Source organism: Mesorhizobium sp. M0293, from assembly GCF_040321735.1.
In the GTDB taxonomy this organism is placed as follows: Bacteria; Pseudomonadota; Alphaproteobacteria; order Rhizobiales; family Rhizobiaceae; genus Mesorhizobium.
This window is the reverse complement of sequence record NZ_JAMYSA010000030.1, coordinates 1-56128: the sequence shown is the minus strand read 5'-3', so window position 1 is coordinate 56128 and position 56128 is coordinate 1. Positions and strand designations below refer to the sequence as shown.

Genomic DNA, 56128 nt, shown 5'->3' with positions numbered 1-56128 from the left:
ACAGGGTATTCTCTTCGGTGTTGCGCAGGCTTTCGACCGAAGCGCGAACCTGTGATTCGGCGGCAGCGACATTGTTCCGGGTCTGAAAGCCGTCGAACAGCGTCTGATTGATCTGGACGCCAAAATTGCCGGTGGTCAGGCGCACGCTCCGATCCGTACCGTTGAGATGACTGCTCGAATAATCGATTTCCGCCGAGCCGGTGACGATCGGACGATAGCCCGACTTGGCGATGGCGACACTCTCATCGGTGACACGGACGCCGGCGCGGGCCGAATTCAGTGAAGAATTGTATTGATAGGCCTTTGCAAGCGCGCCGGAAATGGTTTCCGCCGAAGCGGCCAGCGGGGACAGCATGGTCGCCGAAACGAGGACGGCGGTGAAAAGTGACTTGCTTACAGACGGCACGGTTAAACCCTCATTCGTTTTCCATGGGAACTGCGCCGCACCGGCTTCTCATTCTGATCAGCCGGCGCCGCGTGTTCGATGTTCCCTGCTGCTCAAGCCCCAAAGTGCCCCCAGTTTGCGGATCAGCAACGATTGTTCAAATGCAAGCGACCATGACAAAGCCTCTGCTGCAAGGCAAAATCATTCAGAACTCGAAAGCACGAATACGTTCAAATCCCGGTAGTGGCTTAATTGCCGCATTAAACGCGCGTCTTCCGGTTACAACCCCCCCGGCTTTGAAAAAAAGTCGTGCCACTCCGGAATTGCCTTGCCCTTCGACGGCGACGAGTCGGCCGCCTTCAGCAAGCTGATCGAGCAGCGGCACTGGGACTTCCGCGACGCTGCCGCCGACGAAGATGACATCATAAGGCGCCTGGGCGGCATGCCCCTGCGGCAACGCCCCCTGGACGACGGTCACATTGCCGCAACCAAGCGATGAAAGCGTCGACCTGGCGGTTTCCGCCAGCGCAGAATCGCTTTCGAGCGCCACCACGGACCTGGCCAGCCGCGACAGGATGGCCGAAGCGTAGCCGGTGCCGCAGCCGACATCGAGCGCCGAATCGGTCGGGTTGATCTCGGCCAGCTGGATGAGCTTGGCCAGCGGCGAGGCTTCCATCAGGTAGCGCGCGCCGTCCGCGCCCGCGGCAATGCGGATGTCCTCGTCGATATAGGCAAGATCGCGCTGGGCGGCGCCGACAAAGGCTTCTCTTGGCACGACAAGCATGGCGTCGAGCAGCGGCGCGCTGGTCACATCGGTGGTGCGAACCTGGCCGTCGACCATCTTGACGCGAAGCTCGGAGAAATCAGCGCTCATGTCCCAACCAATCCGCTTGCCGCGCCAGAACCGCGGTTCATTATGTCAGGAACTTCAGGCCCCAGCGCTGTAGCGCGGGGGCCCGGGCATTGGAGGCCTCGCCCGGAATCGAACCGGGGTGCAAGGATTTGCAGTCCTCTGCGTAACCACTCCGCCACGAGGCCTCGTTGCTCCCGGCGTTCCACCCGGTTCCAATAGGTTGCGGCGAAAATGCCGTCAAGCGGCCACCGTGCATTCCGAACGGTTTCCTCTGCGCCAACCCGGGCACACCCCGCCAATCGTCAGGCCCGGGCCTGCCGCAGTGCGGAGAGCTTTTGCGCCACGCAGTCGACGGCCTGTCCATCGAAGCGCGGGCAACCTGTCGCCGCTCGACAGGGCAAGGCTTGCCTCAGCCGCGGCGATTCTCAAGCAGATCCGCGAGACACTGGAAGAGCACGCCGCCCGCTGAGGCGTGCCTGCGTCATGGCCGTCAATCCGGCCGGCGTCGCCGTTCCCACCAGACGACAAAGCGGCGCCGGTGGCGCCGCACCATGGCGAATTCATAAGAAAGCACTAGCAATCCGAGCGGAACCATCCAGAAACCGAGGATCGGCAGGAAGCCGAGGATACCGCCCATGGTCAGCAGGATACCGATGGCGATTCTGAGCCCGCGCGAGCGCGGCATTTTGAACTCGCGCCCGAAAACTGAGATTTTGCGCGCCGGCATCTGGTTGTCTTGTGCTGTCATCGTCTCGAAAGATTGACCCGTTTTGATCGTTCAGAAGCATCAGCGAACCCAGGCGCGGCCGCGCTTTCGGTTCCGTATCCCTGCCAAGACTGCTAATATGAGGACATCTCTCGACGATTGCGAGAAACGCCTGTGCGAAAAAGCCTCGGAAAAATGCGAATTGCTTCTTTGCAAAGCCGAAAAGGGCAGCTATACGCTCCCCCACTCGCATAAGAGCCTCCGTTCCCCGGTAGCTCAGTGGTAGAGCAACCGGCTGTTAACCGGTTGGTCGCTGGTTCGAATCCGGCCCGGGGAGCCAATCATTTCAAGCACTTAACCAAATTTCTTAGGTCGGCAAATTTGCCGATGTTCTGTGCTGGGCTACGTTTCGGGCTACATCTGCAAGGGGGGAGCAAATGAAAACGTCAACACTCGTGTTTTTGTCGGCAGTCGTTTGTGCTGGGATTTCGATGTGGACGGATCAGCCAATCGTGGGGTCTTCATTGTTGGACACGTCCTCTACTGGCGGACTCACATCCTAGAAGTGAAAAGCAACCATCTGCTCAATGAGCGAGGGCTTTCGTAGCGGACTACAAGCTGAATAAATAGGCCCGCCGCCTTTGCGGGCAGCGGGCCTAGTTCGGGAGGAGTGTCGGGCATCCCCTTTGCCCGCGAAACAACGGTACGCCTCACTTGGCTGGACAATAAGCTCGCGCCGGTTGAAGCTCAGCATATTCCAGCTGCGTGACTTTTCTGCCACAAGATAAAGAAAGCCCGCCACCATCGGCAGCGGGCCAATCCTGCAAGTTTGCAGGTTTGATCAGTTCGCCTTCTGGCGGATCATCTCGGAAAAAATAGGACCGGAACTCCGCGCCCAGTTCTGGCGACATGCGAAACGAGCGTCCGCCGCTGGAGTCTTCGGTCCGAAGCACAACGATCATATCGCCGTTCGCGAGATCGACCGTCGGGACGATAGCCTCGAAGCGCTCGGTTCTCTGCATGTAGACAGCGATATTTCCCTTCACAGCCGCACCAGCACGGTCTGACCAGTCAGATCATCGCGCCACATGACGTGTTCGCCGTCGTTGTCCGGCTCGGCCGTCTTCCTCGCGGTCGTCGCACTGCCCAAGGGCACCCATCACAGACCGCCAGCTCCGCCACCAGCCCAAGTGATTATCTGGGAAAGATCGGCGATGTCGCCATAGATCTTCGAACCTTTGACGAGAAAACACTTGTCCCCCAGGACTTCGGCGAGTGAGCTTGACGCGGTGCAAACCGGCAGGTTCACCTTATGGCCCTTGGCATCGGCATAGCTGATGCTGATAGCGAGGATAGCGAGTACGAGAGTCGTCTTGCTCATATTTAGCCCCCAGCAGGCCCTTGGGCGGCAAAACCGGGGTTGCCACCCTTTGCCTTGCCATTAGGTGGAGCGGGGGATTAAGTCGCGCCATCCCTCGATTGGATGACGCGGGCTCATCTATATTAGCTATCGCTTAACGAAGCCGCCTCTCGCGCCAGAAATCCCTGGAGGCTTATCGGGCTCTAAGGAGGCATCCCGAAAGTCGGCTTCCAGTCGCGGTTTCGCTCCCGCTGTTGGCCTTCCTAGTCAGGCACAACGGTGAAGAAGGCCCGGCCGGCGATCGCGGCCCGCAGCCTTGCAATCCGAGCAGCCGAAGAGCCCGACGAGATCCTGATGCATGGAACCAATCAGGCACCTACTAGCTGTCGAGACCCCAAAGTTCCGGGTTCCGTTTGAAATACTCAGTTAGCATTTCGGTGAGCACCCGCACTTTCCGCGCAGGATGCTGACCCGGCGGGCGTACGACATACGCGGCCCCCGGAGGTACCGGATAGCGTGTCATGATCGGGACCAGCGCGCCGGAGGCCACATATTCATGTGTGACGCAATCGGGGAGCCAGGCGATGCCGAGACCTGCCGCCGCCGCGGCGGCAAGCGCCGTGGCGCTGTCGGCCTTGAATTGGCCCTGCGGCTGGACCGTAACAGTCTTTCTGCCATCCAGGAACTGCCAGGCTTCTGTTCCCTGCATGAGGGCCTGATGGCTGACGAGTTCGTCCGGGGTCTCGGGTGACCCGTGCACCTCGATATAATCCGGGCTTGCGACAAGCTTTCCATGGATCGGCCCAACGCGCTTCGCGATCAAGTTGGAGTCCTGAAGGTAGGCGCCCCGGATCGCGCAATCGAAACCTTCGGCGATCAGATCGACGAAGCGATCGCTGTAGGAGGTATGGATTTGAAGCTTCGGGTGCAGGCGCGCCATTTCCGCGAGCACGGGGGCGAAGTGGGTTGGGCCGAAAGTAAGCGGCATGGCAACTCTCAGGCGGCCGCGCAGGTCGCCAGTCGGGAGGATCGTTTCCCTGGCGGTATCGATCTCTGCGCTGGCCCGGGCCGCATGGTCTCTGAACGTGATTCCCGCTTCCGTGAGCGCGGCGCCGCGGGTCGTTCGTGCAACAAGCTGGACGCCAAGTTCCGCTTCAACCCGAAAGAGCCGCCGGCTGACGATTGACTTGGAGACGCCGAGCCGGCGCGCGGCGGCCGATACGCCCCCTGCATCGGCCACTGCGACGAATGTCTGTAGATCTTCGATGTCCAATTCAGCGTTCCTCATTTCGCGACACAGCTTGCCTGATAATGGCACTACTGCATCACCAAAAGGAACGGCAAATTGCGTCCAGGCAACGTCGCCCGCTGGGCGCATGTCTCCCGTGAACCCCATTGCCGTCCATGGCGGCAGAGAAAGGAAGTCTTGATGACCCTTCGTAACGGCCTCGATTCGCTTCTTCGTCCTGAAGACTCGGTACTCGTTCTGATCGACCACCAGCCTTATCAGCTCGCAAGCCTGAACAGCCACGATCCGCACATGGTGGTCAACAACACGACCGCGCTGGCAAAGCTGGCAAAAGCCTTCGATGTTCCGACCATTCTCACCAGCGTGATCGCGGCGCGCGGTGGACTTCTCTTCAAGCAGATCACCGACGTATTTCCGGACCAGGAAGTCATCGATCGCACCTGGGTGAACACCTGGCAGGACGAGAATGTGGTGAGCGTCGTCAAGGCGACCGGCCGCAAGCAGCTGATCATCGCCGGCCTGTGGACGGAGGTCTGCGTCGCAATGCCTGTGATCCAGGCCGCCGGCGAAGGCTGGGACGTGACCGTGATCACCGACGCGTCGGGCGGGATTTCGAAGGAGTCTCACGAAGTTGCCATCCAGCGAATGATCACGGCCGGCGCGAACGTGATGACCGTGATGGCGCTCGCTGGCGAATGGCAACGCGATTGGGCGCGCACCGAGCATGTCGAGGAGCTGACCGAGATTCTTATCCAGCACTTCGGCGGCAGCGGCATCGCGTATCTTTGGGAGCAGCAGCTTCTCAACACGCCAGTAGCCGGCTGATCCCGGCCGGAATGGCGAGCGAACCAAACGGTTAGCACACGGCCCCGCGCGACAGGTCAAGCGGCCTTCGGAAGGACGGCACGATAGCGGATAGCATCGGGGGGATCCCGGTGGCCGTGAGTTCAGCTGTGCGCACCTCGTCCCGCTCTCGCGCCAGAGCGACGGCCGCTCCCTGAGCATCGGTGTCGGCCCGCCGGCGAGGCGCGGGGCTTTGGTGCGGTCCCGGTCACGTTTGCGCATTTTCGGTGAATGTGGCGCATTCTGGCGCAAGGTGATGGCGAATTCGTATTTTTCAGCTTCATCGACTCCGGGGAGCCATTTCAATCAAAACTGCGAGCGCCGCCTGCGCGCAGTTGCACTCCAGATACTCCTTCCTCCACAGCGAGCATCTCCAGAAGTTCGATTTTCGACGGCATTTTTCCCGTCAAGATAGTCGGCTCTGGAATTTCGACCGAAAAAAGAGCTATGATGATCTTGGCATTCGCCGGGACAGCTTCGCGCGCCCGAATGCCGGGAGGAACGATGCATGGCCGTAGCGCTTGTACTCGTTTTGGTCGTCGTGGGCTCGGTGTTGTTTCACCTCCTGAGCCCATGGTGGTGGACGCCGATTGCCTCGAACTGGGACTATATCGACAACACCATCATCATCACCTTCTGGATTACCGGCGTCGTCTTCGCCGCCGTGGTTCTATTCATGGCCTATTGCGTCTTCCGCTTCCGTCATCGGGAAGGGAACCAGGCTGCCTACGAGCCGGAGAACAAGCGGCTCGAATCGTGGCTGACGATCGTCACCGCGGTCGGGGTCACGGCGTTGCTGGTTCCCGGCCTGTTCGTCTGGAGCCGATTCGTCAACGTCCCGAGCGACGCAACCGACGTCGAAGTCGTCGGCCAGCAGTGGCAGTGGAGTTTCCGTCTGCCCGGCAAGGACGGCAAGCTTGGCACATCCGACACCCGCGACGTCACCGCCGAAAATCCGTTGGGCGTGATCGCCAGCGATCCCAATGGTCAGGACGATGTCGTGGTCGAAGCGGCTGATCTGCATCTGCCGGTCGGCAAACCGGTCAAGATGCTGCTCCGCTCGATCGATGTGCTGCATGATTTCTATGTGCCGGAATTCCGCGCCAAGATGGACATGATCCCGGGCTCGGTCACCTATTTCTGGTTCACCCCGACCAAGACCGGAACCTTTCAGGTTCTGTGCGCCGAACTTTGCGGCCAAGGGCATCCTTTGATGCATGGTGTGGTCATGGTCGACACGCAGCAAGACTATGTGGCCTGGCTCGGCCAGCAGCAGACTTTCGCGCAGTTGTCGGTACCCCAGCAAACGGGCGCGGCAGACAACGCGCCGGGCAAGACGATTGCGCCGGGCAAGACGATAGCGTCAGGTTTGAAAATTGCAGCAAAGCTCGAAACGGTCGGGTCTCGCTGAAAAGGACACGGAGGTGTTCCTATGGTCGACATCACGCCTGCAGATGGCATCCCCCCAGCCGAAGTCGCGGAAATGGAACTCTACCATCCGCACAGCTGGTGGACGAAATATGTCTTCTCGCAGGACGCCAAGGTCATCGCCATCCAGTATTCGGCGACGGCAACGGGAATCGGCCTGGTCGCCCTGGTGCTATCATGGCTGATGCGGCTGCAACTCGGCTTCCCCGGCACGTTCGACTTCATCACCCCGGAAGCCTACTACCAGTTCATCACCATGCACGGCATGATCATGGTGATCTACCTGCTCACCGCCCTCTTCCTCGGCGGCTTCGGCAACTACCTGATCCCGCTGATGGTCGGCGCGCGCGACATGGTTTTCCCCTATGTCAACATGCTGAGCTACTGGATCTACCTGCTCGCCGTGCTGGTCCTGGTGTCCAGCTTCTTTGCACCGGGCGGACCGACAGGTGCGGGCTGGACGCTCTACCCGCCGCAGGCCATCATGAGCGGCACGCCGGGCGGCCAGGACTGGGGCATCATCCTGATGCTCTCCTCGCTGATCCTGTTCATCATCGGGTTCACGATGGGCGGCCTGAACTATGTGGTGACGGTGCTGCAGGGCCGCACGCGCGGCATGACGATGATGCGCCTGCCGCTGACCGTCTGGGGCATCTTCACCGCGACTGTCATGGCGCTGCTCGCCTTTCCGGCGCTGTTCGTCGCCTGCGTGATGATGCTGCTTGATCGCGCCCTCGGCACCAGCTTCTTCATGCCGGCGATCTCCGAGATGGGCGAACAACTGCAGCACAATGGCGGCAGCCCGATCCTGTTCCAGCACCTGTTCTGGTTCTTCGGCCATCCCGAGGTCTACATCGTGGCGTTGCCGGCCTTCGGCATCGTATCCGACCTGATCAGCACCCATGCACGCAAGAACATCTTCGGTTATCGGATGATGGTTTGGGCCATCGTCGGCATTGGCGCGCTGAGCTTCGTGGTCTGGGCGCACCACATGTATGTCAGCGGCATGCACCCCTATTTCGGCTTCTTCTTCGCCACCACGACGCTGATCATCGCCATTCCGACCGCCATCAAGGTCTACAATTGGGTGCTGACCTTATGGCGCGGCGACATCCATCTCACCATACCGATGCTCTTTGCCCTGGCCTTCATCGTCACCTTCGTCAACGGTGGGCTGACCGGGTTGTTTCTCGGCAATGTCGTCGTCGATGTTCCGCTGTCCGACACGATGTTCGTCGTCGCCCACTTCCACATGGTCATGGGTGTCGCCCCGATCCTCGTGGTTTTTGGCGCGATCTATCATTGGTACCCGAAGGTCACAGGCCGGATGCTCAACGAAACGCTGGGCCGGTTCCATTTCTGGGTCACCTTCCTCGGCGCTTACCTGATTTTCTTCCCCATGCACTATCTCGGCCTGATGGGCGTGCCGAGGCGCTATGCTGAACTGACCGATATGACTGTCATGACGGAGTCGGCCCACCACCTGAACTCGTTCATCAGCGTCATGGCGTTCATCGTCGGCTTTGCCCAGATGGTGTTCCTGTTCAATCTGATCTGGAGCATCCGCCATGGCCGCGAGGCCGGCGGCAACCCGTGGCGAGCCACGACCCTCGAATGGCAGACGCCGCAAACACCGCCGGCCCACGGCAATTTCGGCAAGGACCTGCCGATCGTCTATCGCTGGGCTTATGATTACAGCGTTCCAGGTGCCAAGGAGGACTTCATCCCGCAGAACATGCCTGGCTCCTTCGGCCCCTCGAGGGAGCCGGCATGAGCGTCATCATAGTCTTCCTGCTCGTCATCGTCGGCTTTGCCGGATGGTGGCTTTCCCACCAGGGGCTGATGTCGAAGCCATGGCTCGAGCAAGGTCTGGCCGGGGATTTTGTCGCCCTCGACCGGTCGGCGCTACCCACCGCCAAAATCGGCCTAGGTGTCTTCCTCGCCGTCGTCGGCTGCCTGTTCGCGCTCTTCACCAGCGCGTATTTCATGCGGATGGCGGTGTCGGACTGGCAGCCGCTGCCGCTGCCGCGGCTGCTCTGGCTCAACACCGGCGTGCTGGTCTTGAGCAGCGTCGCGCTGCAATGCGCCGTCGTCGCCGCGCGCAAGCGGCAGATCGACATGGTCAGGCTCGGCCTCGCCACGGCCGGGCTCACGGCGCTCGCCTTCCTGGTCGGTCAGTTCATGGCATGGCGGCAGCTGACCGAAGATGGCTATCTGCTGAGTTCCAATCCGGCCAACAGTTTTTTCTACCTGATTACCGGCATGCATGGCCTGCACATATTGGGCGGGCTGGTGGGCCTCGGCAGAACGACCGCCGGCGCCTGGAATGGAGCGCGGCCGGAGCGGCTTCGACTCGGCATCGAACTGTGCGCCATGTATTGGCATTTCCTGCTCTTCGTGTGGCTCGCCATCTTCGCATTGCTGGCGGGTTGGGCCGCGACGTTCATCGACATTTGCCGACAGTTGCTGACCTAAGGGGATCAAGCGGATGGCAGAGACAGTCACGCATATCGGCCAGACGGAGCCACGACCCGTGGGCTGGCAAGGCATAGCCGCCGACTGGTCCTCGGATCAGCGGGCGTTCAAGAACGTGTCCTGGGGCAAGGCCATGATGTGGATCTTCCTGCTCAGCGATACCTTCATCTTCGGCTGCTTCCTGCTCTCCTACATGACCGCGCGCATTTCTACACGCGTGCCGTGGCCCAATCCGAGCGAGGTCTTTGCGCTTCGCATCGGCGGCTCGGATATCCCGCTGATCCTTATTGCCATCATGACCTTCGTGCTGATCTCAAGCAGTGGAACAATGGCCATGGCGGTCAATTTCGGCTATCGCCGCGACCGCCGCAAGACGGCAATCCTCATGCTTCTGACCGCGGCACTCGGCGCGACCTTTGTCGGCATGCAGGCCTTCGAATGGACCAAGCTGATCACCGAAGGCGTGCGGCCCTGGGGCAACCCCTGGGGCGCCGCACAATTCGGTTCGACTTTCTTCATGATCACCGGTTTCCACGGCACCCATGTGACGATCGGGGTGATCTTCCTGATCATCGTGGCGCGCAAGGTATGGCGCGGAGATTTCGACACCGGACGGCGCGGCTTCTTCACCAGCCGCACGGGGCGCTATGAGAATGTCGAGATCATGGGGCTGTACTGGCACTTCGTCGATTTGGTCTGGGTGTTCATCTTCGCATTCTTCTATCTTTGGTGAGAGGCAGACATGGGTGAAGCAACCGCAAACGGCCTCGGACAACACGCACTTCACGCTGCGCATGAAGCGCCGGCGGCCGTGGCCCATGCCGACGCGCATCAGGAACATCCGATCAAGCTCTATCTGGTGGTCTGGGCATGGCTGTTCATTCTCAGCACATGCTCCTACCTGGTCGATTATTTCGGCCTTCACGGCTATCTCAGATGGTCGCTGATCCTGATCTTCATGATCCTCAAGGCAGGGCTGATCGTCGCTGTCTTCATGCACATGGCCTGGGAACGGCTGGCGCTGACCTACGCGATCATCCTGCCGCCGATATTGGTGCTGGTGTTCGTGACGATGATGGTCCTCGAAGCGGATTACACGCTTTTCACCCGGCTGGCGTTTTTCGGATCCGGACCCTGAAGCGCAAACCGGATTTGCCTAGGACATTTCCGGTCGGGACCCACACATGCGGCGTGCGTCCAGTTCCGTTGCCGGCGCCTTGAAACAATCGGCAGCTGGTCCATTTTTGTTAAAGCATGATCCCGAAAAGCGGATCCGGTTTTTGCTGCGCTGACCTTCGATTCGGAAAGATCATGCTCAAACAAGGGAGGCCAAGATGACGATCGCAAACAGACTGAAGGACTTCATCGACGGCAAGGGAATTCCCTACGACACCGTCGCTCATCATCGCACTTCGACAAGCCGGCAGGCGGCAATAGCCGCGCATGTGCCCGGCAGTATCATGGCGAAATCCGTGGTCGTTCACCACGAACTTGGCTATGCAGTGGCCGTGGTTCCGAGCACCCACAGGATCGAGCTCGGCACATTGCAAGACGTCATGGACAAACGTCTCGGACTCGCCTCCGAAGACGAGATGATTTCGCTCTTCGGTGATTGCGACACTGGCGCCATCCCGCCCATCGGCGCGGCCTACAATGTACCGGTGATCGTCGATGAAAGCCTTGGCGACGCCACCGACGTCTACTTCGAAGGCGGCGATCATAAAACGCTGGTGCATGTCAGCGGCAAGGATTTCCGCAACCTGACCATGGGCGCATACCAGGCCCGCTTCAGCCATCCGGCTTACTGACGGCTTCGATCAAACCCGCAACGGCACCCTCGCTGGTGCGGTGAGGCAGAACGTCCTCAACTCGCCGATCTGGCGGGCGGCTCCACGACCTTGCGGTAGACATGCCAGGTGGCATGACCGAGGATCGGCAACACGACGGCCAGCCCGGCGAACACCGGCAGCGAGCCGATGATCAGGGCGACGGCGACAATCAGTCCCCAGACAGCCATGGTGATCGGGTTCGCCAGCACCGCACGCACCGAGGTGTGGATGGCTTCGTAGGCGCCGACGTCGCGGTCGAGCAACAATGGGAAGGCGACGACCGTTGTGCACAGCACCACCACAGCGAAGGCGAAGCCGATGGCGTGACCCAGGATAATAAGCGTCCAGCCGCGTCCGGTGGCGAATATTTCATTGATGAAGCCGGATATCGATTCCGGCGGCGCCGGGCCGAAGAGATACTGGTAAAATAGCTGAGCGGTCAGAAGCCAACTGATGAAGATTGCCAGCAGCATGATCCCGACCGCCGCGATGGCTGGCAGCGCCGGAGAATTCCTGACCTCGAAAGCGTGCCTCCAGGAGGTGTCGAGTCCGGCTTCCCGTCTGCGGCTGATTTCATAGAGGCCTATCGCCGCGAATGGGCCGATCAGCGCAAAACCAGAGACCAGCGGAAACAACAACGGCAAGGCGTTGGCGCCCGAAGTCCAGGCGGCGAGCACGACGCCCACGAGCGGATAGAGCAGGCAGAGAAAGACGATGTGCGACGGTTTGACCATGAAATCTTCGACGCCCCGCTTGAGCGCGTCGAAAAGGTCGGAAACACCGATTTTTCGAATTTTGGTATGTTCCAGCGTCTCGCTGGCGCCTGCTACAACATGAAAACTTGCCATGACCGTTCCTCCAGATCGGGTCCGGTAAGGTCGCGGTTTCACGGTGCTGCCGTTCTGCATGACTGGCCACGCAAAACCGCGACCTGCACCACAACCAACATACTCTTTTGCCAAGGACTTGTCGCCCTTTGTCGGAAGAACTCCGGCGGCTAGCTCTGGTGGTCTTTTTTCGGTAGTCTCGTACAGCTCCACGCGCCCTTCTTGGGTGCGCAAAGGACGCTGGGCCACGTTGATCGGCGCATGATCCTTTCCGAAAATCGATCCCGATTTTCGGGGTCGTGCGCGGGGTCAAAGGTGAAGGTCATGGATGGAAGGACGCTTCTCATACTCGGCCTTGGCATAGTCGCGCTGCTGATCCTGGGATTCTGTGCAATACCATCGTGATGTTCGAGCCTGTCCCGGCGTGCAATGTCTTCAATGCAACAATTACCGATCAGCCCTCTCGGCCCGTCCAAGAACAGTGGTCATGCCATCAACCTCCGACTGACGTGAACGCTCGCACTGCGATGGTGTCGGCAAGCAGCATGGCAAAGATCGCGAAAAGATAGAAAATCGAGAAGGCGAACAGCGCCTTTTCAGGCTTCATCTCTCGGTCTGGAGCGACCAGGACCTTCCAGGCGTGCCAGATGAAACCCGCGCCCAAAGCGGCCGAAACAAGTCCATAGAACCCGCTCGCGAATCCGAACGCCCAGGGCAGCACGCCGATTGGCGCCAAGAGCAGTGAATAGGCGAGTATCTGTCTTCTGGTCGAAGCCTGGCCAGCCACGTTCGGCATCATCGGGATGCCGGCAGCTGCGTAGTCGCCGACCTTGAACAGCGCGAGCGCCCAGAAATGCGGCGGCGTCCACAGAAAGATGATCAGGAACAGGATGACGCTTTCGATGCCGATCGCGCCCGTGGCGGCCGCCCAGCCAATGACAGGAGGAAGGGCACCCGCCGCGCCGCCGATGACGATGTTCTGCGGCGTCGATCGCTTCAGCCACATCGTATAGATGACGACGTAGAAGAAGATGGTGAAGGCCAGCAGCGATGCGGCAAGCCAGCCCACCAGCACGCCGAGCGTCATGACCGAAAGGGCGGAAAGCACCAGGCCAAAGCCGAGAGCTTCACCCGGCGTGACGCGGCCCGACGGAACTGGCCGCTTTGATGTGCGAGACATCAGCGCGTCGATATCGGCGTCGTACCACATGTTGAGGGCCCCGGCCGCTCCGGCTCCGATCGCAATCGCACCGATTGCGATCACGGCGATGACCGGATTCATCGCGCCAGGCGCCGCCATCAGGCCAACGAAAGCAGTGAATACGGCAAGCGCCATGACCCGCGGCTTCAAAAGCGCGAAGAAATCACCCGCCGTCGCTTCCGACAGGCGGATGCCGGTATCCTTGAGGCGGCTTTCCCTAGTCGACATCTCAGGCCGATGGAAGCAGGCGACCTAATGCGTGTCGCTCAAAATTGGTCCGGTTTTGAGACGTATGGCGGGGGAGCCAGGTCACTTGGAGAACGTTTTCAGGTAGGCAATGACGTTGGCCACGTCTGCATCGTTCTTGAGGCCGGCAAACGCCATCTTGGTCCCTTTGACCATGGCCTTGGGATCGTGAAGGTAGGTCGTCAGTGTTGGTTCGTCCCATTTGACGCCGGATTTGCCGGCGGCAATCATGGCATCGGAATATTTGAAATCCGGATGCGTACCGGCCGTCCGGCCGATGACACCGTGCAGTGATGGGCCGATCTTGTTCTTATCCTCGTCTGCGATGTGGCAGACCTTGCATTTGGTGAAGACCTTCTCGCCAGCCGCAGCATCCTGAGCCTGCGACGGATTGGCGGCGAAGGTTGCAACAGACACGACGGCGAAAAACGCGGCCAAGCGCATGGCATTTCCTCCCTGATCGTCAAATGTGCCTGAGATGATCTGCGCATGCCGGTACCACCAGCGATGCGCCTTGTACGGCAGAACAGATTATTCACTTCTCCCCACATGGAATTGCGGCACCTATATACCACAGAATCTGACCGGTAGGTAGAAGAGGCCTCGGGCTGATCCAGCGCATTTGTAGATGATGTCGCGACGCCGGACGGCCGCGTTTTCACCGAGCAGGCATATGCCCTTGCCTCGGCTTCGGCGATCTCGTTAGGATTTCTTGTCGCCGTTTGGATTGGGCACCGGTGCCTCTCGCACGTCTCGCGGTGGCGGATCGATATGTTCAAGTTCTGACGGTGCTTCTTTGTCGCGATGGACAGGTACCTTCTTCGGTTCGGGCCTCGGTGGCGGTTCCTTGATCGTGTTGGACATGATCCAGTTAATCGGATCGCCGGTCTCTTGTTCCGTTAGCGAGCCTAAAAACTGGAAGCCAGAGGAACCGGGAGCGTTGAAGAGCGTTCTGTCGCATGCTGAAGAAAATCGCCCTCGCCGCCGTGCTGGTCCAGGTTGCCGTCTTTTCGGCTCTCACAACCCAGACGGTTCTTTTCGCGTCTACAGCCACCCAAGCTGCCAACGCGCGACCTGGCGACCCTGTCGCGGTCACCGGGAAAGAACGCGCCGAGGCGACGTGGTCCAATATTCCCAATCATTGCCTCAGACGGATTGAGGCGAGAAAGCCTGTCGAGACGACCTTAGCGATCGCCGGGCAACAATAGCCCGCCCCCTTATTGCAGGGGTGAATCGATCTTGCAAACCCCGCCCCGCCACCTTAAAGCGCAATGATTCCTGCTACTTGCGGCGTGGGGATAGTGCGTTGGTTGGGCAAGAATTGGCAATGACTAGGCAGCGGCAGGGCTTTCGACTGCTCCAAATGGTATGCGTCAGGCGGGCATTGCTGCCGGCAAAGGACCCACCGGATCGGTTGCCCCGGAAAGACGACCGCCTGCTCGGGATGTGCCGGCCTGGGGACGCTGGCAGAACCTCCGCTGAAGGCTGTCGCATAGCCCTGATCGGGTCGCATTCCCCTGATGACGAGTCGCGGCTTCGACGAACTGCGTATTCTATGCCACTGATGCGTCTTCTTCAGGTGGCGGCGTCAAAACTGTGATGTCCATCCTGGCTATCTTGGATGCCGCGCGGCCTTGCGCACCAGAATCCACATCGCCGGTTGCGGCAACCATGATTTTGGCGAGATGTCCCACGGCGTCTGCGCTGCGGCCTGGCGAAAATTCTTCGCTCGTTTCCGGCTTTCCCACCGCCGTTTGTTTTTCCGGCACTTGCCGATGTTGATTTGCGATTGCGGCAACCATTGAAACCTCCTGTGGCAACACCTTGACCTTATATTAGCGCTGACTGTTGTGGGGCTGACCTGGCAAGTCCGCCGGGAGCCACAATCAGGGGCGTGAAGAACCTTGCTAACCAACTGCGCCGCCGCACGAGATCCGCTGGCTCAGCGCTACCTTGCGTGCATCTGACCGCCGCGCAATGCTGGCGCCAAGGGGAGAGAATCATGCGAAAAATTCTGGTATCGATGCTGCTGCTCGCGGCGGCCTTTTCCGTAAACCCGGCTTGGGCGCTGGACAGCAGCGGAATGCCCGTCGTGGTGACGCCACTGGCATCGCGCACGACGACCGCGTCCGGTCAGCCGATCACATTGCCGCGGAAAAACGTGCAGGTGCTGGTGTCGACCTATGACATCGCGCCGGGCGCGACCTTGCCGGTCCACAGACATCCCTTCCCGCGCTACGCCTATGTCCAGGCCGGCACGCTGAAGGTCACCAATGTCGAGACCGGCAACAGCAACACCTACAAATCAGGCGATTTCATCATCGAAATGATCGGCCAGTGGCATCAGGCCACCAATATCGGCGATATCGAGGTCAAGCTGCTGGTTATCGATCAGGTCGAAGAAGGCGCCAAGAACACGGAACTGCGCCAGTAGCGGTCAGGTCTGCGCCCAGCGGCCGGGAGGCGGCGCTCCCGCGCGTCATCGCGCCGTCACGCACAACCACCCTGCCCAGGCACTTGACCCCACGCACTTGACCCCCAACCACTCATCCCCAGGCGCCGACCATCTGCCGTGTCGTGGCGTTCAGCCGGTTGAAGGCGTTGATGAGCGCAATCTGGATGACCAGCGCGGCAAGCGCCTTTTCATCATAGTGCCGGGCGGCCTCGTCCCAGACATCGTCCGGCACCGCGTCCGGCCGGTCGGCGAGCCGTGTGCCGGCTTCAGTCAGCGCAAGGGCCGCGCGTTCGGCGTCGGTGAAGTAAGGCGTCTCCCGCCATGCCGCCAGGGCAAAGATACGCTCGTCCTTTTCGCCGGCCTTCTTCAACTCGCGGGAATGCATGTCGACGCAGACGGCGCAGTAGTTGATCTGGCTGGCGCGCAGATGGATGAGCTTGCGCGTCACGTAAGGCACATCGGCAGCCTCGGTCGACTTGTCCAGCGCCAGCAGCGCCTGCACGGAACCGGGAATGAGCATCACCGGGTTCTTGATTCTTGCTTGCATGGTCTTTCTCCTTTGAGTTCGTCGGGACGTGCTTTGCCGACCCGGATGCAAGGCATCCGAGGTTGTGAATTTGAAAGGATTGTCGGCCGCAACGCCGCGCCGCCAACAGGAAACCCATAACCATATGGCTATGGATTTTACTCATAACTCAACGGTTATGAGAATCAAGCAGGAAATGTCCGCTGGCCCAAATGGCGGCGCGCTGTTCGCGCTTTCACACCAACCGGCCTGATGCTAGGGCTGGCAGCGACATCATGGATTGGATAGCCCCTTGACCAGAGAAACTCGCCTGCCGCTGATCGAAATTTGTGTCGAAGGTATTGACGGCCTTCTGGCAGCACAGGCTGCCGGCGCCGACCGGGTCGAACTGTGCGCCAGCCTCATTGAAGGAGGCATCACGCCGAGCCTCGGCACCGTGCGCGCCGCCCTCGACCAGGCGACGGTGCCGTTTCACGTCATGGTGCGGCCGCGCGGCGGCGATTTTCTCTACAGCGACACCGAGTACGCCTCGATGCTCGCCGATGTCTCGGCACTGCGCGAACTCGGCGTGCCCGGCGTGGTGTTTGGCTGCCTGAATGCCGACGGCACCATTGACGAGGCGCGCATGAGCCAACTGACGCAGGCTGCGGGCGCCTTGAACGTCACCTGCCACCGCGCCTTCGACATGACGCGCGACCCGGCCGAGGCGCTGGAAGCGCTGATCCGCAGCAAGGTCGGCCGCGTGCTGACCAGCGGCCAGCGCGACACGGCAGTCGAAGGCGCGTCACTTCTGGCGGATCTTGTGCGGCAGGCCGGCGAGCGCATCGTCATCCTCGGCTGCGGTGGGCTCGATCTTGGCAACATCGCCGAAGTGCGGAGGAACACCGGCCTATCCGAAATGCACTTCGCCGCCCTCAAGGACGTGCCAAGCGCCATGGACTACCGCAACTCCCATGTCGGCATGGGCGGCTCCGATCTCGACCGCGAGTATCGCAACACCTTGACCGACACACCGCTGGTGGCGGCGACCATCGCTGCAGCCAAGGCATGAGCGCGACCCCTGCCCCAATTAGCCGCGTCTCGGCCGAAGACGAAGCGGCGATCCTGGCGCTCAACAATAAGCATGCCGCCGAACTGTCGTGGCTGGAGCCCGAACGGCTGTCCTTCCTGCTCGGCGAAGCATTTTACGCGCGCCGCATTGGGGACCTCGAAGCCTTCATCATGACCTTCGACCAGAACGCTCGTTACGACAGCCCGAATTTCTTGTGGTTTCGCGAGCGCTACGAGCGCTTCGTCTATGTCGATCGGGTGGTGGCGGCGCAAGCGCGTGGCCGCGGCCATGCCCGCCGGCTCTATCAGGACCTGTTCGGCAATGTTGAGCGCGCCGGCCACACGCTGGTCACCTGCGAAGTCAACATCGACCCGCCGAACCCCGCCTCGGATGCCTTTCACGCCGCCCTCGGCTTTGCCGAAGCCGGCGACGCCGTGATCCATGGCGGCAAGAAAGCAGTGCGCTATTACGTCAGGTCGTTGAAGACATAGAGGGCGAGCGCGCCGCAAGACGCCTGAACGGCTCTATTGCCTCACCAATTGCGGTTGAGCCATTCGCGTGCCGGCCGCTCGATGAGGTAGTAGCTGCACAGCGCGCAGACGAAAACGCCGGCCAGCATCAGGATCGGCGCGCTGCCTTGTTCATAGACGAATTTGTAGAACGGCTGTTGCCACAGATAGAGCGAATACGACCACAGCCCCAGCGTTGCCATCGGCCAGGAGGACAGCAATCCGGAAAAATACCGGGGGCTGAAATCGAGCACATTGACGGCCAGAGCCAGCAGCGGGACGGCGAAGAGATAGTGGATCGGCGTCGGCACCGGATCGAGGAACAGCAGAACGGCGCAGATCGATGCTGCCAGCGCCACATGCTTGCCACTCAAGAACGCCGGCAGCCTGTCATCGGCCTTGAGCAGGCAGATCGAAGCCGACAGCAGGATCGACGCGATATGCACATCGGTGCGCCAATAGGTGGTTTCGTAGTCCATCCCGAAGACCCAGTACGAAATCGCGCCGTTGGCCATGGCAAGCAAGGCCAGCGCCAGGAGCAGCACGACGACGCGAGAGCGCGTTGAGACGATGACGCTGATCAGCGCCAGGATGATATAGGCGTGCTCCTCGATGCAGAGCGACCAGATGTGGTCGAGCGCCCCTGCCCGCGTCACCAGAATGCCGGCATAATTGTAGGTGAATGTCAGCGCCGTCAGCGCCGCCTTCCATTTGAAGGCGACGAAGGTGCTGGAGAGCGCAATCATCGCGACGATCACGAAAATCAGAAGCGCCGGATAGATGCGGGAGAACCGGCGCTTGAAGAATTTCTTCAGCGGATAGCGTTCGATGAACAGGATCTCGCCCATCAGCCGGCCGCTGAGCACGAAGAAGAATTCAACGCCCAGAACGCCTAGATTGATTCCGGGGACGGGAAAGAAATGGCCGATCAGTACCAGGGCGATCGACAGGCCGCGCCAGCCGTCGAGATAGGCCAGTCTTGTTCTGATCCGTCTGTCGGCGACGGACCGGGACGGAATGACATGCGTCGCGGAGATGTCGGTCATGCCGATCCTTTCGCATTGGGCATGCGAAAGGGCACGGCGGTACAATCCGAACCCGGCTCGCATTCCCGCCCCAGTCCATATTGCAGTGCAAGATAAATTTGTGCAAGTGCGAGATTGCTGCTGGATCAGTGCCAGGCGAAGTACCGGTGGGAATTGCTGCAAGGAGGATTGGCGCGCGCCCGCGATTCCATCAAGGACTGGAAGCAACAGGTCGCCACATACGAAAAAGGGGCCGCAGTGGCCCCTTTCGTTGCGCCCGAGTGCTGGTGTTAGGCGTTGGCGGCAGCAACCGCGCGCTTGGCCATCACCGCGATCAGATTGGCGCGATAGTCGGCGGAAGCGTGGATGTCGGTCATCAGATCCTTCGCCGGCACCTTCACGCCATCGAGTGCCGCGGCCGCGAAATTCTTGGGGAGTGCGGCCTCGATCTCCTTCGAGCGGAAGACGCCGTCGTCGCCGGCGCCGGTGACGGCAACGCTGACGCCATCCTTGCCCTTGGCCACGAACACGCCAACGATGGCGTAGCGCGATGCCGGATTGCGGAACTTTTCATAGGCCGCTTTGGCCGGCGCGGTGAAGGTAATGGCGGTGATGATTTCGCCATCTTTCAACGATGTCTCGAACAGGCCCTTGAAGAACTTGTCCGCCGCGATCTGGCGCTTGTTGGTGACGATGGTGGCGCCCAACGCCAGCAGTGCCGCCGGATAGTCGGCCGCCGGATCGTTGTTGGCGATCGAGCCGCCGATCGTCCCTTTGTGGCGCACCGCCGGATCGCCGATCAGCGATGCCAGATGGGCAAGCGCAGGGCAGGCCTTCTTCAGCTTCTCGTCATTGGCAACGGCGTGATGCGTGGTGGCGGCGCCGATGGTGACCGTCTTGCCAGATACCTTGACACCCTGCAGCTCCTTGATCCGCGAGAGGTCGACAAGGTCGGACGGCGCGGCAAGCCGCGTCTTCATCGCCGGGATCAGCGTCATGCCGCCCGAAAGCAGCTTGGCGTCACCCGTCTTGACCAGCTTGGCGGCATCGGTGACCGAGGCGGCACGGTGATAGTTGACTGAGTACATTTGTCTTTCTCCCTTGGGTGAAAGAGCGAATAGGGAGTAGCGAATAGCGAATAGGATCTGTCCCGTCGCACCGCCTTCTCTGCCCTATTCGCTACTCCCTATTCGCTATTCGCTTTCAATGTTTCGTCGCGCGGATAGCTGCCCACACGGTGGACGGCGATGCCGGCATGGCGAGATCGTTGCTGCCGATGGCGTCGGTGATGGCGTTGATCACCGCCGGCGGCGAGCCGATGGCACCAGCCTCGCCGCAGCCCTTGACGCCGAGCGGATTGCCCGGGCACGGCGTATTCGAGGTCGAGACCTTGAACGACGGCAGGTCACCGGCGCGCGGCATGGTGTAGTCCATGTAGCTCGCGGTCAAAAGCTGGCCGCTGTTGTCATAGTGGGCGCCTTCGAGCAGTGCCTGGCCGATGCCTTGCGCCAGTCCGCCATGCACCTGGCCCTCGACGATCATCGGGTTGATGATGTTGCCGAAATCGTCGGCGGCGACGAACTGGACGATCTCGGTCACGCCGGTTTCCGGGTCGACCTCGACCTCGCAGATGTAGCAGCCGGCCGGGAAGGTGAAATTCGACGGATCATAGAACGCCGTCTCCTTCAGCCCTGGCTCCATGCCGCCCGGCAGGTTGTGGGCGGTGTAGGCGGCGAGCGCCATCTGGAACCACGGAACGTTCTTGTCGGTGCCGGCGACCTTCAGCGCGCCGTTCTCGATGATGATGTCGCCCTCGTCGGCCTCAAGCAGGTGTGCCGCGATCTTCTTGGCCTTGGCCTCGACCTTGTCGAGCGCCTTGACGACGGCCGACATGCCGACCGCGCCCGAGCGCGAGCCATAGGTGCCCATGCCCATCTGCACCTTGTCGGTGTCGCCATGGACGATCGAGACGGAATCGAGCGGCACGCCGAAGCGCTCGTTGACCAGTTGCGCGAAGGTCGTCTCATGGCCCTGGCCGTGGCTATGCGAGCCGGTCAGCACCTCGATCGTGCCGACGGCATTGACGCGCACCTCGGCACTTTCCCAAAGGCCGACACCGGCGCCGAGCGAACCGACGGCGGCTGACGGCGCGATGCCGCAGGCCTCGATGTAGCAGCTCATGCCGATGCCGCGCAGCAGGCCCTTCTTGGCAGCCGCTGCCTTGCGCTTGGCAAAGCCGGCATAGTCCGACGCCTTCATCGCCGCGTCGAGCGAAGCCGCGTAGTCGCCAGCGTCATAGCACATGATGACCGGCGTCTGGTGCGGGAACGAGGTGACAAAGTTCTTGCGGCGCAACTCGGCCGGCGAGACGCCGAACTGGCGCGCGGCGGTCTCCATCATGCGTTCCATGACGAACGTCGCTTCCGGCCGCCCTGCCCCGCGATAGGCATCGACGGGCGCGGTGTTGGTGTAGATCGCCTTCACATTGGCGTGGATCGCCGGGATATTGTACTGGCCCGACAGCAGCGTCGCGTAGAGGTAAGTCGGCGTCGCCGACGAAAACAGTGACATATAAGCGCCGAGATTGGCCTTGGTTTCGACCTTGAGGCCGAGAATCTTGTGATCCTTGTCGAAGGCCATTTCGGCATGGGTGTGATGGTCGCGGCCATGTGCGTCGGTCAGAAAACTCTCGGTCCGGTCGGCCACCCATTTGACCGGAACGCCGGTCTTCTTCGAGGCCCACAGGCAGACGATCTCTTCGGGATAGATGTAGATTTTCGAGCCGAAGCCGCCGCCGACATCGGGCGCAATCACGCGCAGCTTGTTTTCCGGCGCGACGTTGTAGAAGGCACTCATCACCAGCCGCGCCACATGCGGGTTCTGCGAGGTCGTCCAGCAGGTGTAGTGGTCCTCCGCCTTGTCGTAATGGCCAAGCGCCGCCCGCGGCTCCATGGCGTTGGGCACCAGCCGGTTGTTGATGATGTCCATCTTGACGACATGGGCTGCCTTCTTGAAGGCCGCTGCCGTATCGTCGGCATTGCCGATGTCCCAGTCGAAGATCAGATTGTTGTCGGCCTCGGGGTGGATCTGCGGCGCACCCTTGTCCATCGCCTTGGAGGCATCGACGACGGCATTCAGCTCCTTGTAGGTGATCTCGACAGCCTCGGCGGCATCACGTGCCTGCCCCTTGGTCTCGGCGACGACAATGACGACGGCATCGCCGACGTAACGGACCCGGTCGAAAGCGAGTGGCGACCACGCCCCCATCTTCATCGGCGAGCCATCCTTGGAATGGATCATCCAGCCGCAGATGAGGTTGCCGATGCCGTCGGCCTTGAGTTCCTTGCCGGTCAGCACGCCGATGACGCCGGGCATGGCTTGGGCCTTCTTGACGTCGATGTTCTTGATCTGCGCATGCGCGTGCGGGCTGCGCACGAAGGCCGCGTGCTTCATGCCGGGAACCACCATGTCGTCGACATAACGACCGGCGCCGGTGATGAATCGTTTGTCTTCCTTGCGCGCGACCCGAGCGCCAACACCTTCAATGCCCATCAGAAATTCCTCCCGAAATGCTGAAATAGCGAATAGTGAGTAGCGAAGATGGAGAGCCGCGTTCAGTCAGTGGGATACTGACTATTCGCTACTCACTTGATCTCACGCAGCCTGTCTCGCTCTGCCCTTCGACGCCTTCGACATCGTCTTCGATGCGGCGAGGATCGCCTTGACGATGTTGTGGTAGCCGGTACAGCGGCAGATGTTGCCTTCGAGCTCGGCGCGCACCGTCGCCTCGTCGAGGCCCTCGGGATGGCGACTGATCATGTCGGTCGCCGTCATGATCATGCCCGGCGTGCAGAAACCGCACTGCAGCCCGTGATGTTCCTTGAAGGCGGCCTGCACCGGATGCAGGTCGGCGCCATTGGCCAGGCCCTCGATCGTCACCACGGTCGACCCGGAGGCCTGCACCGCGAGCATCGAGCAGGATTTGACCGCCTTGCCGTCGACATGGACGACGCAGGCGCCGCATTGCGAGGTGTCGCAACCGACATGCGTGCCGGTAAGGCCAAGATTTTCCCGCAGGAAGTGAACCAGAAGCGTTCGGTCCTCGGCAGCACCGCTGACCCGTTTTCCGTTCACCATCAACGAAACGTCCGACATGGTCCCTCCCTGGGTATTAACCTTGGTCATCACGCTGCCGACGCGGTGTTGGCGCGTCAGCCATGCGTTATTCGTACACCGCACACCGGACAAAAAACAGCACGTCGCAAACGCGGCACATTGTACTTTCGGTCATGGCGCCCAGACGTGCAGTCCCGGTCGCCCCATTGCCAAAACAGGGATTGGGGGCAACAATGTTGGTCGACGCCCGCGCGCCAGAAGCATGTAAAAACAGCGCGCACAAAAATGCGTCGGAGGAAATGCGGAGAACATCGCTGGCCAGTTCACGGACGCGCTATGCATGCGGCCTGTCGGCGCTCACCACGGACGAGCCCGACATGGAGGCGTTTGCCAGGGCGATCGCGCTGGAGGCAGCCGCTATCGACGCCGGCTTTGTCCTGCTGTTCTTTTCCCAGAGCCTGGTCGAGGCCAGCGCCCTTTCCCGGGCGCTCATGACCCACGCGCCGGCGCTCCACCACGCCGGCTGCTCGACTGCCGGCGAGATCACGCCGCAAGGTCTCGAGGACGGTCATGTGCTCGCCATGCTGCTTCCGTCCGCCGTGTTCACCGCCGTCAGTGTGATGGTCGACAATCTGTCGTCGTCTGGCATGGACAGGATCACCAGTGAGGTCGAGGGCTTGCGGCGGTCGCTGCGCGCGCGCCTGGGTTGCGACCGGACAAAAGGCACATTCGCGCTCTGCTTCATCGACGGGCTCTCCTATGCCGAGGAAGCTGTGAGTTCGGCCATCCATTGGGGCCTCGACGACATACCGCTGCTTGGCGGCTCGGCCGGCGACGATCTGAAGTTCGAGACGACGCGCCTGATCTCCAACGGCCGGGTCACCTCCGACAGCGCCATCATCGTGCTGATATCAACCGAAATTCCCTTCCATGTCTTCAAGACCGACAACTTCGTTCCCACCGACGAAAAGCTGGTGGTGACGGCGTCCGATCCCGATCACCGCATCGTGCGCGAGTTCAACGCCACCAATGCGGCAGAGGAATATGCCGCCTCCGTCGGCATCGTCCCGCAGATGCTGACGCCGCTGAGCTTTGCCTCGCATCCGGTGGTGGTGAAGGTCGGCGGTGAATATTACTGCCGGTCGATCCAGAAGATGCATGCCGACGGCTCGCTGTCGTTCTTCTGCGCCATAGACGACGGCGTCGTGCTGTCGATCGCCCAGCCCAAGGACATGATCGAAGCGACGCGCGCCGCACTGCGCGATGTCGAGGAGAGGCTTGGCAGCATCGACATGATCCTCGGCTTCGACTGCGTGCTGCGCCGCCTGGACGCGCGCAACCGGCAAGTGTTCCGCGATATCTCGGAGCTCTACCGGGTCAACAATGTCATCGGCTTCGGCACCTATGGCGAACAGTACCGGTCGATGCATTTGAACCAGACTTTTACCGGCATCGCCTTTGGCGACCGCCAGGCGGCAGAATAAGGCGGCGAAACAAGATGCCGCTGAGAGACATAAACGATCTCGAAAAGCTGAAGAAGATCAACGCGGCACTGGTCAGCCGCGTCGAACGGTCGATGGACCAACAAGGCAACGCCTTCTCGCTGTTCCAGACCGCGATTTCCCTGGAAAACCGGGTGCGCACGCGCACGGAGGAGCTGCATTCGACGCTGCGGCGGCTGGAGCAGTCGAACATCGACCTCAGCGCCGCCAAGGAAAACGCCGAACTGGCGAACCTGTCGAAGACCCGCTTCCTCGCCGCCGCCAGCCACGACGTGCTGCAGCCGCTGAACGCGGCCCACCTCTCCGTTTCGGCGCTCGCCGAAGTGCAGACCAGCGACGAGGGCAAGAAGCTGGTACGGCAGGTCGAGCGCTCGCTGGAGACGATGGAGGATCTGCTGCGCACGCTGCTCGACATCTCCAAGCTCGATGCCGGCGTGGTGCAGCCCGACACAAGCGACGTCAGCCTCGAGGCGCTGTTCTCGTCGCTGCGCTCGGATTTCCAGCCGGTGGCGGAACTGAAGGGCCTGTCGCTGAAATTCCGGCCGGTCAATGCCGTGGTCCGCTCAGACCGCACGCTGCTGCGCCGCATCTTGCAGAACATTCTCTCCAACGCGCTGGGCTACACCCGCTCGGGCGGCGTACTTGTCGGCACCAGGCATCGCGGCGACACCATCCGCATCGACGTCGCCGACACCGGTTGCGGCATTCCCGACGACCAGCGCGAGGCGGTGTTCGAGGAATTCCACCGCGGCACCTCCTCGGCCAATGCCGAACTGGACGGCGGCGGTCTCGGGCTCGGGCTCGCCATCGTGCGCCGCATGGCCAGCGCGCTCGGCCATCCCGTGACATTTTCGTCGAAGGTCGGCCGCGGCACGATCTTCCACATCGATGTTCCCGTCGGTATCGGCGCCCCGGCCGACGCCATCGCCAGCATCGCCGATATGGAACGGCCGCGCGGCTACGGCCTGTTCGGCACCAAGGTGCTGCTGGTCGAGAACGATGTCGAGGTGCTGCAGGCCATGACCTTCCTGCTCCAACGCTGGCAATGCCTGGTGCGGGCAGCGACCTCGACCGACGATGCGCTCGACATGCTTGGTGACACCGACTGGGTCCCCGACATCGTCATTGCCGACCAGCACCTCGACGGCGGCGATCTCGGCACCGCCACCATCGCCGAGGTCCGCGACTATCTCGGCCGCGCCGTGCCGGCGCTGATCGTCACCGCCGACAGTTCCGAGGCGGTCGCCAAGGCCGCCCGCGCCGGCGGCATCGAACTGATGCGCAAGCCGCTGAAGCCTGCGCAACTCAGAGCGTTGCTGGCGCATTTGTTGGCCTAATGCATGTCGGCCAAAAGCGCGCAGCGGTTTTGGGACAACGACATGCATAAAAACTAAAGACCCCTTCTCACGCATTATTCCGATCGTTTTGAAAGGAGCGCGCCCTCCCGCAAATAAGTCTGTGGATAATCCTGATGTGACGAGGTGGTGTCGTATCGGCCAAGTGAAGGAGGAGTATCTGTAAGCAACTGGGTCGGGGGATTTCATGAACCGGTTGCTTCTTGGCGCGGCTTTTCTTGTCGCTGGCGTGTTCGGCGCGGATACGTCTTTCATCTATTATATTAGCGGAAGCGCGGGAATGGATGTTCTTGCGCAAGAAGCGCAAAGCACTTCGCCTCAACCTGGCGCGCCTGCCGGCTACGGCAATGGTGGAGCGGCGCTGGGAAGTGGGAAGCCGGCAGGTGGCACATCTGTGTCAGGCACTGCGGCGCCTGCAGCGGGTTCGGATGCAGCGCCAGGTGGGGCGACCGGCAGCCCGGACGCTGCGGCCAAGGTTGGTGCCAAACCGGCCGATGCCAAGGCAGCCGATAGCAAGGCAACCGATAGCAAGGACAGCAAGGCCAAATCCGGCCCGGTGGCAAAGACGAGCGATACCGAAGCTGCGGCTGAGGAGGCAGCGACTGCGGCCGCTGCGACAACTACGACAGACAGCGGCGACCCCGAAGCGGTCGGCACGCCGAAGGTGGATCTGCCGAAGACGTCCGGCAACGGCAATCTTGGCTATGCCATCGGTATCGATGTTCCTGCGTTCCATGGCATCGAGCCGCAGATCGCACTTACCTACAATTCCTCGCGCAAGACCAAGCTTGGCGGCCTCTATCAGGGCTGGCTGGGCTACGCCTGGGGGCTCGATGGCTTCGATGTCATCGAGCGGGCCACGCCAGGCTATGGCATGCCGGCCTACGATGCCAATGACATCTACCTGCTCGACGGTCAGGCGATGGTCGCCTGCGTCGCCGGCATGGTCTCACCCTCCTGCTCGACCGGCGGCACCCATGCGACGGAGAATGAATCCTATCGCCGCATTGCGCTCAACAGCACCACCAATGAGTGGAAGGTGACCGATCGCGACGGCACCGTCTCGACCTTCCGCTCGGTGGCGGCGGTTTCGGGCCTGACGCCAACCGCCGGCACGCCGGCCTATGACCTTGCCGTGAGCTATCGCTGGTTGCTGACCTCGGTCGCCGACACCAACGGCAACACGGTCACCTACGGCTATACCTGCCCGGCCAGCCCGGTCTGTTACCCCGCCAGCGTCAGCTACAACGGCACTGTGGTAAAATTCTATCTGGAGACCCGGCCGGATCTGATCCTGATGGGCAATGGCCGCGATATCTCTGTGACCAGCCAGCGTATCAAGACGATCGGTGTGACGGTCAGCGGGGCGCTGCGCAGCGCTTACAAGCTCACCTATGACCAGGCGCCGTTTTCCAACACCTCGCGGCTGACCGCCGTGACACGCTACGGCACCGATGCGACCGTTGCCGCTGACGGTACTATCACGGGCGGGACGGCGAAGTCGCTTGGGCAGATGACGTATCAGAATACCGACGGGGTGTATGGGACGGTTAACACGCCGATCTACGAGCAAATTGCGTCCAGTTCCGCTCCCGACGGTGCCCAGAAATACGTCAACCCGCGAGAAGTTGGCGATCTCGACTTTGACGGCCGCGATGAACTGTTTGGAGAATATTCTGAAGCGACTTGGACGACGACCGGCGGAGACCACACGACACATACAACGACAACAAGGAACAGGTATGAACGAGTTATCAAGTTTGGTCAGAGCGGCACACCAATCGACAAAAAAACAGTTAGTGTTGGCACGTCGATTGATTACAAACCTTACGATGCAAATAATATGCCGATTGCAGATAACATATTTCATGAACCTGGTCGTTTCAACATCCTAAAGAATACATCTGATTTTGCCGGGTATTTCATACACTCATCAGCATACACAAGCGGGGCCACCGGGAGAGTAACCTACACACGCTCTGTTTCTAGCTATCTCATTTTTACTGATCCGCAGCTTGCTCTAACCAAAGTTGGTTGTGGGGCGACCCCACCGGCTGGTTATGAAGCGATATGCTCTGGTCTTCCTGTCTTGCATCAGAGCAGCGTAGCTCCGGGCGATACCGTCTCGCCTTCGGTCGCTAATTTTCAGAACTCTGTCGTTGCGACTCCGTATCTCGTTGCGGATCACAACGGCGATGGAGTTGACACGCTGAATTTGAGAGGCGGCTCTACCTCCGATACGATCATGGGCGTTGGGGACTTTCTCGGCAATGGCAAGCAACAACCATTGTTTTCAACTGGCACTTCCGTGAAGAAGGGCGTGTTTTCCAACGGCAACTGGCAGACGGGCGGCACGTCGTTCTCAATAAACTGCTCTACGACGCAGTACTCCAATCCGGGCACGTGCATTCTTGCCGACCTCAATGGCGATGGGGCAACCGACGTCTTGCGCTATAACGGCAATGACGACAGCGTCGGGCTATGGTTGTCAACCGGGGTCGGCTTCAAAAGCTATTCGGTCTCCTCGATAGAGGGCTTAACAGCAGTCCTTCGCGACTTCGACAATGATGGACGGATGGATGTCATCACCATTGGTGGCAGCAACACGAGCAGTCAGCCCTACAGAACCAACACGATCCGGGTATTTTCGCTGCGGCCATCGTCGACGGCGATGACACCGGTGCAGTTTACACTGCCGGCGGGTATGATTGCCGGCACTGTGATCGGCGACTTCAACGGCGATGGCCTGCCTGACTTCACCAACTACACCAGCATGTTCATCTCGAACGCCGGGACGGGCAATCCGAACCTGTTGAAGCAGATCACCACGGAACTGGGCGGCGCGGTTGCCTTGGAGTATGCGCCGTCCTCAACCTGGACGAACAACTACCTGCCGCAGGTGGTGCATGCGGTGTCGAAGCTCTCGGTCGGCGACGGCCGCGGACAGACGGCGGTGAGCACCTACACCTATGCCGGCGGCAAGTACGATCCGGCGGCGCGCAAGTTCCTGGGCTTCGCCTCGATCGTCGAGACAAAACCGCTGGCCAATGGCGAGACCGCCCCGTCGAAGATCGAGACGACCTATCGGCAGGATCTGGCAAGCTACGGCCTGCCGTCGCTGACGGTGTGGAAGGATGGCGCAGGCGTCGTCCACAAGCAGGTGGCGGAGACCTATGCGGTCAATACGGCGACCAAACCCTACACCGTGCAGAACACGGCGACCGACACGACCCTTACCGAGAACATCGCCCGCAGCCTGAGGGTCGAGCGTGGCTTCGATGCCTACAACAACGTCACCAGCATCAAGGACTATGGCCGCACCGATGTCAGCGGCGACGAGACCTGGACGGAACGCTTCTTCTCGCCCAACACGGCCGCCCACATCGTCTCGGCCCTGATCGCCGAGCGCACGCATGCCGGACTCAACGCCACAGACCCCTATGTCAGCTACAAGCACAATTACTATGACGGCAACACAGACGTCTGGGCGGTGCCGGTCAAGGGTAACCTGACCTGGGTCCGCGACACCACCGACATCAATGCGTCGCCGAAAAAGGTGGTGAGTCAGTATTTTGCCTATGACGCCTATGGCAACAGGATCTCGGCCAGCAACGGTCTCGGCCACAAGACCGAATGGGATTATGACGCGACCTATCACCTCTATCCCGTAACCGAGCGGGCACCGCGCTATTTCGCCACCGGCGGCCAGACCGCCGACACCCGGTTTGTCTCGACCGCCACCTACAATCCCGTGTGCGGCCTGCCGGCGACGAAGACCGATCCCAACGGCATCATCAAGACCTTCACCTATGATGCGTTCTGCCGACCCTACCAGGTCTCGCAGAATGTGCTCGGTGCCTATGTCAGGAACCAGTTTGTCAGCGAGGGCAATCCTGGGGCGCAGGCGCTGATCAAATACACGCCGCTGCCCAATGGCGCGGGCGAGGATTTTACCATCTCCTGGTATGACGGCCTTGGCCGGGTCTTCCGGGTAATGACGCCCGGCGAGACGGCGGCTGGCGCAAGACGCATTACCGACACCGACTACGATCCGCGCGGCAATGTGCTGCGCGCCGCCTTCCCGCGCTTTGTCGACGATGCCACGCAATGGACCACCAACTTCTATGACTGGGCCGACCGGCTGGTGAAGACGGTCAATCCGGATGTCAGCCAGCGCACTTACTTGAACGAGCTAGCCACGGGAGCTGGCATCAACCCGCGCCTGAATGCGGTGACGATGACGGACGAGCTTGGCCATCCGACTAGGACAGGATTGACGACACATGGCAATATCGCCGCCATTGTCCGCGACTTCGGTGGCCTCAATCTGCTGGAGACACGCACCTACGACCTGCTCGGCCGCTTGATCGGCGTCAGCGATCCCGGCGGTTCGACCTGGACCTACACTTACGACATGGTCGGCAACCGGCTGTCGGCCTCCGATCCCGATCTGGGCACCTGGACCTATGTCTATGACGCCGCCAACCGGCTGATCAGCCAGACCGATGCCAGGGGCACGGTCACCACGCTCGCCTATGACCAGATGGACCGGCTGACGCTGAAGACGGCAACGGCACCGGGCGGCAGCCCGGTGACGCTGACCCAGAACACCTACGATCAGGCGGAGGCCCCCTATGCAAACATCGGCCAGCTTACCACCTCGCAGAACCCGATCGCGACGCAAAGCTACAAATATGACAGCTTGGGCAAGCTCGGCCTTCAGGTCACGACCTTTGCCAGCCCGAACGTGATGCACGTCACCTACGACGTCCACGATCGCTCCGGCCAGACCGTGAAGAAAGTGTATTACCCGGGACCGCTGGAATTCGGCACCACAGCTGCCCCCTTGCAATACACCGCCGGCAACAGGCTCTATTCGGCGCCCGGCTTCATCACCTCGACGCTCTACGAGGCTGACGGCCAAACCAAGGAGATCACCTACGCCAATGGCGTGAAGACGTCCTTCACCTACTCGCCGACGCGCCGCTGGCTGACGCGGATAACCACCACGCTCGGCGCCGGGACAGTAATGGATCGCCAATTTACCCGTGACAGCCTCGGCCGAATTACTGACATCGCTGGAATCTCGGGCACAGGCCCGAACAGCTGGCACTACGTCTATGACAATGCCGACCGGCTGACCACGGCCGACAATCTCGGCGACAACACGCTCGACGAAACCTTCGTCTACGCCGCCAACGACAACATGCTGTCCCGCACGCGTGTCGCCGGCACCTATGTCTATCCCTCGGCGAGCGCACCACGCCCGCATGCGCCGATCTCGGTCGGCGCCAATGCGATGGCCTATGACGCCAATGGCAATTTGACATCGGACGGCACTCGCACGCTGATCTGGGACGAAGCCAACCGGCTGAAGACGGTCACGCGCGCCTCCAACACCGTCAATCTCGCCTATGGACCCGACGGAGCGCGCGCGAAAAAGTCATCGAGCTTCGCCACGACGCTCTATCCCGACGCCAATGTCGAGATCGACCCGGCGACACCGGGCGCGGAGATCTACACCCGCTATCCGCATCCCGACATCAAGGTCGGCGGCACGACCAAATACTTCCTGCACCGCGAACATCTCGCCTCGGTGCGCATGGTCACCGACATGTCGGGCAACACGGTCGAAGGCAACAGCTACGCCACCTATGGCGAGAGCCTCAACACCGGCTTCCAGACGCAAAAAGGCTACATCGGCGAACGCTTCGATCCCGAGACCGGACTGCTGTATCTCAATGCGAGATATATGGACCCGGTGCTGGGGCGGTTTATTTCGCCGGATGACTGGGATCCGACATTGCCGGGGGTCGGAACCAACCGGTATGCGTATGCGCAGAACGACCCGGTCAATAACGCGGACAACAACGGCCATTCCCTACGGTCATCCGATGACAGCGCCGCTGGGCGGGCGAACAGCGCCAAGGCAGCAAACGGCAGTATGTCAAACGCCGCACAGCAGGCCGCCAAGGGATTAGGTAGCGTCGGTGATAAAACATGCGGAGGCTGCGTTAAAACGGCCCAAAATACAGCCCTCCGCGCGCCAAATCCCCTCGGATTATTCGCGCTGGGGGCACCGCAGGCGATACCAGGCACTCCTGCGCGGAAAGCGTACGAGAAAGACGTTCAGGGTGTAATGAATATGATTTCGGGATGGCTTGGGCTTAACAGTGATGAAGCCGACAACGATAGTAGCAAACCATCTGCCGACCAGAACGAAGACACGCCACCAGCAAGTATTAATCTGGGGGACTTGAAGGAATTAAGCAAAAAAGAGCTAAAAGAGCAGGCCGCAAAAGACGGATATGACGACGTTGAGTCTTGGAAACAGCAAGAATTGCAGTTAAATTCTAAAGATCAGATTTATGGAAATAAAGAAAATATGTACAGCCTACCTCGAAAAGGCAGTGGGGAGCCTCAATATATTGGGAAAAAGCAATGACAAGAATTACATCGTTCCTATCTGTTACATCAAAAACGTTGTCTCCGACCCAGATGTCAGATTTCTTGGAGATGAAGCCTGACAGGGAAGTGGTGAAGGGCAGCCAAAGGACACCACCTCGGCAATTGCCTAAAAATCACGGATGGAACATAAGCTGCAGGTTCGAAGAGTACGTGGATTTTGACGTTGCTATTCGCGAACTAGCTGTGCGACTTGGTGACAAAATAGAGAACCTAGCTCGGTTACGCCATCAAGATTCTACAAACCAAATCTCTGTCAAGGTCGCGATTGCTCCCGACGATGATCATGTTCCTATGTTTTTTTCTGAAGAGACGCTATCCTTCCTAGCAAAGATCGGAGCCTCCCTTGATATTGAGTATTTTCCAGAATAAGAATTATACGATTTAGTTACTGTGACCGTGAACTTTTCCGTGAACTTTTTCATGAATTACGGAATTACGGTGACAGTGCACTTTTTTCATATTCACCGGGAATTACGCGGGAATTACGGTGACAGTGCACTTTTATCCTGTCCGCCGACATCGTCACGTGTGGAATTACGGTGACAGTGCACTTTTTATGTTCACACGGCCTGACTTTGCGTAGACTGACCGCATGGCTCGCCTCGCCCGTATTGTCGTTCCCGGTCTGCCCCATCACGTAACCCAGAGGGGCAACGGGCGCGCCAAGGTGTTTTTCACGCCCGAAGACTATGCGCTCTATAGGGACCTCCTGGTCGAGCATTGCCGCGTCGCCGATGTCGGCATCTGGGCGTGATGCCTGATGCCGAACCATGTGCACCTGATCCTGACGCCAGCCGACCCGGATGGCCTGCGGCGCGCGCTCGCCAAGGTGCACCGTGCCTATGCCGGCACCATCCACGCGCGGCAAAAGAAAACCGGGCATTTCTGGCAGGGTCGCTTCGGCGCCGTCGCCATGGACGAAGATCACCTGTTGTCGGCAGTGCGCTATGTCGGGCTGAACCCGGTACGCGCGGGGCTGGTGAGCCAGGCGGTGGATTGGCCCTGGTCAAGCGCTCGGGCGCATCTGACTGATGAAGCCGATGGCGTCACGGATCTGGGGTCGATGAAAGACCGGCTGCCCTCGTCGGCCGGTCTGCTCGATTCGATCGAGACGGATGTCGCGGCCGTCGACGCCCTGCGCAAGGCCGAGAGCATCGGCCGGCCGGTGGGCGGCGAGGCATTTCTGAGCCGGATAGCCGGGCAACTTGGAAAAGCCGTGAAGCCGGGAAAGCGAGGCAGGCCGCGAAAAGAAAATAGTGCACTGTCACCGTAATTGATAACCCGAACACTGATCGAGGCGAGCATCGCTCACGCAAGACGACATGGCGCGAAGGCGATCGAGGCGATGCCACTCGATGGCAGCAAGTCGCCGAGCGCTACGGGCAGCGGGTACGTGTCGACCTTCGAGAGCGCAGGTTTCCAAGCCATCGCGCACCGCGATGCAGCCCACCCGCTGATGAGACTTTCGTTGTCATGAGCCATGACGGTGAACGCCGAATTACGAATTACGGTGACAGTGCACCTTTTGCTATGTTCGTCCGGCCATCATCGAGCGCGGCACCTGATGGGTTACCCTACCCTCGATGGGGAGGGTCGGCACGGAGCGCCGGGGTGGGGTGCGGCGCCAAGCTCCCCCACCCCGCTCCGCTTCGCGGATCGACCCTCCCCACAAAGGGGGAGGGTAAAAGCTCAAAACCCAGCCTGATCCCGAAACAGCTCCGCATTGTCCAGCTTCGACACCTCGATCACCGCTTGCGTGCGGCTGTACACATTGAGCTTGCGCAGGATTTCGGAGACATGCGCCTTCACGGTCGTCTCTCCCACCTGCAGCTCGTAGGCGATCTGTTTGTTGAGCAGGCCCTGGCGCAGCATCTGCAGCACGCGCAGCTGTTGCGGCGTCAGCGTCGACAGGCGCTGCACCATGTCGGCGCGGTCGACGCTTTCGGCGTCCGGCGTGCGGCCTTCATAGGTTTCCGGCACATAGATCGCGCCTTCCATCACCGAGCGTATGGCGGCCGCCAGGTCGCTCTTGCGCGCCGATTTCGGAATGAAGCCGGCAGCACCATAGGACAGTGCCTCGGAAATGATCTTCGGCTCCTCGTAGCCTGAAACGATCACCACCGGCAGGCGCGGATAGCGGGTCCGAAGCTGCAGCAGGCCGTCGAACCCGTGCACGTCGGGCATGTTGAGGTCGAGCAGCGCAAGGTCGAACGGCTTGGCGTCGGCCAGCAGATCGAGCGCCTCGGTGATCGAGCGCGCCTCCACCGTATCGACTTCCGGATAGGCCATCTGCACCGCGCTGTGCAGCGCCTCGCGAAACAGCGGGTGGTCGTCGATGATCAGGAACCGGGCGCGATCGTGGGTTGCGGTCATAGGGTTCATTTCAGTTCGTGGGCGATTAGAATAACCCCATCACCATGGCCAGATTATTGCCAAATAGTATATCGCGATCTCCGGCGGAAAGTGCCGCCGGCACTTTCTCGACCAATCGCCTTGCCCGAACGCCCAAATCGGTCGAATGTTCCGGCAACCAGGCAGAGACCCATATGACAGACTTCGTCCTCCCCTCGCCCGCAACCGCATCGGTGGCCGTTGCGGGCTCGTCCGAGCGTTTTGCGGTGCGCCGCATCTTCTGCGTCGGCCGCAACTACGCCGCGCATGCCCGCGAACTCGGCAATGACGAACGCGATCCGCCCTTCTTCTTCACCAAGCCGGCCGATGCGGTGGTCGATTCCGGCGCGACGATTCCCTACCCACCGCTGACGGCCAATCTGCACCACGAAATCGAACTGGTTGCAGCGATCGGCAGGCCGGGCTTCCGCATTGCCCGGGAACAGGCGCTGGATCATATCTGGGGCTATGGCGTCGGCATCGATCTCACCCGCCGCGATCTGCAGGACGAAGCCAAGAAGGCCGCCCGTCCCTGGGACTGGTCGAAGGCCTTCGACCGCTCCGCGCCTTGCGGCCCGCTGGTCCCTGCGGCGAAATCCGGACATCCGCAAAAGGGCCGCATCTGGCTCGCCGTCAACGGCCAGGTCAGGCAGGACGCCGACCTCGCCGAACTGATCTGGCCGATCGCAGATATCGTGTCGATCTGCGGTGAGGCGGTGGAACTGGCGCCCGGCGACCTGATCTTCACCGGCACGCCGGCCGGTGTCGGCGCGGTTGGTGCCGGCGACACGATGACGGGCGGTGTCGACGGCATCGGCACGATCGAAATAACCATCGGCCAGCCGAAGTGAGCGTATGAGCGAACTCGTCCTGCACAACTACTATCGCTCCTCCACCTCCTACCGGGTGCGGATCGCGCTGGAGATGAAGGGGTTGAGCTACGACTACATCCCGCATCATTTGCGCCATGGCGAGCATCTCGAACCCGCGTACCTCGCGGTCAATCCGCAAGGACTGGTGCCGGCGCTGGTCCTCGGCGACGGCACGCTGCTGACGCAATCGCTGGCGATCATGGAATTCCTCGACGAGACCAGCCCGGAACCACCGCTGTTGCCAGGGGATCCGGCCGGCCGGGCACGCGTGAGAATGCTGGCGCAGATGATCGCCTGCGACATCCACCCGGTGAACAATCTGCGTGTGCTGACCTCGCTGCGCACCCTGTTCGGCGCCGGCGACGAGGACATCACCAACTGGTTCCGCCACTGGGTGAACGAAGGCTTTCAGCCACTTGAGAAAATCCTGGCTTCCTCGCCCGAGACCGGAGAATTCTGCCATGGCGACGCGCCGGGCCTGGCTGACATCTGCCTGGCCGCGCAAGTCACCAGCAACGCCCGCTTCGGCGTCGATCTGACGCCCTACCCAACGATCGCGCGCATCAACGCCGCCTGCATGGCGCTGCCGGCCTTCCAGAAAGCCGCACCCCAGAACCAGATCGATGCCGAATAGGTTTCATCTGCCCAGACGCAGCGTCAGCGCCCCGCCATATCTGGCGGAATCGATTTCCGCTTGACCGGACAGGGAATCGGCTATCGTTTTTCCTGCAACGCAGCAGGGTGGAGTGACCGATGAAAGCCGTCGTCTTCGAGAAATTCGGCGAAGCGCCGACGATCCAGACCGTTCCCGATCCGAAGCCGGCCGCCGACGGCGTCGTCATCAAGGTCAAGGCAACCGGCCTGTGCCGCAGCGACTGGCATGGCTGGATGGGTCATGACGACGGCATTACGCTGCCGCATGTGCCGGGCCACGAACTGGCCGGCATCGTGGTCGCGGCCGGCAAGCAGGTCACCCGCTGGAAAGCCGGCGAACGCGTCACCGTGCCGTTCGCCGTCGGCTGCGGCCGCTGCTTCGAGTGCAATTCGGGCAATCACCAGGTCTGCGAACACCAAACACAGCCTGGCTTCACTGGCTGGGGCTCGTTTGCCGAATATGTCGCCATCGAGCACGCTGACACCAATCTCGTGCGCTTGCCCGACGAGATGGATTTCGCCACCGCCGCCAGCCTTGGCTGCCGCTTCGTCACCTCGTTTCGCGCCATTGTCGACCAGGGCCGGGTGAAGCCCGGCGAATGGGTGGCGGTGCATGGCTGCGGCGGCGTCGGCCTGTCGGCGATCATGATTGCCAGTGCCATGGGCGCCAATGTCATCGCCATCGACCTCACCGACGAGAAACTGGATTTCGCCAAAAAGATCGGCGCCGTCGCCACCATCAATGCGTCCACGACGCCGAATGTGGTCAAGGCGGTCAAGCAGATCACCAATGGAGGTGCGCATATGTCGATGGACGCGCTCGGCCACCCCACCACCTCCTTCAACTCGATCTCCAATCTGCGCCGACGCGGCCGCCATGTGCAGGTCGGCCTGATGCTGGGCGAGCATGCCCGGCCGCAGGTGCCGATGGACAAGGTGATCGCCTTCGAACTCGAAATCCTCGGCAGCCACGGCATGCAGGCCTACCGCTACCAGGCGATGATGGACATGATCCGCAACGGCAAGCTCAAGCCGGAACTTCTGGTCGGCAAGAAGATCAGCCTCGACGAAGCACCGGCGGCCTTGATGGCGATGGGCGGCTTCGAGGGGATCGGCATAGGGGTTGTGACGAAGTTCTAGGCGAGGACGGCACCGTCATCAGGCGATCGCGCGTCGTGGCAATTCCTGCTTCGCGAATCGCTTGGCGCCTACGACGCAAAGCACCACGCCAAGCGTGACGACAACCATCAGCGGGCTGACCTGCTCGTGCAGCAGCGTCGCTGCCAGTGCCAGCCCGAAAAATGGCTGCAGCAGCTGTAACTGACCGACCGCGGCGATGCCGCCTTGGGCGAGGCCGCGATACCAGAAGACGAATCCGATCAGCATGCTGAACAGCGAGACATAGGCCAGCCCGATCCACGCACTCGAGCCAACGCCGGCAAAGGACGGCGGCAGCGTCGCAAAAGTCAGCACCAGCATGATCGGCAGCGACAGCACCAGCGCCCAGCAGATCACCTGCCAGCCGCCGAGCCTGCGCGACAGCGCCGCCCCCTCGGCATAGCCCAGGCCGCAGGCGACGATAGCGGCGAGCATCAGGCCGTCGCCGACCGGCGAAGCCGTCACGCCCTGCGTCAGGGCAAAACCCGCGACCAGCGCGCTGCCCACGCACGAAAACAGCCAGAAGGCCGGACGCGGGCGATCGCCGCCGCGCAGCACGCCGAAGATTGCTGTCGCCAGCGGCAGCAGGCCGACGAAGATGATGGAATGGGCCGTGGTGACGTGCTTCAGCGCCAGAGCGGTCAACAAGGGAAAGCCGACAACGACGCCAAGTGCTACGATCACCAGCGACAGCAGATCGCCGCGCTGCGGACGTTTCTGCCGGAACAGGAGCAGCAGCGCCAGGCCGAGCAGTCCGGCAATCGCCGCCCGGGCCGACGTCAGGAATGTCGGATCGAAATCCCTCACCGCCACGCGCGTCGCCGGCAGCGAGCCGCTAAAGATCAACACACCGATGAATCCATTCACCCAGCCGCTCGCGATCTTGTCCATCATATGCTCCGTTTGTCGGCTCTGTATCGAGCGGAGCCCGTGGCATTGCCAGAGACAATGCGGTACAGTTATACAAAACTGTCATGGGTAATTGAGCAGTACGGATGGACAGACAGACCACAAGGGAAAGCAGCGGAACGCTGGTCGAAGGCGTCATGGCGATGATCCGCCAGCGGATCGCGGCGCGCAGCCTGACGCCGGGAGCACGATTGCCGTCGATCCGCGCCTTCGCCAAATCCATGCAGGTGTCCAAATCCACCGTGGTCGAAGCCTATGAGCGGCTCGCCGCAGAAGGCGCGATCCGCTCCCGGCCGGGCTCGGGCTTCTATGCCGCCGGCTCGCTGGCGCCGCTGTCGCTGGCCGAGATCGGTCCCCGGCTTGACCGTGCCGTCGACCCGCTCTGGATCTCGCGCCAATCCCTGGAAGCCGGCGACGACATGCTGAAGCCCGGCTGCGGCTGGCTGCCGGCCTCTTGGATGCCTCAGACAGCACTGCGCCGGGCGCTGCGAACGGTGGCGCGTGCCGACGACATCGCGCTGGCCGACTACGGCACGCCGCTCGGGCTGCCGCCGCTGCGGCAATTGCTGGCACGGCGCATGGCCGGGTATGGAATCGAAGCCTCGCCCGAGCAGATCATGCTGACGGAATCGGGCACGCAGGCCATCGACCTCCTGTGCCGGTTCCTGATCGAACCCGGCGATACGGTGCTGGTCGACGACCCCTGCTATTTCAATTTCCACGCTCTGCTGCGCGCCCACAGGGCCAAGGTCGTCAGCGTCCCCTACACGCCGTCGGGGCCGGATATCGACATGTTCGCGCAGGCGCTGGCCGAGCACCACCCGCGCCTCTACATCACCAACTCCGCCATCCACAACCCGACCGGCGCGGTGCTGTCGCCGGTCACCGCGCACCGGCTGCTCAAGCTCGCCGACCAATCGGACCTGACCATCGTCGAGGACGATATCTTCGCCGATTTCGAACATGCGCCTGCCCCAAGGCTGGCGGCGTTCGATGGCCTGAACCGCGTCGTCCACATCGGCAGCTTCTCCAAGACACTTTCAGCGTCGGTTCGCTGCGGCTTCATCGCGGCACCCCGCGACTGGATCGAGGGCCTGACCGACCTCAAGATCGCCACGACGTTCGGCGGCGGCAGGCTGGCGGCCGAACTGGTACTGACGCTGCTGAAAGATGGCAGCTATCGCAAGCACATGGATTTGCTGCGCGCGAGGCTTGCGCGCGCCATGGGCGAGACCAGCGCCCGCCTGAAGGCGATCGGCATCACGCCCTGGATCGACCAGCCGGCCGGCCTGTTCTTGTGGTGCAGGTTGCCGGATGAGGTGGATGCGGCTGAAGTGGCCCGCCGCGCCTTGGCTGACAACATCGTGCTGGCGCCCGGAAACGCATTCAGCCTGTCCCGAACGGCCAGCCGTTTCCTGCGCTTCAACGTTGCCCAATGCGCGGACGAGCGGATTTTCAAAGTACTCGAGGCGGCGATGGCGCGTTGACGTGCACGGTTGTCGGTCAGCGCGACGCCGCACAGACCTCTCGCACGCAGTTGCGTAGCCAGCGTTGCGCCGGATCGGCGTCGAGGCGCGGGTGCCACAGCATGGAGATGGTGACCCCAGCGGTGGCAACCGGCAGGGGAAAACTGTACATGCCTGTACGTGCGCCTTCGGTATGCCGCTCGGGCACGCTGGCGATCAGGTCTGACGTGCGCGCCATGGCAAGTGCCGCCGAGAAACCGGAAACCATGCACACGACTGTCCGCTGCAGCCCAAACAAGTTCAAAGCCTCGTCGATCGGCCCTTTCTCGCGGCCACGCCGTGAAACGCTGATGTGCCGGCCTGCAGCATACCGCTCGGGCGTCACCGCGCCCTCACTCAGGGGATGGCCCATTCGCACGGCGCCGATGAAGCGGTCGCGAAGCAATGCCTGAATGCGCACCTCCGGTCCGGTCTCGCCAGCGACGCCTATGTCCAGATCGATCGCCGCGTCGCGCAGCGACATGACGTCCTTGTCGGACTTCGGTGCAAATCGCAGCCGCACGCCGGGCGCATCGGCCTGGATACGAGCGACGAGACGAGGCGCGAATTCTTCGATGAAACTCTCATTGGTGCGCAACGTGAAGACCCTGTCCAGGCTCCGGAGATCAAGCAGTCTGGCAGGACGCAGCAGCGCCTCCGCATCCTGAACAACACGGCCAACCTGCTGTCGCAGTTCTTCCGCACGCGGCGTCGCCACAAGGCCGCGACCGGCGCGAACCAGCAGCGGGTCGCCCGTCGCCTCGCGCAGCCGCGCCAAGGTGCGGCTCATCGCCGAAGGGCTGAGCCGCAGGCGGCTGGCGGCGCGCGCCACGCTGCCTTCGGACAGCAGGACGTCGAGAGCAAACAGCAAATTGAGATCGGGCGATGCCATTGGCGGATCATAGCATATGATATGGCGTTTGACGCACGAATAAGATGCAAATGCTGCGCCTTCCGCCATATCGATCAAGAGACTAAATCTCCGCTGGCTCCGGCACTGGAGCTGATGGAAAGGAGATCGCCGTGGCAATCGCTGGGCAAAATCGGGACGGGCGCGCATCGGCGCTGCCACAGATGCAATCCGCCCGCTGGGCGCTGGCAAGCCTGTCGCTCGCCACGCTGCTGTCGTCGCTGGGAACCAGCATTGCCAGCGTCGGGCTGCCATCGCTGATGCAGAATTTCGGCGCATCGTTCCAGTCCGTGCAATGGGTTGTTCTGGCCTATCTCCTCGCCATCACCACGCTGATCGTCAGCGCCGGACGGCTGGCCGACATGTTCGGGCGCCGGCCGTTGCTGCTTGGCGGCATCGCGCTGTTCACATCGGCATCGGTGCTCTGCGGCCTGGCGCCGACACTCGGGCTACTGATCGCCGCGCGCGCCGTGCAAGGGCTTGGCGCGGCGTTGATGATGGCGCTGACGCTGGCTTTTGTCGCGGAAACGGTGAGCAAGGAGCGAACCGGTAGTGCCATGGGCCTGCTCGGCGCCATGTCCGCGATCGGCACGACGCTTGGCCCTTCGCTCGGCGGCCTCTTGATCGCCGGCTTCAGCTGGAGGGCGATCTTCCTCGTCAATGTCCCGCTAGGTATGCTCACCTTCGCTCTCGCCTGGCGTGCCTTGCCGGCGCGCAATAAAACCGCGCAGGTCGACCGAGGCGCGTTCGATGTGACGGGCACCGTCCTGCTGGCCCTGACATTGGCCGCCTATGCGCTGGCCATGACGCTTGGCAGAGGCAATTTCGAAGCGCTCAACATCGGCCTGCTGATAGCTGCCGGCATTGGTGTTGTTCTCTTCGCCGCCGCGCAGGCGAGAGTGAAAAACCCCTTGATCCATTTTGCCAGCTTCCGCGACCTCCAGCTAAGCGCCAGTCTCGCCATGAGCCTCGTTGTCGCCACGGTAATGATGGCGACCCTGGTGGTGGCCCCGTTCTACCTGTCGCGCGGGCTCGGGCTGGATGCCGCAATGGTCGGCCTCGTGCTGTCGACCGGTCCGCTCGTTTCGACCCTGTCGGCGCTGGTGGCCGGACGCCTGACCGACCGCTTCGGCGCTCACAGGATGATGGTCGCCGGACTGCACAGCCTTGCAACGGGCACGTTCCTGCTGTCGCTCGCCATGACCAAACTCGGCATTGCAGGCTATGTCGTTCCGATCACCGTCACCTGCATCGGTTACGCGCTGTTCCAGACATCCAACAATGCAGCTGTCATGACCGGTGTTGGAGCCAGCCAACGTGGCGTCGTTTCCGGCCTGCTCAACCTTTCGCGCAATCTCGGTCTCATCACCGGCGCATCGTTGATGGGCACCATATTCGCCGTCGCATCGGCTAGAGGACACGAAGGCAGTGGTCTTGTGAGTTCCGAGGCCGCCGCCCAGGGAATGCAGGTCACATTTCAGACGGCAACGGTGCTGGCGCTGGTCGCGTTGTTCCTCGCACTGCTCTCGGCCCGCGCCGAGTTCAGGCGGCAGAGACTGGTCAGAAACCTCTGACTTTGCGCAAACCGACGGCTCCTAGCGGATCGCTCTCAGGCCCCTGCCCGCTTGCGGCGCTCATAGAGCATGACCAGCGTTTCAGCCGTCAGAGCAGGCTTTTCCTCGCCTTCGATCTCGACGGTGTTGGCTGCCTTCATCAGATACTGGCCTGGCCCTCTGTCCTCCACGGACAGCAGCCTGGTGCGCAGCCTGATGCGCGCGCCGACCTTGACCGGCGCCAGGAACCGCACCTTGTCGAAGCCATAATTGAAGGCGGCCTGCGTATTCTCGGGCACGATGCCCATGCCGAGCGCCAACGCGCCGATGATCGACAGCGTCAGGTAGCCATGCGCGATCGTCGTGCGGAACGGGCTTTGCCGCCGCGCCCTTTCAGGATCGACATGAATCCATTGATGATCGCCGGTGCATTCGGCGAACTGGTCGATGCGATTCTGGTCGACCGTCGTCCATTCCGACACACCAAGCTCCTGCCCGGCCATCGTCCTCAACTGGTCGAAGGTCGGCGGCGTTTTAGGCCGTATTTCAGTCATTCCTGCTTTCCCGATCGCTTGCAGAGCCTCCGGACCACGAACTGACGGCCTCTGTCAATTCGCCCTGCGCGAATCCGTTCCTCCGAATCCGGCGGCAATCGCGCCATGCCTCCCAGCACAACGGCAGGTCAGATCGGGATTTCTTGGCTTTCAGGGCTGCCGGCAGCAATGAGCCGGCCTCGGCCATATCTGCTACTTCTTCTCGTAGCCGGCGCGGATTTCCTCCATCGCCTCCTTGATGCGCGTGCGCAGGATGTCGACCGATTCGGTGCCGGATTTCTTGACCAGTTCAGCCACTTCGCCGGCGTTCTTCAACGCGGCCTCGAAGGATTTTCTGGCAAACTCCGTCTGTTTGGCCATCAGTTCCTGCGGATTGCCCGGCGCCTTGTAGTTTTGCGCCATATCGGTGACTTCGCGCAGTGTGTCCTGCAGCATCTCGCGCTGCCTGGACAACAGCGAGGTCGCGCCGGCAGCGCCGGCTCGTGCCGATTTCTCCAGCGCTTCGAGGTTCTTGCGATGATGCGCGAGGATCGCCTCGACATCGACATTGGGCACCTTCAGGTCGCGGCCGAACCTGCCGAACATGTCCATGAAGGAATCGGATTCCGGTTGTTTTGCCATGCTCGTTTGCTCCCCTTTGCCGCAAATGCGGGCGCCCTCGGCAAGAGAATAGCATTCGCGTGCCGTGAGTCCATTTCGAACGCGATGGAATCAGCACTGCGCCACCGCGCATCAATTCACGAGGAATAGCAGTTCGGCGACATAGAGCACGACACCGGCGAGCCCGCCGATGATCATGCCGTTGAAGCGGATATATTGCAGGTCCCTGCCGATGTTCATCTCGATCAGCCGCGTCAGCTGCGCCAGGTCCCAGCGCTTGACCTGGTCGGCGATGAAGGTCGACACGCCGCTCTTCTGGCTCTCCACGAACGACGCCAGCGCCACCACGAACCCTTGGTTCATGTCGGCCCTGATCTGCGCATCGCTGGCAAGATGGCGGCCGACCTCGACGAACATGTTGGCAAGATGCGCGCGGATAACCGAATTCGGCGCCTTGGCGTCCTGCTCGATGAACTGGCTGAGGCTTGCCCACATGTCGCCGGCCAATCCCTTGACCTCCGGCCGAGCCAGGAAATCGCGCTTCAACTTCTCGGCGCGTTTGGCATATTGCTTCGATGTCCTCAGCTTTTCGATGAAGCCTCGAGCGAAATGGTCGAATTCGGCACGCATCGGGTGATCGGGATCGGCCCTCACCTCGTCGAGCAGCGAACCGGCCGAGGCGACGATCTTCTTCAGCAGATAGGCGTCGGCTTTGAACAGGTTGAACAGCGACGGCAATTCCTCGCGGATTTTCTCGCGCATCGTCGCCAGCGCCTGTTCGTCGTTGAGAAACCGGCCGATCACCTTGGTGAATTCATCGAACAGTTTCTGATGACGGCGATCATCGGTTAGCGCGGACAATAGCTCGGCTGCCAGCGGCGCCAACGGCACTCTCTCGATCTGCTCGAGCATGCGGCTGGTGACGAAGCCGCGCAGGCCGGATTGCTCGACGGCGGCCAGCGTCTGCGGCACCAGCCGCACGACGAAGCGCGACAGGTCGGCGGCGCGCTCGGTATCGGCCAGCCAGTCGGCGACCAGCGCCGAGAAATCGACCTCGGCAAGCTTTTCGCGCACCGGCTCGGGCGCCAGGAAGTTGACCTCGATGAAGCGGCCGAGATTGTCGGCGATGCGGTTCTGGTTCTCGGGGATGATGGCGGTGTGTGGGATCGGCAGCCCCAGCGGCCGCCTGAACAGCGCCACCACCGCGTACCAGTCGGCCAGCCCGCCGATGGTCGCCGCCTCGGCAAAGGCAGCGACGAAGCCGAGCCACGGATAGATGTGCTCGAATGATTTGGCGAGCGCAAATACCAGCACGCAAAGCGCCAATGCGGCCGCTGCAACGAATTTTGTCCGCCGCAACGCGGAAAGCTTGGCATCCGCGTCGGTATCGAAACGGACAGGCGCAAGGGACGAAGCCGATTGTGACATGGGTGAGCCGCTCCTCGTCGATCTCAGGCTATTTAGTGGTTTGACGGCCAAAATACCCGCGACAGCCGGTTTCGCGCCGAATCTTGCTCGGGCGCGCGCACAAAGTTGAGGAGAAAATTCATCTATTGGTCGAAGCTAGTCTGGAATTGTTCCAAGGTATGGGCCATATTCCGCCCAGGCTAATGTGGCGAATCCGGAATTCGGGTCAAAGCCGCATCAGCAAAATTTCCAGATCTGGCGTGGTTGCATCGCGCCAGTGCCTTGTGAGGACAAAATGCGGCTTACGCGCCAGACCAACTATGCCATGCGCATCTTGATGTATTGCGCGGCCAATGATGACCGATTGAGCCGCATCCCCGAGATCGCGGCCGCTTATTCGGTGTCGGAACTGTTCCTGTTCAAGATCCTGCAGCCGCTGGTCGAGCACGGCCTTGTCCAGACCGTGCGTGGGAGGAATGGCGGCGTCAAACTTGGCCGGGCGGCCGAAGCCATCAGCCTGTTCGATGTCGTGCGCGTTACGGAAGAAAGCTTCGCCATGGCCGAATGCTTCGAGAACGATGCTGCCGAATGCCCGCTGGTCGACAGCTGTGCTCTGAATTCGGCATTGCGCGAGGCGCTAAACGCGTTCTTCGCGGTGCTGGAGCGCTACACGATCGCCGATCTGGTGGCAGCGCGGCCGAATGTGCGCAACCTGCTCGGCATCGATATGCTGATGGAGCGCCGCGCCCCGGCTGCCTGAGCGTCTTTCGCCCGTTCTAAGGGGAGAAATGCCGGCAGGGCAATGAGGGGTGCCGACTTCCACAATTGATGCCGGAAGCGCAAGAAGCCGCCATTTGCAGACCGGCCTCACCTGAATATCAGCTGACCGCCGATTGCGGCAGCACGAACGGCATGTTCCCGGCCGGCAGCACGCCGACCCTGAGCCGGCAGTCGAACACTTTCTCGATCAGGTCATCGCTCAGCACGTCCTGAGGCGACCCGGCGGCGGCCAGCCGGCCGCGGTGCATGACGAAGATCCGGTCGGCATACATGGCCGTGAGATTGAGGTCGTGCAGGATGGCGACCACGCCGCCACCCCTTCTGGCAAAGTCGCGGGCAATGTTCATGATGATCAGCTGGTGCTTGATGTCGAGGCTGGAAACCGGCTCGTCGAGGAAGAGGTATCGCGGCTTGCCGTCGAGCACCGGCGCCCAGACCTGGCACAGCACGCGCGCAAGCTGGACGCGCTGTTGTTCGCCGCCCGAAAGCTCCTGGTAGAAGCGTCCGGCAAAGCCGTCGAGATCGACGCGCGCCAGCGCCCGTTCCGGCAGCCGCGCATCCTCCCCCGGCAAGACGCCCGAGCGGCCGCCGACAAGGCCAAGCTTGACCACTTCTCGCACCGTGAACGGGAACGACAGCGTCGTCGCCTGCGGCAACACTGCCCGATGGACGGCGGTCTCAACCGGCTTCATCGCGCAGAGATCCCGGCCGTTGAGGGCGATGCGCCCGGTATAGGCGAGTTCGCCGGAAAGCGCCTTGAGGAAGGTCGTTTTGCCCGAACCATTGGGGCCGACGATGGCAGCGATCTCGCCGGGGCGCGCGTGGAAATCGACACCGGCGACGATAGGCCTGCCGGCGATATCAACCGAAACGTCCCTTGCCTCGATCATCCCAACTCTCGCAAATAAACGACTCACAGGTCGACTACGCCGCGCTTGCGCAGCAGGATCCAAAGGAAGAACGGCGCGCCCGCGATCGCGGTAACGATGCCGATCGGCAATTCGGCCGGCGCCACGATGGTGCGCGCCACCGCATCGGCCAGAAGCAGCAGCGAGGCGCCGAGCAGCGCCGACGCCGGCAGCAGATAGCGATTGTCCGGACCAATCAGCAGGCGCAGCAGATGCGGCACCACGATGCCGACAAAGCCAATGCCGCCGCTGACGGCGACGGATGCGCCGACCGCCGCCGAGACGCCGACGATGGCCGTGTATTTCAGCCGCTGCACCGGAATGCCGAGATGGCCGGCGGTCGCCTCGCCCAGCGCCAGCGCGTTGAGGCCGCGTGCCAGGAATGGCATCGCCGCCAGCGCCAGCACGATGATCGGCCCGACGGAAGCAATCTTCGCCCAGGTCGCGCCGCCGAGCGATCCGAGCTGCCAGAAGGTCAGGTCGCGCAACTGGCGATCGTCGGCCATGAAGATGAGGATGCCGGTCAGCGCCATGGCGAGTGCTGCCAGCGCGATGCCGGCGAGCAGCATGGTGGCGACCGAGGTCTGCCCTCGCCGAGTCGCAACCTGATAGAGCACCAGCGTCGTGGCGAGCCCGCCGGAGAAGGCCGCCAACGGAAGTGCAAGCGTGCCGAGCAAGGCTGTCACCGGAGCCAACACTGTGGCGCCGAGCACGATGACGGCAACCGCGCCCAGGCTGGAGCCGGCCGAAACGCCGATCAGGCCGGGGTCGGCTAGCGGATTGCGGAACAGCCCCTGCATGACCGCGCCGGAGACCGCGAGCGCCGCGCCAACCAGCATGCCGAGGATAATACGCGGCAGGCGGATGTCGTAGACGATCAGGCTGTCGCGGGCGCTCAGCGCGGCGTCGCCGGGCACGGCGCCGAACAGCCAGTCGCCGATGACGTTGACGGCCGATGCGTCCGACGCCCCCGATGTCAGCGACAGAAAAACGGCGGCCACGAGCCCCAGGCACAGCAGAAGGATGACGATGCGGGCGCGGCCCGACCGGTCGCCTTCGGATGCGCTTGCCATCACCGGACCGGCGATCGATTGATCGACCATGATCTGCCTGCTCAGTCCGTGACCTGCCCGCCATAAAGCGAGACAGCGAGGTCGTGGATGGCGTCGGCCGTACGCGGCCCAAAGCCGAGCAGGTACCCGCCATCGATGCGGATCAGCTTGCGCGCTATTCCGGCCGGCGTTGAGGCGATCGACGGATTGCCGAACAATTCGTCGTCCGATACCGGCGGTCCGGCATTGCTCATCATCAGGATCACGTCCGGCCTGGCGGTGACAACAGCCTCGTCGGACATTTGCTTGTAGCCGGAAAAGCCCTCGACCGCGTTGACGCCGCCAGCCAGCCTGACCATGCCGTCGGCGGCGGTCTCGCTGCCGGCCGCCAGGATCTTGCCGCCCTGTATCGACAGCACGAACAGGATGCGTTTGCGCTCCTTGATCGACGCCGTCTGCTGTTCGGCTGCCGTGAGCTTGGCATCAAGCTCCTTGGCCAGCACCTCGGCCTTGGTATCGACGCCAAGCGCCTTGCCGACGATGCGGACCTTCTCGAGGATGCCTTCGTGGCTATAGTGCTCAGGCACTTCGATGAATGGGACGCTCGTCTTCTTCAAGACATCGACGGCTTCCTTGGGACCGCTGCCATGCAGCGCCAGGATGCCGGTGGGATTGACCGACAGGACGCCTTCCGGCGACAGAGCGCGCATGTAGCCGACATCAGGCAGCTCAAGCGCCGCCTTGGGATACCGGCTGGTGGAATCGCGCGCCACCAGATGCTTCTCCTCGCCGAGCGCGTAGACGATCTCGGTGATCGAGCCGCCAATGGCCGCAATCCTCGAGGGATCGGCAAACACGGCCGTGCCTTCCGTGGCATTGACAGGTTGCAGTGCGACGAAAGCAAGGGACAGACCGATCGCCGGCCCGGCGATGATCTTGGAAATGCAACCCATTGTCGTTCTCCTCAGGCTGCAGTCGGGCTTGGGATGCGCGGCAGGTTCTCTGCCAGGAACCGCCAATCGTCACGCTCGCTCTCGCCCTCATGACGCTTGCCGAAGAACTGGATGATCATCTTGCCCCCGGCGTCATAGACCTCGATCGAGGTGACATGACCGTCCTTGGTCGGCTTGCGCACGGCCCAGACCTCGTGGATGTGGTCGGTTCGCAGGTGCAGATGGAAGGTTTCGTCCAGCACGTTGATCCATGGTCCCATCGGCTTGATGGATTTGATCGATCCGGAATGGATCTGGATGCAGCCGCGGTTTCCGACAAAGCACATGATCGGTATCTCGCCTTCCGCGGCGTGACGGAACATGGCACGGACAGCGTCATTGTCGAGCAGCCAGGCATAGTCCTGGCCGACCATGCGCACCGCCTGCCGGCGGCTGAGCTTCAACGTCTTCAGCATGCCGAAGAACTGGTGCACGTCGGTCAGCCGGCTCCAGCGGTCACGCAGGTCGTCGAGATTGGCGGTCGTTTCGTCGCCATGGATCTCGTCATCGGGGAGTGGCCCTGAAATGTCGACCGTCGGCTCCTGATTGGACGATTCGAGCGCGGCGACCAATTTTTGATACGCATAGAGGCTGGAGGCCGGCCGCAGATGCACCTTGTGCACGGCCTCGCCTGCCGCGTCGAAGAACTGCAGGCTGCGGCGGATCTCGTCGCCATCGCGCTTTTCCATGGCAAAGCCATGCACCCACACCTTCGGGAAGATGCGCAGGTCGATGTTTTCGCCAAGCACCATGGCATTGTGGTTGCCGGTGACGACCTTGTCATAGACGCCGATCTTTTCGTGCACCGCGCTTTCATTGCGGGTCAGCGCCATGACCTCGCCGACGGCCTCGAGGCCGGTCAGCAGATCGTTGACGCGCGGCTCGATGCGGACGACGCCGTCGCCGCAATGCGCGGCGACCAGCTCGGCCTCCGAAATGCCGAGTTGGGCAGCCAGATCACGCTCGCGCGCCTTTGGATTGTCTGTCCGTGCCCGCCGGATTTCATGCGGGGCGGGTTTTACGCGCTGGTCCATGTCTCGTCCCTACTGCCTTGCCTTACTTGTTGAGAATGAGCTTGCCCTGCCGGGTGATCTTCAGCCGGTAGAGCGCACCATGATGCTCGATGCCGATCTCGTGTTCGCCCTGGAACAGGGTGTTGCTGGACAGGGTTCGCACCGCCAGCGGAACCCGGTCGAAACGGGTAGAGGCATCGTCGGAACGGCGGACGCGATAGCGAAAATCGTTGGGATTGTGGGTGTTCATCTGGATCGATCCCTTTCCTGTGCCGGGCGTCTGGCTAGGCGTTGCGTAATCCGATTCATATCTTGACTTGAATAATCATGTTTACTAGTCAGTGCAATACCGGATTAAATGAGTCAAGATTTAAGACGCCGGATAAGATCAAAAATGCCAGCCAGCCCCGGGCCAGCCAGCATGAAACCTGGACTTTGGAGTTGGGGCATGGGGTTGGTGACTTGGAAATGGCGCGGCCGGTCGGCAATGAACGGCGCGGCGGCTTTGCTGGCAAGCGTGGCGGCGATCGCCTTGTCGGCGCAACTGGCCAACGCCCAGCAGGCGGCGCAGCCGGCGGATCAGACGAAGAAGGCTGACGAGGAAAAGGCGGCACCGGCGGGAGCGACGCTGCTCGACAAGATCCTCGTCATCAGCCGCACCGGCGAGACGGCGATCGAATCGCTGGCGTCGGCCAGCCATGTCGGCCAGGAACAGCTCGACCGCCGCATGGCGACGACGCCGAACGAGATGCTGCTCGGCGTGCCCGGTGTAGCGGCGCAGGCCGACGCCAGGCGCGTCAGCACCAGCATCAACATCCGCGGCTTGCAGGATTTCGGCCGCGTCGCCGTTATCGTCGACGGCGCACGGCAGAATTTCCAGCGCTCCGACCACGGCACGCAGTCGACCTTCTATATCGACCCGGAACTCGTCAAATCCGTCGATGTGATCCGTGGTCCAGTCGCCAACACCTACGGCTCGGGCGCCATCGGCGGCGTCGTCTTCTTCGACACCAAGGACGCCACGGACTTTCTCAAGCCGGACGAGACGTGGGCCGGTTCCGTCACGGGACGCTATGAGAGCAACGGCAAGGGCTGGACCACCAGCGCATCCGGCGCCTACCGCCTCAACGAGAACTGGGATGCGCTCGGCAACATAGTCTACCGCGACTACGACGATTACAAGGATGGCGGCGGCGACACCGTCAAGGGCACCGGTTTCGACGTGCTCAGCGGCCTGCTCAAGACCACCATCCGGCCGACCGACAACAGCGAACTGAAGCTCGGCTGGGTCGGCTCAAGCGACGGCTGGAACGAGATCAGCGGCGGCGTGCCCGTCAATGACGTCGACCTGAAGTCGAACACCTTCACGGCCCGCTACAACATCACGGATGAGGACAAGAGCTGGCTCGATCTCCACATCAACACCTCCTACAACAAGACCAACCTCGACCTGACCAGCCTCGTTCCTCTCAAACGGTTTGATCCGAGCACCGGCCTTCCCGTGGTGTTGCCGGCTGGCTCGACATCGACGTTCGATATCGGCACGACCGGCATCGATATCTGGAACACATCCAGATTCGAGACCGCGGGTATCGCGCACGAACTGACCTATGGCGGCGACTGGGCCGGCGATAATGTCAAGACTGGCGGCACGGCCGGCGGCGACAGTTTCTACACGCCCTCCGGTAAGCGGAACGTGTCAGGCGCTTACATCCAGGACAAGCTCACCTGGGATTGGCTCGAAGTCATCGCCGGTCTTCGCTACGACAGCTACAGCTTGAAGGATGACACTCACGATATATCTGGCGACAGGGTATCGCCCCGGATCACTGTCGGTGTCTCACCGTTCGAATCGGCAGGCCTTGCAGGCCTTCAGTTTTACGGCACCTACGCCGAGGGCTATCGCTCGCCATCGATCACCGAGACCTTGATCAGCGGCAATCACCCGGCGGGCGTCAGTTTCCCGTTCCTGCCCAATCCCAATCTGCGGCCTGAGACCGGCAAGACGACCGAATTCGGCGTCAACTACAAGCAGAACGATATCCTCGAGGCTGGCGACGCGTTTCGTCTCAAGGCGGCGTATTTCAACAACGATGTCGACGACTATATCGATGGCGTGACGCTGTCGCCGTTCGACCCGACCAGTGGCTGCCCGTTCGGCCCCGGCATACCGATCTGCTTCCAGTATCAGAATTTCGCCAAGGCCAAGATCAACGGCTTCGAGATGGAAGGCGTTTACGACGCGGCATGGGGCTATGCCGGACTTTCGGCCTCCATCATCAACGGTCACACGATCTCATATGAAGGCGACCGGGCAGATCTCGCCACCATCCCCTCCTCCCAGGTCACGGCGCAGCTCGGCTTGCGCTTCCTCGAGGACAAGCTGACCGTCGGTGGCGAAGTGCAGTACAATGGCAAGCCGAAGGGCAATGCGGTGGCCAAGAACTATACGCTGGTCAATGCCTTCGCCAGCTATCAGGCGACGGACAATCTGAAGGTTGATTTCCGCGCCGACAATCTGTTCGATGTCAAATACGCCAACCCGCTCAACGGCAGCACGACAGTCGTGGTCTACGAGCCGGGCATAACGCTGAAGCTGGCGGCAACGATGCGGTTTGGAGGCTGATGACAATGACGAGCTTGACGACATCCCTTCGTCTGCTGACCTCGACGCTGGCGATGTCGCTTGCGATGGTTCCGGCGTGGGCACAACAGTCCGCGCCGGTCCCCGCGCTCAGCCTCGAACTCAACGCTGCGCAACCCTCCGACAAGGGTTGCCGCCTGACCTTCGTGGTCAACAACAATCTCGGCGCCGACCTCTCCAAGGCGGCGTTCGAGATCGCACTGTTCAATGAAGCCGGCGTGGTCGACCGGCTGACAGTGCTCGACTTCAAGGAATTGCCGGCGGGCAAGACCAAGGTGACGCGTTTCGATCTGGCCGGCACCGAATGCGCTAAAGTCAGCCGAGTGCTGATCAACAGCGCGACCGAATGCACCGGCACCGGCGTCGAACCGAATGCCTGCATGCGCAAGCTGAAGACGGACACCAAGACCGGTATCGCTTTCGGCGTCTGAGGTGGGACTGCATCCCGCATTCACGCGAAACACAGTGGCATGGCCTGTGGCCGGCTTCCGCGCGCTGTCCTCTGGACCAAGCGATCTTGATTTGACAATTCTGCTCGGGTCGCTGCAGGTCTCGACGCGAGACATGCAGGATATCAGTCCCCTCCCCGAAGCTGGCGCCGAGCTGGCGATAACGCCAACCGAGCCGCTTGCGCTGCCGCGGCCATCGGCCTGGAACAGCAAATGGACGGCAGCGATCATCGTCTCGTGTCTGCTCCATGCCGCTGTGGCGGCGGCCTTTCTGATCTCGCCTTCGGGGACATTCGATTCCAAGGATGCCGAGCAGCCGGAAGGCAGTGATCAGTCGGGCAGCAACGTGGTCGGCAGCACGCTGGATAAAGATCCGGCGGCCATAAATGTTGCGCTGGTACCGAACCCGCAACCGGCCAAACCACAGCCGGCAACGCCGCCCAAGCCGCCGCCAACGGAGCCTTCTCAACCAGCCGAGGAAGCGGCAAAGCCGCCGCTCAAGCCTTTGCCGGAACCTGTCAAACAGTCGCCAGTTACGCCAGACATATTGGTCGCCGGCGCCCCACGCCCCGATGACCAGAGCGTGGCTCCCAAGACCGAAACGCCGGCACGGTCGACCGTTCAGTCCGAGAGCGCCGATGCGACCGTGGCCGTTCCGGAGCAGCCGCCGATTCCCAGCGCCAGGCCAACTACGGCTGCTGCCCCTTCAAAGGCGACGGATGAGAAGCGCGGCACGGCGGATGGTCAGGACCGGCTGGCGCAGGCCGCCAGCAAGGGCAAGAAGCAGAAAGAGGCAGGCAGCGCCGTGGAAGACAGCTACCGCAGCGACGTCATCAGAAAGCTCAGCCGCGTCAATCGCGGCGTTCCACCTTCGGTGCAATTGACCGCACGCAACAACGCCGTTGTGACATTCGTCATTGGCAGCCGTGGCGGCATCGATGAACTGCGCATCCTGCAAAGCTCCGGATCGCCAGATTTCGATCAGGTCGTGCTCGGCATCGTGCGCAAGGCAGCACCCTTTCCACCCATCCCGCCAAAGGTCGGCGACAGTCTCGTCTTCACCGGCGCAATCGGTCCGTTTTGAGCCCCGGTTCGCCGTTTCCAAACCAACGGTCAATCGTCGTCCATCAATTCTGAAAGGAACCACCATGTACATCGCCATGAACCGCTTCAAGGTGCAGACCGGCTCGGAGAACGATTTCGAAGCCGTATGGAAGAACCGCGACTCCAGCCTCGCGGAGATGAAGGGTTTTAGGGAATTCCATCTGCTGCGTGGCCCCGTCAACGAGACCGAAGGCTACACGCTGTTTGCGTCGCACACGGTGTGGGCGAGCCATGATGATTTTATCGCCTGGACCAAATCGGAGAATTTTCGGGCCGCCCACCGAAATGTCGGCACGACAAAGGTCCATTATCTCGGCCACCCCCAGTTTGAGGGTTTTTCCGTCGTCGAAGGTGCGTAACGACTGGCCGGGTCAAGCCCCGGCCAGCAGGCTCGCATTGCCGCCCGCGGCGGTGGTGTCGACGCAGACGGCGCGTTCATGTGCATAGGCCGCCGGGTTCAGCACCTCGCTGACCAGCGGCACGATCGGGCCGGAGCGGTCGGCAATGACCTTGCGCACGATGCGCGCGGCCTCGGGCGTGCCGGAAAAAGCCACGACATCGACGCGCAGCGAGCGCGCTTCGACCGGATCGGGACGACCGTCTATGGCGGCCAGGGGGAGGCCCTTGCCAGTCAATGCGGAAAGGGCTGCCGGCGCGCCGGGCGCAACCGCCAGCACCGCGTTGCCGGCGGCGAGCGCCTGGATCGTCTGCGCCAACAGCGTGTCGCCATCGGGGCCTAGGCACAGCACCCGCCCGCGTGGCGACAGCGACAGCGTATTGGCCTCGCCGGTCGGTCCGGGCAGATCGACCTGGCCGAAGTCGATGCCAGCGGCGGCACCAATGGCCGCGGCACCCTTGCCGCGCAGATGTTTCCTCAGAATGGCGATCCGGTCCGGGCGCGTCGACCAGCCGCCAAGTGCGGGATCGGGCAGATTGTCGGCAAGTTCGGTCGCCGTGACCTTATGGCCATCCTGCACATGGGTTCCGGCCTCCGGCCCCTTGCGGAAGCGCCTGAGATAGTGCGGACCGCCGGCCTTGGGTCCGGTGCCGGACAGCCCCTCCCCGCCAAACGGCTGCGAACCGACCACGGCGCCGATCTGGTTGCGGTTGACGTAGATGTTGCCGGCATGGATGCCGTCGACGAAATGCTGTACGCGCCCCTCGATGCGAGTGTGCAGGCCGAAGGTCAGGCCATAGCCCTTGCGGTTGATGGCGGCGATGACCGCATCGATCTCGTCGGCGTCGAAGGTCGCGACATGCAGCACCGGCCCGAACACCTCGCGCTCCATGTCCTCGATGCCCTTGACCCGGAAGACATGCGGCGCGACGAAGCGGCCCTCCTTGGGTGCATCGAGCTTGGCGATCAGCCGACCCTGCAGGCCCATTTTCGTGCAGTACTCGCGGATCGAGCTTTGCGCTTCGTCGTCGATGACCGGGCCGACATCGGTTGAAATCCGCCAGGGATCGCCGATGCTGAGTGCTTCCATGGCGCCCTTCAGCATCTCCAGCATCTTCTTCTCGACGTCCTTCTGCACGTAGAGCACGCGCAGCGCCGAGCAGCGCTGGCCGGCACTCTGGAAGGCCGAGGCCAGGATGTCGCGCACTGCCTGTTCGGGCAGCGCCGTGGAATCGACGATCATGGCGTTAAGGCCGCCGGTCTCGGCGATCAGCATGGCGTCGGGCGCGGCCGTCTCGGCCAGTTGTTTCTCGATCAGCTTGGCGACCTCGGTCGAGCCGGTGAAGCAAACGCCGGCAATGCGCGGATCGGCGGTGAGTGGCCCGCCGACCGATGGGCCGTCGCCAGGCAGCAACTGGATGACGTCTTCCGGCACACCGGCCTCGCGCAGCAGTTCGATAGCGCGGAAGGCGATCAGCGGCGTCTGCTCGGCCGGCTTGGCGATGACCGAATTGCCGGTGACAAGCGCTGCCGCGATCTGGCCGGTGAAGATGGCGAGCGGGAAATTCCACGGCGAAATGCAGACGATGGCGCCGCGCGCTTGCGTGCCCGCCTCCGCATCGGCCGCCTCAGTGGCGTAGTAGCGCAGGAAGTCGACAGCCTCGCGCACCTCGGCGACGCCGTCGGCCAGCGATTTGCCGGCCTCCCTTGTGGCGAGCGCAAAGAATTCGACGGCGTTCGCCTCGTAGAGATCGGCAGCGCGGTTCAGGATGGCCGCGCGCTCGCCCACGGGACGCTTCGCCCAGGCCGGTTGCGCTTCCACTGCAAAGCGCACGGCGGTCGCCACCTGCTTGGCAGCGGCTTCACT

54 protein-coding genes and 2 tRNA genes (1 of these 56 cut by a window edge) are annotated in these 56128 nt (G+C 61.8%); 28 read left to right on the top strand and 28 right to left on the bottom strand.

All coding sequences use genetic code 11. The annotated features are described in order from the left end of the window. From NKJ06_RS13945 to NKJ06_RS13930, 4 genes are all read right to left on the bottom strand, one after another. On the bottom strand, nucleotides 1-406 hold the 5' end (the start) of the coding sequence (locus NKJ06_RS13945; protein ID WP_352627999.1) for a TolC family outer membrane protein. It extends 983 nt beyond the left edge of the window; 406 of the gene's 1389 nt are visible here — the first part of the coding sequence; its start codon is at nucleotides 404-406; its stop codon lies off the left edge, out of view. A gap of 184 nt (nucleotides 407-590) precedes the next feature. After that, nucleotides 591-1259, bottom strand: coding sequence for a protein-L-isoaspartate O-methyltransferase family protein (locus NKJ06_RS13940; RefSeq protein WP_352627998.1), 669 nt, complete (start codon nucleotides 1257-1259; stop codon nucleotides 591-593). A 90-nt stretch (nucleotides 1260-1349) separates the two neighbouring features. After that, nucleotides 1350-1423 (bottom strand) — tRNA-Cys (locus NKJ06_RS13935). Nucleotides 1424-1728: 305 nt separating this feature from the next. Beyond that, complete coding sequence (locus tag NKJ06_RS13930; protein ID WP_352627997.1) at nucleotides 1729-1986, bottom strand: hypothetical protein; 258 nt, start codon at nucleotides 1984-1986, stop codon at nucleotides 1729-1731. 223 nt (nucleotides 1987-2209) lie between these two features. On the opposite strand from NKJ06_RS13930, the gene NKJ06_RS13925 reads away from it, so the two are divergent. Then, nucleotides 2210-2284 (top strand) — tRNA-Asn (locus NKJ06_RS13925). 370 nt (nucleotides 2285-2654) lie between these two features. On the opposite strand, the gene NKJ06_RS13920 is transcribed toward NKJ06_RS13925, so the two are convergent. The 3 genes from NKJ06_RS13920 to NKJ06_RS13910 form a co-directional block, all read right to left on the bottom strand. Next, nucleotides 2655-2990, bottom strand: coding sequence for a hypothetical protein (locus tag NKJ06_RS13920; RefSeq protein WP_352809985.1), 336 nt, complete (start codon nucleotides 2988-2990; stop codon nucleotides 2655-2657). Nucleotides 2991-3103: 113 nt separating this feature from the next. Next, nucleotides 3104-3325: a hypothetical protein gene (locus tag NKJ06_RS13915; RefSeq protein ID WP_352627995.1), complete on the bottom strand. Its 222-nt coding sequence runs from the start codon at nucleotides 3323-3325 to the stop codon at nucleotides 3104-3106. A gap of 358 nt (nucleotides 3326-3683) precedes the next feature. Further along, complete coding sequence (locus NKJ06_RS13910; protein ID WP_352627994.1) at nucleotides 3684-4577, bottom strand: LysR family transcriptional regulator; 894 nt, start codon at nucleotides 4575-4577, stop codon at nucleotides 3684-3686. 156 nt (nucleotides 4578-4733) lie between these two features. Here NKJ06_RS13910 and NKJ06_RS13905 point away from each other — a divergent pair, with 156 nt between their 5' ends. The 7 genes from NKJ06_RS13905 to NKJ06_RS13875 all read left to right on the top strand — a co-directional run bounded on the left by NKJ06_RS13905 (nucleotide 4734) and on the right by NKJ06_RS13875 (nucleotide 11107). Continuing rightward, nucleotides 4734-5378 (top strand): hydrolase, encoded by a 645-nt coding sequence (locus NKJ06_RS13905; protein ID WP_352628140.1) that lies wholly within the window; start codon nucleotides 4734-4736, stop codon nucleotides 5376-5378. A 526-nt stretch (nucleotides 5379-5904) separates the two neighbouring features. Then, the gene (locus NKJ06_RS13900) at nucleotides 5905-6807 is read left to right on the top strand and encodes a cytochrome c oxidase subunit II (RefSeq protein ID WP_352627993.1); all 903 of its coding nucleotides are present in this window, start codon (nucleotides 5905-5907) and stop codon (nucleotides 6805-6807) included. A 21-nt stretch (nucleotides 6808-6828) separates the two neighbouring features. After that, nucleotides 6829-8598: a cytochrome c oxidase subunit I gene (gene ctaD / locus NKJ06_RS13895; protein ID WP_352627992.1), complete on the top strand. Its 1770-nt coding sequence runs from the start codon at nucleotides 6829-6831 to the stop codon at nucleotides 8596-8598. Further along, nucleotides 8595-9299 carry a cytochrome c oxidase subunit 3 gene (locus NKJ06_RS13890; RefSeq protein ID WP_352627991.1) on the top strand — a complete coding sequence of 235 codons (705 nt, stop codon included), beginning with the start codon at nucleotides 8595-8597 and terminating at the stop codon, nucleotides 9297-9299. The genes ctaD and NKJ06_RS13890 overlap by 4 nt, the downstream gene beginning before the upstream one ends. A 13-nt stretch (nucleotides 9300-9312) precedes the next feature. After that, the gene (locus NKJ06_RS13885) at nucleotides 9313-10032 is read left to right on the top strand and encodes a heme-copper oxidase subunit III family protein (protein WP_352627990.1); all 720 of its coding nucleotides are present in this window, start codon (nucleotides 9313-9315) and stop codon (nucleotides 10030-10032) included. Between the two features lie 9 nt (nucleotides 10033-10041). After that, nucleotides 10042-10437, top strand: coding sequence for a cytochrome C oxidase subunit IV family protein (locus NKJ06_RS13880; protein ID WP_352627989.1), 396 nt, complete (start codon nucleotides 10042-10044; stop codon nucleotides 10435-10437). Between the two features lie 196 nt (nucleotides 10438-10633). Continuing rightward, nucleotides 10634-11107, top strand: a complete 474-nt coding sequence (locus NKJ06_RS13875) for an aminoacyl-tRNA deacylase (RefSeq protein ID WP_352627988.1) — start codon at nucleotides 10634-10636, stop codon at nucleotides 11105-11107. 56 nt (nucleotides 11108-11163) lie between these two features. Here the strand turns inward: NKJ06_RS13875 and NKJ06_RS13870 are convergent, their stop codons facing one another. The 3 genes from NKJ06_RS13870 to NKJ06_RS13860 all read right to left on the bottom strand — a co-directional run bounded on the left by NKJ06_RS13870 (nucleotide 11164) and on the right by NKJ06_RS13860 (nucleotide 13846). Then, a complete protein-coding gene (locus tag NKJ06_RS13870) occupies nucleotides 11164-11976 on the bottom strand; it encodes a DUF2189 domain-containing protein (RefSeq protein ID WP_352628139.1) in 813 nt (270 codons plus the stop codon). Between the two features lie 472 nt (nucleotides 11977-12448). Next, nucleotides 12449-13384: a heme o synthase gene (locus tag NKJ06_RS13865; RefSeq protein ID WP_352627987.1), complete on the bottom strand. Its 936-nt coding sequence runs from the start codon at nucleotides 13382-13384 to the stop codon at nucleotides 12449-12451. Between the two features lie 81 nt (nucleotides 13385-13465). Further along, on the bottom strand, nucleotides 13466-13846 hold the full coding sequence (locus NKJ06_RS13860) for a c-type cytochrome (protein ID WP_352627986.1): 381 nt from the start codon (nucleotides 13844-13846) through the stop codon (nucleotides 13466-13468). 515 nt (nucleotides 13847-14361) lie between these two features. On the opposite strand from NKJ06_RS13860, the gene NKJ06_RS13855 reads away from it, so the two are divergent. Next, the gene (locus NKJ06_RS13855) at nucleotides 14362-14610 is read left to right on the top strand and encodes a hypothetical protein (protein WP_352627985.1); all 249 of its coding nucleotides are present in this window, start codon (nucleotides 14362-14364) and stop codon (nucleotides 14608-14610) included. A 345-nt stretch (nucleotides 14611-14955) separates the two neighbouring features. Here NKJ06_RS13855 and NKJ06_RS13850 read toward each other — a convergent pair whose 3' ends face one another. Next, complete coding sequence (locus NKJ06_RS13850; protein WP_352627984.1) at nucleotides 14956-15204, bottom strand: hypothetical protein; 249 nt, start codon at nucleotides 15202-15204, stop codon at nucleotides 14956-14958. A 200-nt stretch (nucleotides 15205-15404) separates the two neighbouring features. On the opposite strand from NKJ06_RS13850, the gene NKJ06_RS13845 reads away from it, so the two are divergent. After that, nucleotides 15405-15836, top strand: a complete 432-nt coding sequence (locus NKJ06_RS13845; RefSeq protein WP_352627983.1) for a cupin domain-containing protein — start codon at nucleotides 15405-15407, stop codon at nucleotides 15834-15836. A gap of 112 nt (nucleotides 15837-15948) precedes the next feature. Here NKJ06_RS13845 and NKJ06_RS13840 read toward each other — a convergent pair whose 3' ends face one another. After that, a complete protein-coding gene (locus tag NKJ06_RS13840; protein ID WP_352627982.1) occupies nucleotides 15949-16404 on the bottom strand; it encodes a carboxymuconolactone decarboxylase family protein in 456 nt (151 codons plus the stop codon). 271 nt (nucleotides 16405-16675) lie between these two features. On the opposite strand from NKJ06_RS13840, the gene NKJ06_RS13835 reads away from it, so the two are divergent. Together NKJ06_RS13835 and NKJ06_RS13830 are read left to right on the top strand one after the other, a co-directional pair. Continuing rightward, nucleotides 16676-17434, top strand: a complete 759-nt coding sequence (locus tag NKJ06_RS13835; protein ID WP_352627981.1) for a copper homeostasis protein CutC — start codon at nucleotides 16676-16678, stop codon at nucleotides 17432-17434. Further along, nucleotides 17431-17925 carry a GNAT family N-acetyltransferase gene (locus NKJ06_RS13830; protein ID WP_352627980.1) on the top strand — a complete coding sequence of 165 codons (495 nt, stop codon included), beginning with the start codon at nucleotides 17431-17433 and terminating at the stop codon, nucleotides 17923-17925. The genes NKJ06_RS13835 and NKJ06_RS13830 overlap by 4 nt, the downstream gene beginning before the upstream one ends. A gap of 41 nt (nucleotides 17926-17966) precedes the next feature. On the opposite strand, the gene NKJ06_RS13825 is transcribed toward NKJ06_RS13830, so the two are convergent. The 4 genes from NKJ06_RS13825 to NKJ06_RS13810 form a co-directional block, all read right to left on the bottom strand. Beyond that, nucleotides 17967-18989 (bottom strand): acyltransferase family protein, encoded by a 1023-nt coding sequence (locus NKJ06_RS13825; RefSeq protein ID WP_352627979.1) that lies wholly within the window; start codon nucleotides 18987-18989, stop codon nucleotides 17967-17969. A 269-nt stretch (nucleotides 18990-19258) separates the two neighbouring features. Beyond that, nucleotides 19259-20056 carry an FAD binding domain-containing protein gene (locus NKJ06_RS13820; protein ID WP_352809984.1) on the bottom strand — a complete coding sequence of 266 codons (798 nt, stop codon included), beginning with the start codon at nucleotides 20054-20056 and terminating at the stop codon, nucleotides 19259-19261. Nucleotides 20057-20171: 115 nt separating this feature from the next. Further along, nucleotides 20172-22520, bottom strand: a complete 2349-nt coding sequence (locus NKJ06_RS13815) for a xanthine dehydrogenase family protein molybdopterin-binding subunit (protein WP_352627977.1) — start codon at nucleotides 22518-22520, stop codon at nucleotides 20172-20174. Between the two features lie 102 nt (nucleotides 22521-22622). Further along, nucleotides 22623-23123, bottom strand: a complete 501-nt coding sequence (locus NKJ06_RS13810) for a (2Fe-2S)-binding protein (RefSeq protein ID WP_352627976.1) — start codon at nucleotides 23121-23123, stop codon at nucleotides 22623-22625. Between the two features lie 260 nt (nucleotides 23124-23383). Between NKJ06_RS13810 and NKJ06_RS13805 the strand changes: the two genes are divergently transcribed. From NKJ06_RS13805 to NKJ06_RS13780, 6 genes are all read left to right on the top strand, one after another. After that, nucleotides 23384-24568, top strand: a complete 1185-nt coding sequence (locus NKJ06_RS13805) for an FIST N-terminal domain-containing protein (protein ID WP_352627975.1) — start codon at nucleotides 23384-23386, stop codon at nucleotides 24566-24568. 14 nt (nucleotides 24569-24582) lie between these two features. Beyond that, on the top strand, nucleotides 24583-25923 hold the full coding sequence (locus tag NKJ06_RS13800; protein ID WP_352627974.1) for a hybrid sensor histidine kinase/response regulator: 1341 nt from the start codon (nucleotides 24583-24585) through the stop codon (nucleotides 25921-25923). 214 nt (nucleotides 25924-26137) lie between these two features. Next, a complete protein-coding gene (locus NKJ06_RS13795; RefSeq protein WP_352809983.1) occupies nucleotides 26138-32386 on the top strand; it encodes an RHS repeat-associated core domain-containing protein in 6249 nt (2082 codons plus the stop codon). Beyond that, nucleotides 32383-32778, top strand: a complete 396-nt coding sequence (locus NKJ06_RS13790; protein ID WP_352627972.1) for a DUF4279 domain-containing protein — start codon at nucleotides 32383-32385, stop codon at nucleotides 32776-32778. The genes NKJ06_RS13795 and NKJ06_RS13790 overlap by 4 nt, the downstream gene beginning before the upstream one ends. A 223-nt stretch (nucleotides 32779-33001) precedes the next feature. Then, entirely contained in the window at nucleotides 33002-33163 is a 162-nt protein-coding gene (locus NKJ06_RS13785; protein WP_352627971.1) for a hypothetical protein, read from the top strand. An 18-nt stretch (nucleotides 33164-33181) separates the two neighbouring features. Continuing rightward, nucleotides 33182-33682, top strand: a complete 501-nt coding sequence (locus NKJ06_RS13780; protein ID WP_352627970.1) for a transposase — start codon at nucleotides 33182-33184, stop codon at nucleotides 33680-33682. Nucleotides 33683-34098: 416 nt separating this feature from the next. Here the strand turns inward: NKJ06_RS13780 and NKJ06_RS13775 are convergent, their stop codons facing one another. Beyond that, complete coding sequence (locus NKJ06_RS13775; protein ID WP_352627969.1) at nucleotides 34099-34782, bottom strand: response regulator; 684 nt, start codon at nucleotides 34780-34782, stop codon at nucleotides 34099-34101. A gap of 173 nt (nucleotides 34783-34955) precedes the next feature. On the opposite strand from NKJ06_RS13775, the gene NKJ06_RS13770 reads away from it, so the two are divergent. The 3 genes from NKJ06_RS13770 (at nucleotide 34956) to NKJ06_RS13760 (ending at nucleotide 37466) form a co-directional block, all read left to right on the top strand. Beyond that, nucleotides 34956-35651, top strand: a complete 696-nt coding sequence (locus NKJ06_RS13770) for a fumarylacetoacetate hydrolase family protein (protein ID WP_352627968.1) — start codon at nucleotides 34956-34958, stop codon at nucleotides 35649-35651. Nucleotides 35652-35655: 4 nt separating this feature from the next. Continuing rightward, nucleotides 35656-36306: a maleylacetoacetate isomerase gene (gene maiA / locus NKJ06_RS13765; protein ID WP_352627967.1), complete on the top strand. Its 651-nt coding sequence runs from the start codon at nucleotides 35656-35658 to the stop codon at nucleotides 36304-36306. A gap of 119 nt (nucleotides 36307-36425) precedes the next feature. Continuing rightward, nucleotides 36426-37466, top strand: a complete 1041-nt coding sequence (locus NKJ06_RS13760) for a zinc-dependent alcohol dehydrogenase family protein (RefSeq protein WP_352627966.1) — start codon at nucleotides 36426-36428, stop codon at nucleotides 37464-37466. 18 nt (nucleotides 37467-37484) lie between these two features. On the opposite strand, the gene NKJ06_RS13755 is transcribed toward NKJ06_RS13760, so the two are convergent. Continuing rightward, nucleotides 37485-38375, bottom strand: coding sequence for a DMT family transporter (locus tag NKJ06_RS13755; RefSeq protein ID WP_352627965.1), 891 nt, complete (start codon nucleotides 38373-38375; stop codon nucleotides 37485-37487). A gap of 104 nt (nucleotides 38376-38479) precedes the next feature. Here NKJ06_RS13755 and NKJ06_RS13750 point away from each other — a divergent pair, with 104 nt between their 5' ends. Beyond that, complete coding sequence (locus NKJ06_RS13750) at nucleotides 38480-39880, top strand: aminotransferase-like domain-containing protein (RefSeq protein ID WP_352627964.1); 1401 nt, start codon at nucleotides 38480-38482, stop codon at nucleotides 39878-39880. A gap of 16 nt (nucleotides 39881-39896) precedes the next feature. On the opposite strand, the gene NKJ06_RS13745 is transcribed toward NKJ06_RS13750, so the two are convergent. Then, nucleotides 39897-40790, bottom strand: a complete 894-nt coding sequence (locus tag NKJ06_RS13745; RefSeq protein WP_352627963.1) for a LysR family transcriptional regulator — start codon at nucleotides 40788-40790, stop codon at nucleotides 39897-39899. A gap of 131 nt (nucleotides 40791-40921) precedes the next feature. Between NKJ06_RS13745 and NKJ06_RS13740 the strand changes: the two genes are divergently transcribed. Then, complete coding sequence (locus NKJ06_RS13740; protein ID WP_352627962.1) at nucleotides 40922-42382, top strand: MFS transporter; 1461 nt, start codon at nucleotides 40922-40924, stop codon at nucleotides 42380-42382. Nucleotides 42383-42417: 35 nt separating this feature from the next. Here the strand turns inward: NKJ06_RS13740 and NKJ06_RS13735 are convergent, their stop codons facing one another. From NKJ06_RS13735 to NKJ06_RS13725, 3 genes are all read right to left on the bottom strand, one after another. Further along, nucleotides 42418-42915, bottom strand: coding sequence for a MaoC family dehydratase (locus NKJ06_RS13735; RefSeq protein WP_352627961.1), 498 nt, complete (start codon nucleotides 42913-42915; stop codon nucleotides 42418-42420). Between the two features lie 192 nt (nucleotides 42916-43107). Then, entirely contained in the window at nucleotides 43108-43536 is a 429-nt protein-coding gene (locus NKJ06_RS13730; RefSeq protein ID WP_352627960.1) for a phasin family protein, read from the bottom strand. 111 nt (nucleotides 43537-43647) lie between these two features. Next, nucleotides 43648-44943: a DUF445 domain-containing protein gene (locus tag NKJ06_RS13725; RefSeq protein WP_352627959.1), complete on the bottom strand. Its 1296-nt coding sequence runs from the start codon at nucleotides 44941-44943 to the stop codon at nucleotides 43648-43650. Nucleotides 44944-45217: 274 nt separating this feature from the next. Here NKJ06_RS13725 and rirA point away from each other — a divergent pair, with 274 nt between their 5' ends. After that, complete coding sequence (gene rirA, locus NKJ06_RS13720; RefSeq protein WP_352627958.1) at nucleotides 45218-45682, top strand: iron-responsive transcriptional regulator RirA; 465 nt, start codon at nucleotides 45218-45220, stop codon at nucleotides 45680-45682. Between the two features lie 118 nt (nucleotides 45683-45800). Here the strand turns inward: rirA and NKJ06_RS13715 are convergent, their stop codons facing one another. The 5 genes from NKJ06_RS13715 to hemP are packed head-to-tail and all read right to left on the bottom strand — an operon-like array spanning nucleotide 45801 to nucleotide 49917. Then, nucleotides 45801-46592 carry a heme ABC transporter ATP-binding protein gene (locus NKJ06_RS13715; protein WP_352627957.1) on the bottom strand — a complete coding sequence of 264 codons (792 nt, stop codon included), beginning with the start codon at nucleotides 46590-46592 and terminating at the stop codon, nucleotides 45801-45803. 23 nt (nucleotides 46593-46615) lie between these two features. Beyond that, complete coding sequence (locus tag NKJ06_RS13710; protein WP_352627956.1) at nucleotides 46616-47713, bottom strand: FecCD family ABC transporter permease; 1098 nt, start codon at nucleotides 47711-47713, stop codon at nucleotides 46616-46618. An 11-nt stretch (nucleotides 47714-47724) separates the two neighbouring features. After that, nucleotides 47725-48615 (bottom strand): heme/hemin ABC transporter substrate-binding protein, encoded by an 891-nt coding sequence (locus NKJ06_RS13705; RefSeq protein WP_352627955.1) that lies wholly within the window; start codon nucleotides 48613-48615, stop codon nucleotides 47725-47727. 11 nt (nucleotides 48616-48626) lie between these two features. Continuing rightward, nucleotides 48627-49688 carry a hemin-degrading factor gene (locus NKJ06_RS13700; protein WP_352627954.1) on the bottom strand — a complete coding sequence of 354 codons (1062 nt, stop codon included), beginning with the start codon at nucleotides 49686-49688 and terminating at the stop codon, nucleotides 48627-48629. A gap of 22 nt (nucleotides 49689-49710) precedes the next feature. After that, nucleotides 49711-49917: a hemin uptake protein HemP gene (hemP, locus tag NKJ06_RS13695; protein WP_258594231.1), complete on the bottom strand. Its 207-nt coding sequence runs from the start codon at nucleotides 49915-49917 to the stop codon at nucleotides 49711-49713. A gap of 198 nt (nucleotides 49918-50115) precedes the next feature. Between hemP and NKJ06_RS13690 the strand changes: the two genes are divergently transcribed. From NKJ06_RS13690 to hmuQ, 4 genes are all read left to right on the top strand, one after another. Then, nucleotides 50116-52293, top strand: coding sequence for a TonB-dependent hemoglobin/transferrin/lactoferrin family receptor (locus NKJ06_RS13690; protein ID WP_352627953.1), 2178 nt, complete (start codon nucleotides 50116-50118; stop codon nucleotides 52291-52293). 5 nt (nucleotides 52294-52298) lie between these two features. Then, a complete protein-coding gene (locus NKJ06_RS13685) occupies nucleotides 52299-52742 on the top strand; it encodes a hypothetical protein (RefSeq protein WP_352627952.1) in 444 nt (147 codons plus the stop codon). A 91-nt stretch (nucleotides 52743-52833) separates the two neighbouring features. Next, nucleotides 52834-53844, top strand: a complete 1011-nt coding sequence (locus NKJ06_RS13680) for an energy transducer TonB family protein (RefSeq protein WP_352627951.1) — start codon at nucleotides 52834-52836, stop codon at nucleotides 53842-53844. Between the two features lie 64 nt (nucleotides 53845-53908). Then, complete coding sequence (gene hmuQ / locus NKJ06_RS13675) at nucleotides 53909-54223, top strand: heme-degrading protein HmuQ (protein ID WP_027039045.1); 315 nt, start codon at nucleotides 53909-53911, stop codon at nucleotides 54221-54223. A gap of 12 nt (nucleotides 54224-54235) precedes the next feature. Here the strand turns inward: hmuQ and NKJ06_RS13670 are convergent. Next, nucleotides 54236-56128 (bottom strand): L-glutamate gamma-semialdehyde dehydrogenase (locus NKJ06_RS13670; protein ID WP_352809982.1); only part of this gene is annotated, 1893 nt, incomplete at its 5' end.

What these genes read in the sequence shown, in the direction of transcription:
- NKJ06_RS13870 (WP_352628139.1), bottom strand. Translation starts at nt 11,976, where the DNA reads ATGGCAAGTTTTCATGTTGTAGCAGGCGCCAGCGAGACGCTGGAACAT.
- NKJ06_RS13885 (WP_352627990.1), top strand. Translation starts at nt 9,313, where the DNA reads ATGGCAGAGACAGTCACGCATATCGGCCAGACGGAGCCACGACCCGTG.
- ctaD (WP_352627992.1), top strand. Translation starts at nt 6,829, where the DNA reads ATGGTCGACATCACGCCTGCAGATGGCATCCCCCCAGCCGAAGTCGCG.
- NKJ06_RS13855 (WP_352627985.1), top strand. Translation starts at nt 14,362, where the DNA reads ATGCTGAAGAAAATCGCCCTCGCCGCCGTGCTGGTCCAGGTTGCCGTC.
- NKJ06_RS13810 (WP_352627976.1), bottom strand. Translation starts at nt 23,123, where the DNA reads ATGTCGGACGTTTCGTTGATGGTGAACGGAAAACGGGTCAGCGGTGCT.
- NKJ06_RS13900 (WP_352627993.1), top strand. Translation starts at nt 5,905, where the DNA reads ATGGCCGTAGCGCTTGTACTCGTTTTGGTCGTCGTGGGCTCGGTGTTG.
- NKJ06_RS13730 (WP_352627960.1), bottom strand. Translation starts at nt 43,536, where the DNA reads ATGGCAAAACAACCGGAATCCGATTCCTTCATGGACATGTTCGGCAGG.
- NKJ06_RS13840 (WP_352627982.1), bottom strand. Translation starts at nt 16,404, where the DNA reads ATGCAAGCAAGAATCAAGAACCCGGTGATGCTCATTCCCGGTTCCGTG.
- NKJ06_RS13710 (WP_352627956.1), bottom strand. Translation starts at nt 47,713, where the DNA reads ATGGTCGATCAATCGATCGCCGGTCCGGTGATGGCAAGCGCATCCGAA.
- NKJ06_RS13850 (WP_352627984.1), bottom strand. Translation starts at nt 15,204, where the DNA reads ATGGTTGCCGCAATCGCAAATCAACATCGGCAAGTGCCGGAAAAACAA.
- NKJ06_RS13735 (WP_352627961.1), bottom strand. Translation starts at nt 42,915, where the DNA reads ATGACTGAAATACGGCCTAAAACGCCGCCGACCTTCGACCAGTTGAGG.
- NKJ06_RS13905 (WP_352628140.1), top strand. Translation starts at nt 4,734, where the DNA reads ATGACCCTTCGTAACGGCCTCGATTCGCTTCTTCGTCCTGAAGACTCG.
- NKJ06_RS13775 (WP_352627969.1), bottom strand. Translation starts at nt 34,782, where the DNA reads ATGACCGCAACCCACGATCGCGCCCGGTTCCTGATCATCGACGACCAC.
- NKJ06_RS13865 (WP_352627987.1), bottom strand. Translation starts at nt 13,384, where the DNA reads ATGTCGACTAGGGAAAGCCGCCTCAAGGATACCGGCATCCGCCTGTCG.
- NKJ06_RS13715 (WP_352627957.1), bottom strand. Translation starts at nt 46,592, where the DNA reads ATGATCGAGGCAAGGGACGTTTCGGTTGATATCGCCGGCAGGCCTATC.
- NKJ06_RS13825 (WP_352627979.1), bottom strand. Translation starts at nt 18,989, where the DNA reads ATGACCGACATCTCCGCGACGCATGTCATTCCGTCCCGGTCCGTCGCC.
- NKJ06_RS13815 (WP_352627977.1), bottom strand. Translation starts at nt 22,520, where the DNA reads ATGGGCATTGAAGGTGTTGGCGCTCGGGTCGCGCGCAAGGAAGACAAA.
- NKJ06_RS13830 (WP_352627980.1), top strand. Translation starts at nt 17,431, where the DNA reads ATGAGCGCGACCCCTGCCCCAATTAGCCGCGTCTCGGCCGAAGACGAA.
- NKJ06_RS13705 (WP_352627955.1), bottom strand. Translation starts at nt 48,615, where the DNA reads ATGGGTTGCATTTCCAAGATCATCGCCGGGCCGGCGATCGGTCTGTCC.
- NKJ06_RS13860 (WP_352627986.1), bottom strand. Translation starts at nt 13,846, where the DNA reads ATGCGCTTGGCCGCGTTTTTCGCCGTCGTGTCTGTTGCAACCTTCGCC.
- NKJ06_RS13785 (WP_352627971.1), top strand. Translation starts at nt 33,002, where the DNA reads ATGGCTCGCCTCGCCCGTATTGTCGTTCCCGGTCTGCCCCATCACGTA.
- NKJ06_RS13940 (WP_352627998.1), bottom strand. Translation starts at nt 1,259, where the DNA reads ATGAGCGCTGATTTCTCCGAGCTTCGCGTCAAGATGGTCGACGGCCAG.
- NKJ06_RS13915 (WP_352627995.1), bottom strand. Translation starts at nt 3,325, where the DNA reads ATGAGCAAGACGACTCTCGTACTCGCTATCCTCGCTATCAGCATCAGC.
- NKJ06_RS13750 (WP_352627964.1), top strand. Translation starts at nt 38,480, where the DNA reads ATGGACAGACAGACCACAAGGGAAAGCAGCGGAACGCTGGTCGAAGGC.
- rirA (WP_352627958.1), top strand. Translation starts at nt 45,218, where the DNA reads ATGCGGCTTACGCGCCAGACCAACTATGCCATGCGCATCTTGATGTAT.
- NKJ06_RS13700 (WP_352627954.1), bottom strand. Translation starts at nt 49,688, where the DNA reads ATGGACCAGCGCGTAAAACCCGCCCCGCATGAAATCCGGCGGGCACGG.
- NKJ06_RS13760 (WP_352627966.1), top strand. Translation starts at nt 36,426, where the DNA reads ATGAAAGCCGTCGTCTTCGAGAAATTCGGCGAAGCGCCGACGATCCAG.
- hemP (WP_258594231.1), bottom strand. Translation starts at nt 49,917, where the DNA reads ATGAACACCCACAATCCCAACGATTTTCGCTATCGCGTCCGCCGTTCC.
- NKJ06_RS13800 (WP_352627974.1), top strand. Translation starts at nt 24,583, where the DNA reads ATGCCGCTGAGAGACATAAACGATCTCGAAAAGCTGAAGAAGATCAAC.
- NKJ06_RS13770 (WP_352627968.1), top strand. Translation starts at nt 34,956, where the DNA reads ATGACAGACTTCGTCCTCCCCTCGCCCGCAACCGCATCGGTGGCCGTT.
- NKJ06_RS13845 (WP_352627983.1), top strand. Translation starts at nt 15,405, where the DNA reads ATGCGAAAAATTCTGGTATCGATGCTGCTGCTCGCGGCGGCCTTTTCC.
- hmuQ (WP_027039045.1), top strand. Translation starts at nt 53,909, where the DNA reads ATGTACATCGCCATGAACCGCTTCAAGGTGCAGACCGGCTCGGAGAAC.
- NKJ06_RS13875 (WP_352627988.1), top strand. Translation starts at nt 10,634, where the DNA reads ATGACGATCGCAAACAGACTGAAGGACTTCATCGACGGCAAGGGAATT.
- NKJ06_RS13790 (WP_352627972.1), top strand. Translation starts at nt 32,383, where the DNA reads ATGACAAGAATTACATCGTTCCTATCTGTTACATCAAAAACGTTGTCT.
- NKJ06_RS13690 (WP_352627953.1), top strand. Translation starts at nt 50,116, where the DNA reads ATGGGGTTGGTGACTTGGAAATGGCGCGGCCGGTCGGCAATGAACGGC.
- NKJ06_RS13805 (WP_352627975.1), top strand. Translation starts at nt 23,384, where the DNA reads ATGCGGAGAACATCGCTGGCCAGTTCACGGACGCGCTATGCATGCGGC.
- NKJ06_RS13880 (WP_352627989.1), top strand. Translation starts at nt 10,042, where the DNA reads ATGGGTGAAGCAACCGCAAACGGCCTCGGACAACACGCACTTCACGCT.
- NKJ06_RS13820 (WP_352809984.1), bottom strand. Translation starts at nt 20,056, where the DNA reads ATGTACTCAGTCAACTATCACCGTGCCGCCTCGGTCACCGATGCCGCC.
- NKJ06_RS13745 (WP_352627963.1), bottom strand. Translation starts at nt 40,790, where the DNA reads ATGGCATCGCCCGATCTCAATTTGCTGTTTGCTCTCGACGTCCTGCTG.
- NKJ06_RS13685 (WP_352627952.1), top strand. Translation starts at nt 52,299, where the DNA reads ATGACGAGCTTGACGACATCCCTTCGTCTGCTGACCTCGACGCTGGCG.
- NKJ06_RS13725 (WP_352627959.1), bottom strand. Translation starts at nt 44,943, where the DNA reads ATGTCACAATCGGCTTCGTCCCTTGCGCCTGTCCGTTTCGATACCGAC.
- NKJ06_RS13890 (WP_352627991.1), top strand. Translation starts at nt 8,595, where the DNA reads ATGAGCGTCATCATAGTCTTCCTGCTCGTCATCGTCGGCTTTGCCGGA.
- maiA (WP_352627967.1), top strand. Translation starts at nt 35,656, where the DNA reads ATGAGCGAACTCGTCCTGCACAACTACTATCGCTCCTCCACCTCCTAC.
- NKJ06_RS13755 (WP_352627965.1), bottom strand. Translation starts at nt 38,375, where the DNA reads ATGGACAAGATCGCGAGCGGCTGGGTGAATGGATTCATCGGTGTGTTG.
- NKJ06_RS13930 (WP_352627997.1), bottom strand. Translation starts at nt 1,986, where the DNA reads ATGACAGCACAAGACAACCAGATGCCGGCGCGCAAAATCTCAGTTTTC.